The organism is Bordetella genomosp. 9, assembly GCF_002261425.1.
Lineage (GTDB): Bacteria > Pseudomonadota > Gammaproteobacteria > Burkholderiales > Burkholderiaceae_B > Bordetella_C.
Window position 1 is genome coordinate 337,509 of record NZ_NEVJ01000002.1, and the last position, 57,386, is coordinate 394,894.

The following is a 57,386-nucleotide window of genomic DNA, read 5'->3' on the forward strand; positions in this document are numbered from 1 at the left end:
CTGCCCATGAAGGTGGCGTAGTTCATGGGCGGGCGGCGTTTCCAGGCGCCTTCGCTGTCGCGATAGTCCGGTATGCCCGACCCCGTGCTGCACCCCGCGCCGGTCAGCACGAACAGGCGCGGATGCGCCAGCACGAAATCGCGCAAGGCCTCCAGGTCGGCCGACGTCGGCGCGTCAGCCGCCAAGGCCGGCATCCGGGGAAGTATTCAGCGTGCCGGCCTGCGTGACGTTGGAGCCCGGCGGCACGTCGCGGGTCAGCCACACATTGCCGCCGATGACCGAACCGCGGCCGATGGTGATGCGCCCCAGGATGGTGGCGCCGGCATACACCACCACGTCGTCTTCCAGCACGGGATGGCGCGGCAGGCCTTTCTTGAGTTCGCCGTTTTCGCCCGGCGGAAAGCGCTTGGCGCCCAGCGTCACCATCTGGTAGAGCCGCACGCGGTCGCCGATGACGGCGGTTTCGCCGATCACCACCCCGGTGCCGTGGTCGATGAAGAAGCTGCGGCCGATGGTGGCGCCCGGATGGATGTCGATGCCGGTATCGGCATGCGCGATTTCGGCGACGATGCGCGCCAGCAGCGGCACGCCCAGCAGATTGAGTTCGTGCGCCAGGCGGTGATGGATCATCGCCATCACGCCGGGGTAGCACAACAGCACTTCGTCCACGCTGCGCGCCGCCGGGTCGCCCTGGTAGGCCGCGATGACGTCCGCATCCAGCCTGCGCCGGATGTCCGGCAATCGCGCGCCGAACGCGCGAACGATTTCCTCGGCGCGCTGTTCCGTTTCGGGGCGGATGGGGCCGTGATTGCCTTCGCCAGAATTCAGTTCCAGCCGCACCTGGTGCAGCAGCGCGTCCAGCGCGGACCCGATGGTGTGGCCGACGTAGAAGTCTTCGACCTCCGCGCGCAAGTCTATGGGCCCGAGCCGCATGGGGAACAAGGCGCCGCACAGCGAAGTGACGATCTGCCGCACGCTTTCCTGCGACGGGTATTCGCGCACGCCGCCGTCGCGCAGGCGTCCCAGGGGCTGGCGCCATTCGGTGCGCACGATGCGCAATTCGGAAACGATGCGGTCCACATTCCAGGACGCGCTGCGGTGATTCAAGGGTGCGTTCATGGCGCTCGGGCTTGGGATAGTGCCAGGGGTACGCGGGCCGACGCGGATCGCGGCGGCCCGCGGAGCCATCGGCGGGACAGCGCTAATTTACCCCGATGGCGCAAACCCCGTGCGGGCTGACCTTGCGGCGCACAGGGTTTATGGGCCGGGTCGGCGGGCGCGCGTGGCCGGCACGCGGCGGCACGTGGCGGCGCGGGGCTTCAGTCCTGGCCCAGCAACAGCCGATGCGCGGCCTTCCAGCTGCCGACATCGGGCGCGTACAACAGCCCGCCGCCGCGGTGCGTGGGCTTGTAGGGCGAACCGTCGAAATGCGCGCTGTAGCCGCCGGCTTCGTGATGCAGCAGCCAGCCGGCCGCGTGGTCCCAGGGCATGAGCCGCCCGTACAGCAGCACGTGCGTGTGGCCGCCGGCGATCATGCGGTATTCGTGCGCCGAACAGTTGAGTATGGTCGACGACGCCAGCCCGAGCGCATTGGCGTTGACGGTCGCGCGCAAGGGATCGTCCAGGTGCCTGACCGCGATCAAACCGGTCATGTCCTGCACCGGCGCCGGCTCGGCCACGCGCAGCGGCGTCTGCACGCCGTGTTCGTCCTCCATCCACGCGCCTTCGCCGCGCACCGCGATGGCGGCGTCGCGGCACAGCGGATCGTAGATGATGCCGGCCATGACTTCGCCGCGGCTCACCGCCGCGACCATCACGCCGAACAGCGGCAGGCCGGCGACATAGTTGCGCGTCCCGTCGATGGGGTCGATCAGGAAGGCCAGCTCGGCATCGATCCACACGTTCAGCAGCGCGGGATTGCGCGAGCAGGCTTCCTCGCCGACCAGCACGGCGCCCGGATAGGCGCGCGCCAGGCGCTCGCCGATGTAGCGCTCCGCCGCTTCGTCGGCATCGGTGACCAGGTCCAGCGGCGAGGTCTTGTGGCGCACGGCGTCGCCCGCCAGGTGGCGGAAGCGCGGCATGATCTCGGCCGCCGCGGCTTCGGCCATCAACGCGGCGATGCGGCGGGTTTCTTCACGGGTGATGGATCGGAGCATGGCGATAGGTTCGACCGCGTGCCGCATAGGGCACTGGGGGCGCGCATGGGTCCGCATGGGCGGGAGGGGGTCGAATCTACCATGAGTCCGCGCGCCGCGGCTGACTTCCGCGTCAGGGGCGATGCTGCGCCGATTCTGCCCGGCTCCGCCAAGTGCTTGTGCGGCAAGGCATTTTTGAATCTGCCCCAGAGCTATCCCAAGGGTTGTCCACAAAACGTGGGGATAAGCGTCCCGCCATGGCGCCTGGGCCATCCCTGCTCGCCGGTTGCAAGTGCTTGTCGTCCAAGGGATTTTTCGACCTGCCCAACAGCTATCCCAAGGGTTGTCCACAAAAGGTGGGGATAAATCATAGGATCGATCGCCGGGGCGTTGAAACGCACCGTGTCGGCTTGCAATAGTGCGAGAACATTCTTAAACCACCCTCAATGCCCCTATGATTTAATACCTCGCCACGCGACGGACAGGACGAATGCGCCTGACGCCGGCCGCGCTGGCCAGCCACGGCCGCATGGCGGACACGTGAGCGAACACCGCGCCCCCCGAGCGCGCGGACAAAACAATACGGAGGCATAGGAATCGATGATGGACACGACACGACGGAAGTTGATGCTGGCGATGGCCGGCGGCGCGGTGGCCGCCGCCACGCCGGTGCGGCGCGCCATGGCGGCGCCTGAATTCCGCTACAAGTACGCCAACAACCTGCCGGCCACGCATCCGATGAACGTGCGCGCGCGTGAAGCCGCCGCCGCCATCGCCAGGGACACCAACGGCCGCTTCCAGCTGGATGTCTTTCCCAGCAGCCAGCTCGGCTCGGATACCGACACCCTCAGCCAGCTGCGCGCCGGCGCGGTGGAGTTCTTCACCTTGTCCGGCCTGATCCTGTCCACGCTCGTACCCGCCGCGTCGATCAGCGGCGTCGGCTTCACGTTCCCCGACTACGATACCGTCTGGAAGGCCATGGACGGTCCGCTGGGCGCCTTCATCCGGCAGGAAATCCAGGCCAAGGGCCTGCTGGTGATGGACAAGATCTGGGATAACGGCTTCCGCCAGGTCACCACCAGCACGCGGCCGATCAATGCCCCCGGGGACTTCAAGGACCTGAAGATCCGCGTGCCGGTCAGCCCGCTGTGGACGTCCATGTTCCAGGCGCTGGGCGCGGCGCCGGCCAGCATCAACTTCAACGAAACGTATTCGGCGCTGCAGACCCGCATCGTCGACGCGGAAGAAAACCCGCTGGCGATCATCCAGACCGCCAAGCTGTATGAAGTGCAGAAGTACTGCTCGATGACGAACCACATGTGGGACGGCTTCTGGTTCCTGATGAACCGCCGCGCATGGGAAAAATTGCCCAAGGATATCCAGGGCATCGTCACGACCCACATCAACGACGCCGGCATGAAGATGCGCGCCGACACGTTCAAGCTGAACGGCGAACTGCAGACGCAGTTGGCGGGGCAGGGGCTGGTTTTCAACACACCCGACCCCGCACCCATCCGCGAGGCCCTGCGCAAGGCGGGCTTCTACAAGGAGTGGCAAGGCAAGTACGGCGACAAGGCCTGGGCCATCCTGGAACAATCGGTCGGCAAGCTGTCGTGAGGCCCGAGGTGCGCCCGCCGCCCGCGGAGGGCGTCGCCGCGTCCGCCGCCGCTTCCGCCATCGGGCATGACGCCATGCGCGCCGCCGCGCCCGCCTCCGGGCCCGCCTGGATGCGCGGCCTGGATACCGTCCTGGGCCTGCTGATCGAGATTCCCGCGGCGCTGCTGGTGGTCGCGGAAATCGTCGTGCTGTTCGCCGGGGTCGTCGCGCGCTATGTCTTCCATACGCCGCTGGTCTGGTCCGACGAACTCGCGTCCATCCTGTTCCTGTGGCTGGCCATGCTGGGCGCCGTGGTGGCCTTCCGCCGTGGCGAACATATGCGCATGACGGCGCTGGTCAGCCGCGCGCCGCCCGCGGCGCGCGCTTTCCTGGATGTTGTCGCCATGGCGGGCGCGCTGGCCTTCCTGTTGATGATCGCCATGCCCGGCTACGAGTACGCCGTCGAGGAACAATACGTCACCACCCCGGCGCTCGAGATATCCAATATCTGGCGTGCCGCCGCCTTGCCGGTCGGCACCGCGCTCATGATCGCGATCGGGCTGTTGCGGCTGGCCGCCCGCGCGCGCTGGCGCGTCACGCTGGGCGCGGTCCTGCTGGTGGCCGCCATCGTCGCCGGCATGATGGCGCTGCAGCCGGTGTTCGCCCAGCTGGGCAACGCCAACCTGGTGGTCTTCTTCGTCGGGGTGGTCGCCGTGTGCGTGTTCGCCGGCGTGCCCATCGCCTTCTGCTTCGGCCTGGCGACCTTCGGCTACCTGGCCTTGAGCACCGGCACGCCGATGATGGTGGTCGTGGGGCGCATGGACGAAGGCATGTCGCACCTGATCCTGCTCGCGGTGCCGATGTTCGTTTTCCTGGGGGTGCTGATCGAGATGACCGGCATGGCCGAGCGCATGGTGGGTTTCCTGGCCAGCCTGCTGGGACACGTGCGTGGCGGCCTGTCGTATGTGCTGATCGGCGCGATGTATCTCGTCTCCGGCATCTCGGGCGCGAAGGCGGCCGACATGGCGGCCGTCGCGCCCGTGCTGTTTCCCGAGATGCGCAAGCGCGGCGCCAGCGAAGGCGATCTGGTGGCGTTGCTGTCGGCGACCGGCGCGCAGACCGAAACCATCCCGCCCAGCCTGGTGCTGATCACCATCGGCTCGGTCACGGGCGTATCGATCACGGCCTTGTTCACCGGCGGCCTGCTGCCGGGCGTGGTGCTGGGGCTGATGCTGTGTTTCGTGGTGTGGCGCCGCAGCCGCCACGAAGACATGAGCGACGTCGTGCGGGCCACGCGCCCGCAGATCCTGCGCGCGCTCATGATCGCGCTGCCGGCCCTGGCGCTGCCTTTCGTGATCCGCGCGGCGGTGGTGGAAGGCGTGGCGACCGCCACGGAGGTCTCGACCATCGGCATCATCTACTCCGCCCTGGTCGGCCTGCTGGTGTACCGGCGTTTCGACTGGAAGCGCCTGTGGCCCATGCTGGTCGACACCGCCAGCCTGTCCGGCGCCATCCTGTTGATCATCGGCGCCGCCACCGGCATGGCATGGGCGCTGACGCAATCCGGTTTTTCCCATCAGTTGGCCGACATGATGGCCGGGCTGCCCGGGGGCGCGGTCACCTTCCTGGCCGTGTCCATCGTCGCCTTCGTCATCCTCGGCAGTGTGCTGGAAGGCATACCGGCCATCGTGCTGTTCGGGCCGCTGCTGTTCCCGATCGCCCGGCAGATCGGCGTGCACGAAGTGCATTACGCCATGGTCGTGATCCTGGCGATGGGCATCGGCCTGTTCGCGCCGCCTTTCGGCGTCGGGTACTACGCGGCCTGCGCCATCGGCCGGGTCGCGCCGGATCGCGGCATGCGGGCCATCGTGGGATATCTGGTGTCCATCGCGATCGGCCTGGTCGTCGTCGCGGCGATCCCGTGGCTGTCCATCGGTTTCCTGGGGAAAGGCGCGCCCTGACGGCGCGGCCCGACGCCGCGCGCGGTACGGCGAACGGGGACTACGGGGACTACAACGCCGCTTGCAACGCCGTCATCAGGCCCTGGGCGTTGCGCATCCCCTGGTCTTCGAAATTGGTATTGAGGATGACGTGGGTCTTGCGCACGCGTTCGGCCAGGGCGCGCACGCGACGGGCCAGCTCCTCGAGTTCGGCCGTGCTGTATTCGTAGTTGAAGCGGCCTGACGACGCATTGCCCGACGCGGTCCACGCCGCCGCGTTGCGCCCGTGCAGGCGAACCAGGGCGAGGTCGTCGCGGGTGTTTTCCCATACGGGCGGAACGGCGTCCTGGAAGCCCTGCGGCGCGTCGACGACGGTGTGCGCCGCGCCGAGCTCGCGCAGGAAATCCAGCGTGGAGGCCGCCGCCGCGCCCTCGAACCAGGCACGATGGCGAAACTCCACCGATGCGATATGGTCTTCCAGGTGCGCGACGCAATCGGCGACCCGCGCGCGGCCGCGCGCATCCGGCTTGATCCAGCGCGGAAACTGGAAATGCACCGTGCCCAGTTTGCCGGACATGCGCAAGGGCTCGAGCGCGAATACGAAGCGTCGCCAGCTCTCTTCCACCACGTCGCGCGGCAATTGGCCGATGAACACGGCGTCGCCGCCGGCGTTTGGAGAGGGCTCGGGCAGTGCGTCGCGCAGATCGCCGTCCAGCGCCGCCAAGGGCGTCTGATGGCCGGTGAACAGGCGGAACGCCTTGATGCTGATGACGAAGTCGTCCGGGGTACGCGTGGCCCACGCCTGGGCGTTGCGCGCCGATGGCAGGGCGTAGTAGCTGGAGTCCACTTCGACGATGGGAAAGCGCGTCGCGTAATGGCGCAGGCGGGCTTCGGCGGTGGACGTGCCGGCGGGATAGAAGCGGCCGGACGCCAATAGCGTCGGATCCGTCCAGGAAGCGGTGCCCACCAGGATGGGTGGCGCGGGCGCGGCGTGCTGGGGTTGGATGGGGAGCGTGGTGGACATGGGCACTCGCGTGGGGTCGCGGTGCATTATCCCAGGGTCGGGCTCGCGGGAGCGGGGGCCGGCCCGGGCAGACCGGCCCGGCCCCCTGTGGCCGCCGTGGCCCCTGGCGATGGGGCAGGCGGGGAACAGCGCTCAGGCGCTGGCGCGATAGCGGTCACGCAGCGCGCGCACCTGGTCGTGGTTGCGCAGCACGCCTTCGTATTGCTTCTGCACCACGGCCCGGATGTCTTCCGGCAGGGGCTCGCGCAGGGCGTCGGTGTAGTCGTGCTTGGCAACGTCTTCGCCGCGTTCGCACTCTTCCAGGATGGACGCATCCGTGCGGCCCGCGACCGCGGCCTTCAGGTGCACCCAGCCGCGATGCACGGCGCCGGCCACGCTGCCGCTGGTTTCCGGCTCGCCGCCCAGGCGCGCCACGATGGCCTGCAGTTCGGCGGCGCCGGACGCGCAGTCGGTGGCGCGGTTCTGGAAGAGGCCGCGCAGCTCCGCATCCTTGGTGTCCTCGGCCGCGGCAAGAAAGCCTTTCTCGCCGTTCTTGCAGGTTTCGATGAGGTTGTTCAGCACTTTGACGATACGATCGGCCATGGCAATCTCCTTGGTTGAACCGGCGCGCCGCTCGCTGCGGCATCGCATACGGTGACGCAATCGCAAACGACGTACCCGGGGGGGCGGGCCCACGCCGGGGCGGCTGGACTGAGGTTTTATCCAGTATCATGGCGAGCGCGCTGCCCAGGTCAGCTTGCCCAGGTCAGCGCTTGCCCATCCTTACCGTCCCGCCGCCGTCGTCCCCCATGTCAGAGAGTCCCGCCGCCAATGCCGCCGCGCCCGATCCGCTCGCGGATCTGAACCCCAGCCAGCGCGAGGCCGCCGAATACGGTGCCTCGCCGGAGGGCGCCGGCCCGCTGCTGGTCATCGCCGGCGCGGGTTCCGGCAAGACCAGCACCCTGGCGCACCGCGTGGCCTATCTGATCCTGAAGGGCGCCGATCCGCAGCGCATCCTGCTGCTGACGTTCTCGCGCCGCGCCGCCATCGAAATGGAGCGGCGCGCCGGCGCGGTCCTGCAGAAGGTGCTGCGCCAGCAGGGCCAATACGGTGGCATAGGCGCGGGGATGACGCCCCCCGCGCTGCCATGGGCGGGCACTTTCCATGCCATCGGCGCGCGCCTGCTGCGCGAATTCGCCCCCCGCATCGGGCTGGCCGAGGCCTTCACCGTGCACGATCGCGGCGATTCCGAAGACCTGATGGGCATGCTGCGCCACGAGCTCGGATTGTCTTCGACGGAATCGCGATTTCCCCTGAAAGGCACCTGCCTGTCGATCTATTCGCGCGTGGTGAACAGCCAGTCGCCCCTGGACGGCATCCTCAAGGACGTCTACCCGTGGTGCGCCCAATGGGAGGAGCAACTCAAGCGCCTGTTCCGCGCCTATGTGGAGGCCAAGCAGTCGCAGCAGGTGCTGGATTACGACGACCTGCTGCTCTACTGGTCGGAGATGATGTCGCATCCCGAAATCGCCGCCGACGTCGGCGGGCGCTTCGACCATGTCATGGTGGACGAATACCAGGATACGAACCGCCTGCAGGCCGCCATCCTGCTGGGGATGAAGCCGGACGGCAAGGGCCTGACGGTGGTCGGCGACGATGCCCAGGCCATCTATTCCTTTCGCGCGGCCACCGTGCGCAACATCCTGGACTTTCCCGGGCAGTTCGGCGCCGCCCCCGGCGGGCCGCGGGCGAAGGTCGTCACGCTGGAGCGCAACTATCGTTCGACCCAACCCATCCTGGACGCTTCCAACGCCGTCATCGCGCAGGCGCGCGAACGGCACGCCAAGCAGCTGTGGACGGAGCGCAAGTCGTCCAACCTGCCCAAGCTGGTCACGGTCAGCGACGAAGCCGGCCAGGCCCGCTGGGTGGCCGACCAGGTGCTGGCGCAGCGCGAAGCCGGCGCCACGCTGAAGTCGCAGGCGGTGCTGTTCCGGGCTTCAGGACACAGCGCGGCCGTGGAGCTCGAACTCACGCGGCGCAATATTCCCTTCGTCAAGTTCGGCGGCCTGCGCTTCCTGGAAGCGGCGCATATCAAGGATCTGATGGCGCTGCTCCGATGGGCGCAGAATCCGCGCGGGCGGATGTCGGGTTTCCGTGTGGCGCAGCTCGTGCCCGGCATCGGGCCCGCGACCGCCGGCAAGCTGCTGGACGCGATGGACGCCGCCACGGATCCGCTGACGGCGCTCGACGGATTCAAGCCCGGCAACGCGGCGCGCGAGGACTGGCAGGCATTCGCGCAGGTGTACAAGGACCTGTGCGCCCCGTCGCTGGCATGGCCGGCCGACCTGGACATCGCCCTGCGCTGGTACGCGCCGCACCTGGAGCGCCTGTACGAGGATGCGCGCGTGCGCAAGTCGGACCTGGACCAGCTGGCGCGCATCGCCTCCGGCTACGGGTCGCGCGAACGCTTCCTGACGGAGCTGACGCTGGATCCTCCCGACGCGACGAGCGCGGAATCCGGCGCGCCGCTGCGCGACGAAGACTACATGATCCTGTCGACCATCCATTCCGCCAAGGGGCAGGAATGGAAGTCGGTCTACGTGCTGAACGTGGTGGATGGCTGCATCCCTTCCGACATGGCCACCGGCTCGGCGGAAGAAATCGAGGAAGAGCGCCGCCTGCTGTATGTCGCGATGACGCGCGCCAAGGAAGACCTGCACCTGATCGTCCCCCAGCGCTTCTACGTGCACCAGCAGACGGGCATGGGGGATCGCCACGTGTATGGTTCGCGCACGCGCTTCATTCCTGACGGAATGGCGTCGATGTTCGAGTTCCTGCCCAAGCTGCCGGAGCTTCCGGCGTCGCGCGCGGCCGCGCCGGCACCCGTCGCCCAGCTGGACGTGGGCGCCAGGCTGCGCAAGCTGTTCTGAGCCCGCCTGAGCCTGCCGGCCGGCTCATCCGTTTACTTCTTGGCGTCCTTGTCGTGCTTGGCCTTCCAGTCGACGTCATCCTTGGACGTGGAGACCTTGCGGTCCATCTTTTCCGCGACGCTGGGCGAGATCGGATCGCTGGCGGGAAAGGTTTCCTCGATGGCTTCGTCCAGGGATTCCTGGTAGGTGGGCGCCTTGTCGTGGGAATGATCGGCATCCTTGCCGTTCTTGTCCTGGCGGCCCTGTTTCGAATTTCCTTGCGTCATGACGTTCTCCCTTCGGCGTGGTGGACCGGCCCGCACCGGCCACCGCGTTATGTTGAGAAACGGCGCCGGGTTCGTCCCCGGACACCACCGCCTGCCCATCAGCAAACCGCATGCCTTTGGGCCGGCGCTATCGTTCCGTGCCGGCGCTATCGCTCCGGCACGGGCTCCATCGGCAGCCGCAGCGCGCTCATCAGGGCGCGGGCGTCGCGGGGCGCCATCACCTTCATGTCATTGTCGAAATAGCCATAGACGTCGCGTGGCCCGGTTGCCGACGTGCGCGGACCCGCGAGCCGCGCCCCGCGCGGCGTCGCGCCGCGTGCCCAGGCCGCGATGCGGCGTGCCCAGTCGGCGATCGCGGGAGCGCTGTAGCCGCTGCTGTACAGTGCCTGGTCGCCATGCAGGCGGATATAGGCGAAGTCGGCCGTGGCGTCTTCCAGCAGGGGCCACTTGCCGGCCGTATCGGCCGTCACCAGCGCGATGCCGCGCCGCCTGAGCGCGTCGACGAATTGCGGGCAGGCGAAACTGGGATGGCGGACCTCCACGGCGTGGCGCAGCGGGCGCCGCGCGTCGGTCTCGGTCAGGTCGCGGCCGTCCAGTCGCGCGCCGTGCCGGCCGGCCATGCGCGCCGCCGCGACGGTATCGCGCGGCAGCATGTCCAGGAAAGGTTCGACGCGGCCGGCGTCCCATTGCAGGGTAGGGGGAAACTGCCACAGCAGCGGCCCCAGCTTCTCGCGCAACGCCAGCACGCCCGACGCGAAGAAGTTCGCCAGCGGTTCGTCCAGATTGCGCAGTCGCAGGGTGTGCGTGATGTACCGCGGGCCCTTCACCGCGAAGACGAAGCCGCCCGGCGTCTCATCGCGCCAATGCTCGAAAAACGCCGGCTTCTGCAGCGAGTAGAAGGTCCCGTTGATTTCAACGGTGCAGACCTTGCGCGACGCATAGGCCAGCTCACTGTCCTGAGGCAGGCCCTCGGGATAGAAATGGCCGCGCCACGGCGCATAACGCCAGCCGGAGATGCCGATGCGTACGGCGCCGCTTGCGCGGCCAGGCACGTGCCTGTGTTCAGCCATGCGTGGGTTCCATACGGGAGAATGTCAGGCATGGCCGCTGCAAGCGCCATGCCGTGCCTGGGCGCCATGCACCCCGGTGCTATCATCGTCGGCTGCTCGAAACGGACCGGCGGCCACACGGCGCGGAACGTGTCGAAAGCCATGAAGGAATTGCCATGCAGGATCCCGAAGCACTCTCTTCCGCGCCTCGCGACGCTGGCGGTCCGGATGCGGCGCCGGCCACGGGCGCGGCCACGCCCGGCACCGAATACAACGGCGAGGTCGTCGCTTCGATCTCCTACGTGAAAGGCCGGCGCGACGTCGCCGTGCCCATCGAGCAGATCCATTCCTATGTGGGGCAATCGGAGCGCCTGCTGTGGCTGGGCGTGAAGAATCCGCATCCCGAGCTGCTGACGCGCGTGGGCGAAGAACTGCAGCTGGGGCCGAAGGCCATGGAAGAAATCCATGAGCCCCACAAGCGCCCGAAGATCATCGATTACGGCAATGTCGTGCTGGTGGTCGCGGTGACGCTGGAAGTGGACGGCGACCGGCCGCTGTTCGGCGAAACGCAGCTGATCATCGGCGATGGTTTTCTCTTCACGGTTCGGCGCGGATCCACGGCGCCCTACAGCGCGCTGCGCGAACGCCTGGAAGCGGCGCCCGAGCTGTTGGCGCGCGGCAGCGACTATGTCGCCTCGGAACTGCTCGATTTCCTGGTCGACCGCTATGTGCAGGCGGTCACGAAGCTGGAAGGCGTGGTGGAAAACGCGGAACAGAAACTCCTGATCCGCGGCGCCAAGGACACGGACATCCGCAGGCTCTACCGGCAGCGGCGCGACCTGCTGCGCATCCATAACGCGATCGCGCCCATGTCGGAAATCTGCCGGCGGCTGGCGCGGGTGGAAATGACCGCCATCGACGAGCATGCCCGCCCGTATTTCGCGGAAGTGGCCGACCGGGTGACGCGCATCGATGAACTGGTGGCGGCGCTGCGCGATGCCCTGGCCTTCGCTTTCGAGGCCAGCCTGATGATCGGGCAATCGCAGCAGAACGATACGACCCGCCGCCTGGCGTCGTGGGCCGCCATCCTGGCGGTGCCTACGGCCGTGGCGGGCATCTACGGAATGAACTTCCAGCACATGCCCGAGTTGAGCTGGGAATATGGGTATCCCGTCACGCTGGCCGGAATAGGGCTGGCGTGCGGGTTGTTGTATTGGCGTTTTCGGAGAGCAGGGTGGTTGTAAAGGCAGGACGGACGGTACGGGGATTGGGTACGGTGTTGCGGCGCATGGGCGTATCACGGCCCATCATCGCCGTGGTTGCCGCGGTGGCGAGCGTGGGCGTGGCGTATTGCTCGGCGGCGCGCGGCCCGGCGGCGAAGACCGAAACGGCCTACACCCTGGAAGGCCGCATCGTCCGCGTCGCCGATGGCGATACGGTGACCCTGCTGGGCGCCAACAATCGCCAGTACAAGATCCGGCTGGCCAGCATCGACGCGCCGGAAACCGGCCATGGCAAGGAAAAGCCGGGCCAGCCCTTCGCGCAGGCTTCGCGGCAGCATCTGGAAAGCCTGGTGGCGGGCCGTACGCTGACGGCGCGCTGCTACGAGCAGGACCGTTATGGCCGCGACGTCTGCGACCTGCCGGCCGCCGATGGGGAAACCGCCAATCGCAAACAGGTGGCCGCGGGGTACGCCTGGGCCAATACCACGCGCCATGGCGAATATCTGCGCGATGCCTCGCTGCCCGCCGCGGAGCGCGCGGCGCGCGAGGCGCGCAAGGGCCTGTGGGCGCAGCCGGGCGCGATCGAGCCCTGGGTATGGCGATTCCAGTGCTGGAACGAGCGCAAGTGCGCGGTCCCCGGCCCGTCCCGGCCCTGACGCCTTGAAATCGCGGACTTCCGGGCCAGGCCAGGGATTACCCCCGGTTCCTGATCCGCGGCGATCCCCGGGCGGTTAATCCGTCCTATATCGAGGGCCAGTTTGCTATCCTTGCCGCGACATCGACTTGCGGCGGGATCGGGGCAAATGGGGAGCATCAGGCGGCTTTGGGTCACGGCGGCGCTTTGCGTCGCCGCACTGGCGGGCTGCGGGCAGGAAAGCCCGATCAACAGTCCTTATCCGTCCGGCGCGGAAAAGGACAATACGCTTTACACCGCCTTTACCCGCAATTCGCCGAAATTCCTGGATCCGGCCAGCTCGTATTCGGTGGACGAGACGCCGTTCACCTACAACGTCTATGAAACGCTGTACGGCTACGACTACCTGGCAAGGCCCTACAAGCTGATCCCGCGCGCCGCCGCGGCCATCGACGTGCCCACGTACCTGGACGCCCAGGGCAAGGTGCTGCCGCAGGACGCGCCGGGCCAGAGCATTGCCGAAAGCGTCTACGAAATCCCCATCCGTCCGGGCATCCGCTTCCAGCCGCATCCCGCCTTCGCGCGCAATGCGGACGGCAGCTACGCGTATTTCCCGCTGCGTCCCGGCGAACTCGACGACAAGTCGGCGATTCCCGACTTCCCGCAGACGGGCACGCGCGAGCTCACCGCCGACGACTACGTGTATGCCTTCCGCCGGCTGGCCAGTCCGCGCATCGTCTCGCCCATCTATTCCCTGATGGCCGATTATGTGATCGGCATGAAGGACTATGGCGACCACCTCCGCGCGCTGGATCAGCAGGCGCGCGCCAAGCTGCCGCCGGACGCGCGCGACCTGCCCTGGCTGGACCTGCGCCAGATCGGCTTCGACGGCGTGACCGCGCCGGATCCGCATACCCTGCGCATCCGCATCAAGGGCAAGTATCCGCAGTTCAAGTACTGGCTGGCGATGACGTTCACCGCGCCGGTGCCCTGGGAAGCCGAGCGCTTCTACAGCCAGCCGGGCATGGCCACGCGCAACCTGTCTTTGAACACGTGGCCGGTGGGCACGGGGCCCTACATGATGGTGGAGTCGCTGCAGAACCGCCGCCACGTGCTGGCGCGCAATCCCAACTTCCATGGCGAACCCTATCCCTGCGATGGCGAGCCGTCGGACCGCGCCGCCGGGCGCCTGGCCGATTGCGGCAAGCCGACGCCTTTCATCGACCGGGTGGTGTTCAGCATCGAAAAGGAATCCACCCCGCTGACCGGCAAGTTCATGCAAGGCTATTACGACATACCGCAGGTCGAGCGCGGCGAATACGGCGTCGCCATGCTGGTGGCCGCCGGCGATTCGCCCGACAAGGCCGCGCGCTATCGCGACCATGGCATCCAGCTGCCCACCACGGTGGAAACGCAGAACTGGTACATGGGCTTCAACTGGAACGACCCCGTGGTGGGCAAGGGCGATACGCCGGAAAAGCAGGCGCGCAACCGCAAGCTGCGGCAGGCGATCAGCATCGCGTTCGACTGGGAGGAGTACATCGCGATCTTCGAGAACAGCCAGGCGGCGGTGGCCTATGGTCCCGTGCCGCCCGGCGTGCTGGGCTACAAGGCTGCTCCCGAAGGCATCAATCCGGTGGTCTACGACACGGTGGACGGCAAGCCCGTCCGCAAGTCCATCGAGCTGGCCAGGAAGCTGCTGGCCGAAGCCGGCTATCCGGGCGGCCGCGACGCCGTGACGGGTGAACCGCTGGTGCTGCACTACGACGCCATGACCGGCATGGGAGCCAGCCCGATGTTCGACTGGATACGCCGCCAGCTGGACAAGCTCGGCATCCAGCTGGACGTGCGCTCCACCGACTACAGCCGATTCCAGGACAAGATGCGGCGCGGTACGGCGCAGATGTTCATGTGGGGCTGGAACGCGGATTATCCGGACGCCGAGAACTTCCTGTTCCTGTTGTACGGGCCTAACGCGAAGGCGTCGTCGGGCGGCGAGAACGCGTCGAATTATGAAAATCCGGAGTTCGACAAGCTGTTCGACCAGATGAAATTCCTGGACGACGGGCCCGAGAAGGCGGCGATCATCGACCGCATGGTGGCCATCGTGCAGCGCGACGCGCCGTGGATGTTCGGCTACTTCCCGATGTCCGGCGGGGCCTACCAGCAATGGGTGGGCAACGCCAAGCCGACGCAGATGGTGCGCAATACCCTGCAGTACATGAAGCTCGATCCCGCGCTGCGGGTGCGCAAGATAGACGAATGGAACCGGCCCATCTGGTGGCCGCTGGGCCTGCTGGCCGTGCTGATCGCGCTGGCGATATGGCCTTCCTACCGCGCCATGCGCAGGCGCGAAAAGCAGACGGCATTCGGCGATCGCGCCGCTTCCACCGGGGAATCGACATGACCGCATACATCATCCGCCGTCTCCTGTACGGCATCCTGATCCTGATCGGGGTGAACCTGTTCACCTTCGTGCTGTTCTTCGCGGTCAACACGCCGGACGACATGGCGCGGCTGTCGATAGGCGGGCAGCGCGTCAGCCAGGACGCCATCGAGAAATGGAAGGCCGAACGCGGCTACGACAAGCCGCTGTTCCTCAACACGGCGTCGGACGGCGCCTCGCGCTTCACCGACACCATCTTCTACCAGCGCTCGGTACCCTTGCTGCGCATGGACTTCGGCGCGTCGGACGCGGGCCGCGACATCGGCCGCGAGATACGCACGCGCATGTGGCCCAGCCTGGCGCTGGCGGTGCCGACCTTCGTGCTCGGGCTTTGGGCGAGTATCGCGTTTTCGCTGCTGCTGGTGTTTTTCCGCGCGACGCGGCTGGATTTCTGGGGCGTGGTGCTGTGCGTGGTGCTGCTGTCGATATCCGGACTTTTCTACATCATCGCGGGCCAATGGATGTTTTCCAAGATACTGAGCCTGGTGCCGTATTCCGGCTATGCGGGCGGCCTGGACGCGGTCAAGTTCCTGGCGCTGCCGGTGGCCGTCGCGGTGGTGTCGCGCCTGGGGCCGGAAGCGCGTTTCTACCGCACCCTGTTCCTGGAGGAGATCAGCAAGGACTATGTGCGCACCGCGCGCGCCAAGGGACTGACCGAGACGGCGGTGCTGTTCCGCCATGTGCTGCGCAATGCCCTGCTGCCCATCCTGACCGGCACCGTGGCGACGCTGCCCCTGCTGTTCATGGGCAGCCTGATCGCCGAATCGTTCTTCGGCATTCCCGGCCTGGGCAGCTACACGATAGACGCCATCAACGCGCAGGATTTCTCCATCGTGCGCGCCATGGTTTTCCTGGGATCGGCGTTGTACATCGTCGGCCTGATCCTGGCCGATATCTCCTACACGCTGGCTGATCCCCGCGTGCGTTTCGAGTAAGCGCCATGCCTTTGATCGTTCTGCTCTGGACCGATGTCGCCCTGTACCTGATCGTGGTCGCGGTGCTGGCGTATGGCTGGCATGTCCGGCGTACGCCGACCCTGCGGTCGACCTGGCTGCGCGTCGCGCACGACGGTCCGGCCATGTGCGCGGCGGCCGTGCTGGCGGTGTTCGCCGTCGTGGGCCTGCTGGATTCCGTGCATTACCGGCCGCGCCTGCCGCCGCTGCCCGATGCCGCCGCCGGCGCGCCCGTGGCCTATGCGCCGTCGGCCAAATCGCTGCTGGACACGCTGCTGGCCGGTACGGTGTTGACCCGCCCGGAGAAAACCTATTCCGCGCCGCTGGCGGCGCGCCAGTTCACCAAGGAAACCATGTTGGTGGACGGCCAGCCCGTGCGGGATTTTCCGCGTCTGCGCGCGGGCGCGGCGCACCTGAAGAATCCGGACACCGAACGCTGGCCCGACGTCGCCTGGCGCGCGGGGGCCGGCCTGGCCGTCGGCGTGGCGGCGGCGCTGGCGATCGGGGGCGTGCTCGGCCTGGCGCTGGGCCGCCGGCGCGCTTCCTGGCGCGCCGGTCTGCGCGACCTGTGGCGCGGCGATACGGACGTACGCTGGCGGCCCATGTACGTCACGCTGTGCGCCATGTGCGTGGTGGGCGGGCTGCTGGCGGGCCTGGCCACCGGCTACCATCCGCTGGGCACCGACCGGACCGGCAACGACGTGTTGTGGCAGGCCATCAAGAGCGTGCGTACCGCGCTGGTGATCGGCAGCCTGACGACGCTGTCCATGCTGCCGCCGGCGCTGGGTTTCGGTATCGCCGCCGGTTATTTCAAGGGCAAGGTCGACGACGCCATCACCTATCTGTACACCACGCTGACGTCCATTCCGGGCGTGCTGCTGGTGGCGGCCTGCGTGCTGATGATGCAGGTCTACATCGACAACAATCCCACGCGCTTTCCGACCTCGGCCGAACGGGCGGACCTGCGGCTGTTCCTGCTGTGCCTGATCCTGGGGCTGACGGGCTGGGCGGGGCTGTGCCGCCTGGTGCGCGCCGAGGTGCTGAAGCTGCGTGAACTCGAATACGTGCAGGCCGCGCGCGCCTTCGGCGTGTCGAAGTGGGGCATCATGCGGCGCCACCTGGTGCCCAACGTCATGCATATCGTGCTGATCACGGTGGTGCTGGAGTTCTCCTCCCTGGTGCTGTACGAGGCGGTGCTGTCGTATCTGGGAATCGGCGTGGACCCGAGCATGAATTCCTACGGATCGATGATCAATTCGGCGCGGCTTGAAATGTCGATGGATCCCATGATCTGGTGGAACCTGCTCACGGCCTTCGTGTTCATGCTGGCGCTGGTGCTGTCGGCCAACCTGTTCGCCGACGGCGTGCGCGCGGCTTTCGATCCGCGCGCGCGCAAATTCAGGGCGCGCCGCACGCCGGTGCTGGCGCCGCCACCCACCGGCGGCTTGTTCGCCATATCGCCGGTCGGCGCGGAAGGCCGTGAAGTCACGCGCCAGCAAGGAGATGGCCGATGAGCGCCGATACCGTGTTGAGCGTGCGGGACCTGCGCGTCGAGATCGCCGGCGAGCGTGGCGTCGCGGTCGCCGTCAAGCGGCTGGAACTCGCCATCGCGCGCGGGGAAACCTTCGCGCTGGTCGGCGAGTCGGGCAGCGGCAAGAGCATGACGGCGCTGGCGCTGTTGCGGCTGCTGCCGGATGCCGGCCGCATCGTTGCCGGTCAGGTGGAGCTGGGCGGCGAGGACCTGAACCACCTGCCGGAAAGCGCCATGCGGCGTGTGCGGGGCGGGCGTATCGGCATCATCTTCCAGGAGCCCGCCACCAGCCTGAATCCGGTGATGCGTGTCGGCGACCAGATCGTCGAGACGCTGATCGCGCATACCGAGCTGCGCGGCGCGGCGGCGCGCGCCCGCGCCATCGATTGGCTGCGGCGCGTCGGCATCCCGGAGCCCGAGCGGCGCATCGACGATTACCCCATGCAGTTCTCCGGTGGGCAGAAGCAGCGGGTGATGATCGCCATCGCGCTGGCCGCCGAGCCGCTGCTGCTGATCGCCGACGAGCCCACCACGGCGCTGGATGTGACGGTGCAGGCGCAGGTGCTGGAACTGCTGGCGGGCATCCAGCGCGACATGGGCATGGCGATGCTGCTGATCACCCATGACCTGGCGGTGGTGCGCAACGTGGCGCAGCACGTGGCCTTGATGCGGTTTGGCGAGATCGTCGAATGCGCGCCGGCGGAGCAGTTTTTCACCGCGCCCAAGCATCCGTATGCGAAGCAGTTGTTCAACGCCATCCCCGCATTCGAAAAGCGCGGCCGCCCTCTGTCCGGCGGGTCCGGCGGGTCCGAGGGGGCCGAGGGAGCCGTCGCACCCCATGGGCAGGGCGCGGGCGCCGCGGCGGCGGCCACGATCACCCCGGCCACGGACGGCGCCGCCGACGTCGTGCTTGAAGTGCGCGACCTGTCCGTGCACTACCCCGTGCGCAAGGGACCGCTACGCCGCGTCCAGGGCTGGATCAAGGCGGTCGATGGCCTGAGTTTCAGCCTGCGCGCCGGCGAGACGCTCGCGTTGCTGGGCGAATCCGGTTGCGGCAAGACCACGACCGGCAAGGCGCTGCTGCGCCTGATCGAAGGCGCGCATATCGGCGGCCAGGCCATGCTGGACGGGCAGGACCTGATGCGGGCGCGCGGGCGTACGCTGGCGCGTCTGCGCGAACATATCCAGATCGTCTTCCAGGATCCTTTCGCGTCGCTCAATCCGCGTATGCGCGTGGGCGACATCCTGCTGGAAGGCGTGATGGCGCTGCGTCGCGACCTGCCGCGCCAGGCCTGCGCCGACCGCGTCGGAAGGCTGCTGGCGCGCGTCGGCCTGCCTGAGGACACCGCGACGCGCTATCCGCACGAGTTTTCCGGCGGGCAGCGCCAGCGCATCGCCATCGCGAGGGCGCTGGCGGTCGAACCCAGGGTGCTGATCTGCGATGAGCCGACGTCGGCGCTGGATGTGTCCATCCAGGCGCAGATCCTTGACCTGCTGCGCGACCTGCAGCGCGAGCTGGGCATCGCGTACCTGTTCATCACGCATAACTTCAGCGTGGTCGAGTACCTGGCGGATCGCATCGCCGTGATGCACGGCGGCCGCATCGTCGAGCTGGACGATACCGCCACGGTGCTGCGTGAACCCAGGCACGAGGTCACGCGCCGCCTGCTGGCGGCCGTGCCCCGCTTGCACTTCGGCGCCACGCCGCCCGAAGCGGCGACGTAGCGCGGGACACCGATGTCGGCGCCGTGGCTGGCCTCAACGCCGGCCCAGCACGCCGCCCAACAAACCACCCAGCAGCCCGCCTTGCTGCTGTTGCTGCTGCTGGCCCGCCGTGGAGCCGGTGCTGGTGCTGGTGGTAGTGCCCGCGGTCGCCAGCAGGCCGCCCGACGGCGCGCCGGACGTGGCGGTGGTGGCACCCGCGCCGGCGCCGGCGGTGACGCCCGCGGCAGGCGCGCCCGTCGCGCCGCCAGCGGTGACGCCGGCCCCCGCCCCCACGCCGACACCCGCCGCGGGCGCGCCGCCCGCCACGCGCGTGACGCCCTGGATCAGGCCGCCCAGCAGGCCGCCGTTGTTGGTCGCGCCGTTGGCCGGATCGCCCGTGACGGTACCCACCAGCCCGGTGACCGGCGCCAGCAGGCCGGCATTGCCCGCGCCGCCCGCCGGCGTGCCGGCCACGCTGCCCAGTACGCCGTTGATCGGCGCCAGCACGCCCCCCGTACCCGGTCCGCCCGCGCCGCTGGTCAAGGCGGCGACACCACCGGTCGCATTGGCCAGCGTATTGCCGACCGGGTTGGCATTGGCCGGTCCGCCGTGGACCAGGCCGCCCGTGCTCGCGACCGCGCCGCCCACGCCATCGAGCAGCCCGTTGACGCCGTTCAGCGGCGTATTCTGGCCGCCCGCGTCGACGCGCGCGATGCCGGCACCGACGTTCGTCAGCAGGTTACTGACGGGCGCGCCCACGCCCAGGTTGTCGCCCGTCGCCTGCGTGATCGAGCTCACCTGCGTCACCACTGGCGACACCATGGGATCGAGCGCGGCGCCGGTGCCGTCCAGCGGCGCGGTCAGCCCCAGATCGGCCAGGTTGTCCACGCCCGTGCCGGTATTCTTCAAGGCCGGCTGCAGGATGGGCATCGACGGCTTGTCCAGCAGGGATCCCGTCAACGTGCCGGTCAGCGCATTGACGGGCTGCAGGAGCCCGCCCTGGCCGCCTTGCGAGCTTGTCAGCGCGCGCACGGCGCCGGTGGCGTCAGCCGCCACCGAGGCCAGCGGCGATTGCAGCGTCGAGTTCGGATTGAGCAGGTCGCCGGTATCGGCCACGGTCGCGCCGAGCCCGCTGACCGCGCCGCCCAGTCCTGTGGTCAGGTTGGCCGGCGACTGCGTGCCCGCTACCCGCTGGCCCGTCGCGTCCAGGGTGGAGCCCACCTGGTTCAGCAGATTGTCGGTGGGCGCGCCCAGGCCGGTGGCGCCGCCGACCCGCTGCGTCAATGTGGTGGCATTGGTGACCAGCGGCTGCACGGTGCCGTCCAGGGCTTGGCCCGTATTCGACAGCGCGGAGTCCGTGCCGATCGGCGCGACGTCGTTGACGGCCGCGCCCACGCCACCCAGCGTGTTCTGCAGGACGCCCGACGTCGTGGTGGACCCACCGCCCGAGCCGTCGCCCGGCGTGCCGCCACCGGGGTTGCCGCCAGGATTGCCACCCCCGGGATTGCCGCCGCCAGGATTGCCGCCGGTTCCGCCACCCCCCGTTCCGCCGCCCGGAGTCCCCGGCGCGCCGCCTCCGCCACCACCATCGCCACCACCGCCGCCGCCACCGCTCCCCCCGCCACCGCCACCACTCCCTTGCATGCCGCCGTCCGGCATCCCGTTGGAAGCCGTCTGATCGTTATGGTGATGGCCGCCGCCACAGGCGGATAGCGCGCCCAGCAATGCGATGGCGATCGCGGTGCGGCGCAGGCTTTGTTCGACATGAGAAACGGCAGGAAGGACGGATCGCATGGAGGTCTCCTTATGCGGATTCATGGCAGCCCCCACGGGGCCGATGCAAAGCGCCACGCGAAATCCATGCCAGGTCGAAAGTGCCTGTTTTCCCCAGGGAAACCGGCGTGAAGGACGCAGCGGGCGTTACGACGTTACGTGGGCCGTTACGTGACGCGGGTAACGTCCGTCACTCCGCGCGGCTCAGATCGCGTTGTAGTAGAACGAGTAGTTGGCGTTGAACCGCCATCCCCGGCCGTCGCCTTCGGAGCTTGCGGACGCGATGGGCTTGGCCACGTTGAAGTCGAACAGGTAATAGCGATCGTCCGTCACCCGCATGCCGATGGCCACCGATGAGAGATGCTGCGTGTTGTAGGGCTTGAGCTCGGCGGCGTTGTACCAGGTGCGCGCATAGTCGATCAGCAGGTAAGGCTGCAATGCCGACACCATCGGTATGCCCAGGTTGAAGCGCCGGTTCACTTCCGCCGACGCGCCCACGCCTTTGTCGCCGCTCTGCTCCCCCTGCGGGTAGCCCATCCCGAAACGCCAGCTACCGAAGGAAATCTGTTCCGACGTGGGCAGTACGTCATCGCTGTATTGCCCTGCCGCCGCCAGCGTCAGGCCGAACTGCGCGGGCAGCACGAAGCTCTGCTTGGCATTCAGGTTCCACCGCGTGAAGTCCAGGTCGACGTTGGGCACGGCCGAATAGCCGTAGTTGGAATCGATATACTTATCCGCGCCCAGGGTGTCGAACCCCTGGGATACGCTCAGGCTCAGGTCGGTGCTGCGCGCCGCCGCCACGGTGATGTAGCGCAGCTCCGCCGTCGCGGCGCGCACGCGCGTATCCTGCCGCAGCCACAGGTCCGAATCGCGCAGGTCGTAGCGATCCTGCGCATTGACGGCGTAGACGCCCAGCGTTCCCGTCAGCGATTGGCGGTTGTCGAGCAGGAAGGGATAACTGAGCCCGATGCCGACGCGGTCGGTCTGTACGGTGCGGTCGAAACCCAGTTGTTCGACCGCGTCGTCTTCCGGCCTGGCCTTGTAGTGGAAACCATCGATCTTCAGGCCCAGGCCATCGTGGCCGATGGGGATGGTGATGTCGCCGGCGATGTAGCGGACGTCATCGGTCCCGAGCGGAATGCTGCCCGTCAGTCGCGTCTGCTCGCCCAGGGGCGTCAGGCTGTTGCCGCTGGCGGAAAGCAGGGGCTGCATGCCGGTGCCGAGATCGACCACGCCGCCGTTGGCGCCGAACGCCTGGTGGCGGACATCCAGCACCAGTTCGGTGGCGCCATCCGCCCGCCGCGGCAATTCCAGCGCCGGCTTGAACGTCACGCCCGGCACCATGCGCATCAGGTTGAGCACGCGTTCCAGCGTGGCCGCCGTCAGGGGCTTTTCGCGCAGCAGGGGCTGCGCCAGCGCGTCGAGCCGCGCCTTCGCGCTGCCGGCGTCGCCTTCCAGGCGCACGTTGGAGATATAGCCTTCGACGACGGTGACGACCACCTTGCCCTGCGCGAAGCTCTGGTTCTGCACCACCGCGAAGGACAGCGGGTAGCCCCGTTCGCGATAGAGCGCGGTGATACGGTCGGTCTGCTGCACCAGCTCGCCGACGGAGATTTCCTTGTTGGCCAGGGGCGTCAGCAGGGCGGACACTTCCGCGAACGGGATGGCGTGCACCCCGGCGACATCGAAATGGCGCGGCACGATGCGCTGGGCCAGGCGGGCCTCGACGGCGGACTGCTCCGGCGTGCGGCCTTCCAGCCGTGGGGGCGGCGCCTGGGTGCGCGGTTTTTCCAGCGGCGGCAGCGCGTCCACGGGGTTGCCGCGCAAAGGGCCATCCGCATGAGCCGTGGCGCAGACGCCGAAGGCCAGCATGCCGGCATGCATCGCGTGGAAGACGATGCCCCGCGTGGGGACTGTGGTGCAAAGGGAAAGGATCCGTGGTCTGGCCATGATCGGGGCTGTGCTTGGATGTTTCCGCAAAAGCATGACCAGCCGAAGTCCCATTTACTGCTTGCCGAATGTTTTAGGTATCTACCACTTGCTTCCATGGAAGAGCTGAAACACGCGGTTTTGCGCGGATCCGACGCCTGCGCGCGACGTGCGTGCACCGTACTTACACATTTGTAAAATCAAAATTCTTTTATGGATCATATGGATGAATCCTCAACCATAGGGATTTGATTCAACTCCATCCCTATGACCTAGGACTTTCCCGGATGCCATCCGCCAGGCCTTGGTAAAGACTGATCCGGTCTGCCATTCCTTTGGCCTTACGAGATAGCAAACCCGCCGGGGCGTCCGTGCCCCGAGGTACACAGGCGAACCGCCATGGACAACCTCTCCCATCCGCAGCACGCCGCAGCCGGTCGCGTTCCGCACGGGCGCCAACTGGTCGCGGTTTCCGCCGCGATGCGCAGCCTGCTCGACGATGCCCGCGCCTACGCCGATGCGCGCGCCAGTGTGCTGATCCTGGGAGAGACCGGCGTAGGCAAGGAATGCATCGCACGCCTGCTGCACGACAGCGCGCCCTGGGCCCACGGGCCGTTCGTCGCGGTGAATTGCGGCGCCATCCCCGAAGGCTTGTTCGAGGCGCATTTCTTCGGCCACGCGAAAGGCGCCTTCACGGGCGCGTTGGGCGCCCACAAGGGCTATTTCGAGCAGGCCGACGGCGGCACGCTCTTCCTGGACGAGATCGCCGATATGCCGCTCTACCAGCAGGTGAAGCTGCTGCGGGTGCTGGAGCACAACGTGGTGACGCGGTTGGGCGCCACGGTGGACACGCCGGTCGATTTCCGGCTGGTGGCGGCGACCAACCAGGATTTGCGCGCAAGGGTGGCGCAGGGCGCCTTCCGCGCCGACCTGTATTATCGGCTGGCCGTCATCGAGCTGCAGGTGCCCAGCCTGGAAGAGCGCGGGCCGGAAGAAAAACTGGCGATTTTCAGGGCCTTCATCGACCGGGAGCTGCCGGGGCAGGGAGCGCTGCTGCCGGACTGGCTGCAGGATCGCGTGGCCCATGCGCGCTACCCCGGCAACGTGCGCGAACTGTGCAACCTGGCGGAACGCGTCGCCATCATGCGCCGGCGTGCGGGGTGCTGGGACCCGGCGCAGATCGAGAAAGTGCTGGCCCACGGCATCTGCCTGCCTGGGGATGCACGCGCCTTGCCACCCGCGTCCTGGCTGACGCCGGCGCAACGGGCCGAGCGTGAACGGGTCCTGGCCGCGCTGCGGGCCCACGGCTGGCGCCGGCAGGTCACGGCGGCGGCCCTGGGCATCAGCCGCAAGGCGCTATGGGAGAAGATGCGCAAGTTCGAATTGAGCGAAGCCGCCGAGCTCGCCGCCGCGGCGGAGCGCGGCTGACCACTGGCCGGGCGGCAGCCGTTGCGCTGGCGCGACAACGGTCCCGGCCCCGGGGCCTTCCACGGTGCGCTACGCCGCATTGGCGTACTATTTGGCGGTTTGCCCAGCCGGGATGCATCTTGCAATGCCGCGCCGCGCCGCCATATCCCTCCTATGAAAGTATTCGACCTTCAGTGCGACGAGCAGGGCCATCTATTCGAAGGCTGGTTTGCGTCGCATGAGAACTACGACGAGCAACAGGCGCGCGGCCTGTTGTCGTGTCCGATGTGCGGCGCGAACAAGGTGTCCAAGCGCCTGTCCGCGCCGCGGCTCAACGTGTCCCATCTGAAAGCGCCCCAGGGCGCTCCGCAGCAGCCTGCCGCGCAGGCTTCGCCCGCCCCCGCCGGCGTTCCGGCGGACATGGCGCGCCTGCAGGCCGCGATACTGCAACAGGTGCGGGACATGGTCCGCAAGGCCGAAAACGTCGGTCCCCGTTTCGCCGAAGAGGCGCGCCGCATCCATGAAGGCGAGGCCGACGAAAGACCGATACGCGGCACCTCCACGCCGGAAGAGCGCCAGGCCCTGGCCGAAGAGGGCATCGATTTCCTGGCGCTGCCGGACATCTTCGACGACGACCGCCTGCAGTGAAGATCAACCGCGCGGCGTGGGCACCGGGCCCGCCGCTCCGCGCGGTGCGAGGTTGCCGGCGCCCATCGAGCGGCGCTGCTCGCCGGTCCCCGGGACCTTGCCGGACGTGGACCACTTGGGCGCCTGCGGCGCCTGGCTGCCCGGCGCGGCATCGCGTGACCGCCGTCCCCAGCCGGTGATGGATCCGTTCTGGTTGTACGCGGCGTAGATCAGATCGTAGTCGTAGCCGAACAGGTCGCAGAACATCGCGCGCGACATCTTGCCCCTGGTCACGCCTATCAGCTTTCCGGCAAGCGCGTGGTCCTCCACGTTCAAGCCGGTTTGCCGGTCCACGGGTGGCAGCCCGGCGTTCGCGCGATCCAGCGGCGTCATGATGTTGCCGGCGACCAGGGCGCGTCCCACCGGGGTCAGCCTGCCGCCGGGTTGGACCAGGGCGCGCACGACCCGCAGCGCCACGCCATGACGTTCGGCGCAGCCGTTGATGCTGCAGCCGCCGGCTTGCAATCGTTCGCTGATGTCCAGGACGATCTCGCGCGTGATATCGCTCCTGCGTGTTCGGCTCGGCACCTTGGCCTTGCCGGCCGGTTGGGGCGTGGAGACAGGCTGGTGTCGCGCGCGTTGCGGTCCCGGGGCCGGCGTGGCCAGCGGCAGGTCGCAAGGCGGCAGGGCCCAAGGGTCACCCTGGCGCGCGACGTCGTCCGCGATCTTCAGCATGGATGGGCTGAGCGCCCCGAACAGGTCGTCGATTCCATCGAAGGGGAGCGTGAGCGGAGAGCCCGGCGCGCTCGCGCAAGGCGCCGACGGCGGACGCGGCGGCACGGCGCGTTTGGCGGGGGCGGCGTCACAGCGCCGGATCGTGGCGGGCGTGGAGGACCAGACGGGCGGCAGTCGATCCCAGCCGCTGGCCGCCGCATGGCGCGCGCGTGCGCGTGGCTGCGACGCGGCATCGACACCGGCACGGAACGGGGCGCTGGCGGCCTGAAACTGAGATTGAAGCTGGGGCTGATAGCCCACGTTGACGGGATACATCGGGGCGACCTCGTGCCAAGTACGGACCCGACTGGGTCGTCGGCGCGGGCTGGCGGTTCCTGCCGCGCAAGTCGCGGCCAGAACGAAAAACAGCCCCCACGTCGCGCCAATAAACCGGCTTGCTGCCCCCGAAGGGGGCTTTTTTGCCTTGGGGCGGCCCGGCGGCAAAAAAAAGCCCTCCGAAGAGGGCTTTTCTCGACTGCGCAAAGAACCTTAGCCGTTCACGCGGCTGCGGTATTCGCCGGTCCGCGTGTCGATTTCGATCTTGTCGCCGATTTCGCAGAACAACGGCACGTTGATGTCGAAGCCGGTGTTGATCTTGGCGGGCTTGAGCACCTTGCCTGACGTATCGCCACGCACGGCGGGTTCGGTGTAGGTGATCTCGCGCACGACGTTGGTCGGCAGTTCCACCGAGATGGCGCGACCGTCGTAGAACACGACTTCGACCGGCATGCCTTCTTCCAGGTAGTTGAGCGCGTCGCCCATGCTTTCGGCTTCGATCTCGTACTGGTTGTATTCCTCGTCCATGAACACGTACATCGGATCGCCGAAGTACGAGTAAGTGCATTCCTTGCGGTCCAGCACGACGACGTCGAATTTTTCATCGGCCTTGTAGACCGATTCGCTGCCAGCGGCGGTCAGCAGGTTCTTGAACTTGAGCTTGACCACGGCCGCGTTACGGCCCGACTTGTTGTATTCGGCCTTCTGGACCACGAGCGGATCCTTGCCGACCATGATCACGTTGCCGACTCGCAATTCCTGAGCGGTTTTCATCGATTAAAAACTCCGGGAGATTCCTGGTTCTGCCCGGTCCGCCACGGTGCCGCGGGTTTCGGGTTCACGCCGCGTGCTGCGGAACGGGAACCGGAAGATCGGCGGGCCAAACGGATAGGGCGTGCCATACGGATAGGCTGGGGCAGGGCTGGCCTGCAAAACCAACTATTCTAGCATTTTTGCAGGCCAGCCTGTATTCCCTAGGCCTTGGCAGGGCGGAAACCCGGGTAGCGCGCCCCGAAATCAGGCGTGGGATCGGCGTGGTCCAGCCCCAGCCGACGGCACAGCAGCATCAGCGTCTCGTAGGCCAACGCCGCCGCCAGCGAAGCCGTCGTGCCGTTCACGTCGTGCGGCGGGCTGACCGTATTGATGTCCACGGCCACCAGGTTCACGCCATGCAGCTGGCGCACGAAGTCGATGGCCTCTCGTGCCGACAGGCCGCCCCAGCTGGGCGCGCATACGCCCGGCGCCGCGGACGGGTCTATGCAATCCATGTCCAGGCAGAAATACACCGGCGCGCTGCCGATGTGCGCCTTGACCTCATCCAGCGTGGCGGCGATGCCCTGCGCCAGCAACTGATTCTGCGTGATGACGTTGTAGCCGAAGAACCTGGTATGCGGCAGGACATGCTGGGTGAAGGTCGTGCCGCGCAGGCCGATATGAAAGGAGCGCGCCGGATCGACGCGACCTTCCAGGGCCGCGTGGGTGAACTGGGTGCCGGCGTTGTATTCGTTGCCCGGCATGAAAGGGTTGGTGTCGGCGTGCGAATCCAGGTGCACCACCGCCAGGCCCGGATGGCGTCGGCCGACCGCGCGCAACTGCGGCAGCGTGATGCTGCCATCGCCGCCGAACGTCACTGGAACGGCGCCGGCGTCCACGATGGCGCCGACGGCTCGTTCGATGGCCTCGAACGCGGTGTCGATCTGGCCGGGTACCAGTTTCAGGTTGCCGCAGTCCACCAGCCCCAGCCGGGCGAGCGGGTTGTAGTCGGCCAGCTCCGGATTGAAGCTGCGCATCAGCCGGGACTGCTCACGCACGGACTGCGGCCCCTGGCGGCTGCCGATACGGAAGGGATGGCTGCCGCAGTCGAACGGGATGCCCAGTATGGCCGCGCGCGCGGCCTCCAGGCGCCGCGCGTACGGCGCGCCCATGAAGGTGGCGGGCGCGTCGCACAGGCCCGACAGATCGCCGGGAGCGGGGTGGTTTTCAATATTCATGTCGTCCTCGCACGGGCAGGCCAGGCGCGGTCGCGGCGGCCTGGATAAGTGGCTTACTCGATCTTGATGCCGCTGGTCTTGATGACGTCGACCCAGTGGCGGTAGTCGCGCTCGATCGCCTGCCCGTAGCCCTGCGGCGTCGACAGGCCCGGCACGACGCTCAGCACATCGAACTGGCGCAGGATGGCGGGATCCTGCAAGGCTTTCCCGAGCGCCGCGTTCAGCCTGTCGACCACGTCGCCGGGCAGGCCCTTCGGGCCCAGCACGCCCCACCAGGTCTGGAAGGTCATGCCGGGCATGCCTGCCTCCTTGAATGTGGGAATCCCCGGAAAGGCGGCGAGCCGTTCGGCCGCCGTCATGGCGAGCACCTGCAGCTTGCCCGACGCCACGAAAGGTTGCGCGGACGCGTAGGTGGAAAACGAGGCGTCCACGGTGCCGGCCACGGTGTCGGTGAGCGCAGGGGCGGAGCCCCGGTACGGCACGTGGTTCAGCACGATGCCGGCCTCCTTCATCAGGACTTCGAACAGCAGGTGGGACGACGTGCCCGTGCCCGCGCTACCGGCGCTGAGCTGGCCGGGCCGGGCCTTGGCGGCGGCTATGAACGCCTGCAGGTCCGTATAGCGGCCGGCCGGCGCGTACAGGAATGAGGGCGAGGTGCCGACGATGGCCACCGGCGTGAAGTCGCGCAGCGCGTCGTAGGGCACCTTGGGGTTGGCCGCCGCGTTAACGACGAAGGGGCTGTCCGCCAGGAGCAGCGTGTAGCCATCGGCCGACGCCTTGCCCACATAGGCCGTGCCGATGGCAGTGGCGGCGCCGGATTTGTTGGCGACGACGAAAGACTGGCCGAGCTGCTCGCCCAGCGACTTCGCCAGCATGCGGGCGATCACGTCGGAGCTGCCGCCGGCGGGATACGGGACGACCAGTTCCACCGGCCGTTCGCCCGGCCACTGTGCGGCTCGCGCCGTGGACGCCAGCACCATGGCCAGGGCGGCGCAGCCTGTCGCGAGCATGCCGAGTGCGCGCCGCGTCGCGCGACGCGGGTTGTTTCCCGCAGCGTGGGTCTTCATGGTCTATCCCCTTGTGGTTCGCGCGGCCCGGTCCGGCCGCCTTGTTGACCGCCCCGTCCGTCGCATCGTTCGTCGCCCGGCTTGCGCCAGGCTGCCGTGCATGGATCTGCGGGCTGCATGCGCAGTGTGGACGGTGACGGTCAAATAATCCAATAAGGAAACGCCGTCCGTACCAGGGTTTTACTTATAGGCTGGGCAATAATGGCTGTTTCCTGCACCATCATGGGGTGCCGCGTGCGGCTAAGACATCTGGAAATCTTTCATGCGGTGATGATCGGGGGCACCCTGAGTACGGCGGCGCGCCTGTTGAACATGACGCAGCCCGCCGTGACGCAGGCTATCGCCAGCCTGGAACTGCAGCTGGGCTACAGCCTGTTCCAACGCATCAAGGGCCGCCTGGCGCCCACGCCGGAGGCCCAGGCGCTCGCGAGCGAGGTCGAGAAACTGCACGGGCAGCTGGAAGCCGTCAAGCATCTGGCGCTGAACCTGCGGCATACCGGCCATGAGCGGCTGCGCGTGCTGGCCGCGCCGGCGCTGGCCGTCGAACTGGTGCCGGCGGCCATGCAAGCCCTGCTCGACGTGCATCCGCAGGCGCAGGTCACCGTCAAGACCGGCTATTCCAGCCAGATCCTGGCCGGGCTGGGCCTGCGCAAGGCGGACATCGGCCTCGTGTACCACACGCCGCAGGACCACCCGCTCATCCATCAGGAACGCATCGGGTCGGGCGAACTGGTCGCCATCGTGCCGCGGGACCATGTCCTGGCCGACCGCGCCGCCGTCGAACTGGACGCGCTCGGCGGGGTGACCGTTTTCGTCCCGGAACGGCAGCATCCCCTGGGCCGCATGCTCGCCACCCGCTGCGCGGACCACGGGGTCGACATCAGCCGGCACATGGAAATCGAGCAGTCCCACGTCGCCTTGCAATTGGCGTCCACCGGGCTGGGGATCGCGGTCGTCGACAGCCTGACCGCAGGCAGTGCGCCAGCGGGCCGGGTGTGCGTGCGGCCGCTGGCGGTCTCCCTGCGCTACGAGGTCTGCGTGGCCTTTTCCGAGAACAGCGCGCATCCGCACCTGGCTTTCCGCTTCGCGCGCGCGGCGCAGAAAGCGTTCACCGAGCGCGCAGCTGCGCGCAAAAGCTGATCAGGTTTGTCGCCAGGTCCGGCAATCGCGACAGGTCCGCGTCCCAGGCCCGTGCCGTCGCCTGCCAGTCCGCCCAGGCGGGGCCTGCGGTGGCCTCGCGCCACGCTTGCGCCATGGCGCGAGCATCCGCACCCCTGTTCCAGGCCCGGAAGAGCGCGCTCGCTTGCGCGGGCGGCCCGTAGCGTTCCAGCCAGGCGTCCAGCTTGGCCAGGTGGGCGTCGTCGGCCTGCGGGTAGATCTGCCAGACCAGCGGCCGGCCGGCCCAGCCGGCACGCACGACGGAATCCTCGCCGCGCACGAAGTTGAGGTCGGCGCACCACAGCAAGCGGTCGTAGTCGTCCTGCGGCAGGAAGGGAATGCGGGCCATGCGCAGGCCGGGCGTCGCCGCGCCGGCGGCGAGCTCCAGCCGCGGCGCGACGCCCTCCGGCACCAGCAGCAGCGTGGGCCTGGAATCCGCCCGCAGGCCTTCGAGCAGGCCGGCCAGGGGCGCATCGGGATAGCAGAACAAGGTGACCAGCCGCGTGCCTTGGTCCGCCGCTCCGGCAGCGCCGTCCGTTTCGGCCGATCCTGTACCGCCGCCTGTCGGCGTGGCCAGCCGCGCGAGATGTTCCCCGGGCAGACCGAGCTCGCGCAGGAACGCCAGCCGAGCCCCGGGCTCATGCATGAAGGCATCGCGTCGCGCGGTCAGGTCCGGCTCGCGCAGCAAACCGCCGGTGCCCGGCGTGAATCCCGGAAAGAAAAAGTACTTCATCAGCCCGTCGGGCTGCGGCGACGGCAGGCGGTGATGCGACTCCACCCAACTTTCGGCGCTCAGGTATTCCAGGTTGATCCAGATGGGCGGATGCCGTCGCATGGCCGCGCGGAAGCTGTCCGGAGGATCGCAGGCGAAGGCTTCGATGACGACGTCGCCCGGCGGCAGCACGGGCGGCTGCGCGGACCAGGCGACGATATCGATGCCGCGCACCTCCTGCATGTCCAGCAGGGGATCGCAGCGCGGCTCCATGCGGGCGAAGGCGGGCAGGTCGTCGATCCACAGGCGCACCCGCCATCCGCCGGCCTGGCGCAGCGCCCGCGCCAGGCGCCAGCAGACGCCGACGTCGCCGTAGTTGTCGATGCGCCGGCAGAAGACGTCGGCGCGGATTTCAGGTATCGGCATGCGGGATCAGGCGTGCCGGCGGTGAATGCCGATCGATCAGTGGAAGCGGGCCGGCGCGGATTCGGCGTCTTCCGGCAGCTCGGCATGGACCATTTCGCCCAAGGGGTTGGGGAAATAGGGCGTGCCGCAGTCCTCGCAATATTCGGCGGGCAGGACGCCGGGAATGCGGCGCACCTCGTTCACGCCGAGTTCCTTGAGCAGGGCGGCGATTTCCTCCACGGGATCGGCGCGGTCGTCCTCGCCGCCGGCTTCGTCCTCGCGGCCATAGAGCGGCCAGACACACCCGTAGATGACGTCATTGCTGCTGCGTGCCGTGAAGCCGACCCGGTATTCGTCGATGCGGCCTTCGCCGCATCCCGCCACCACCGCGCGCAGCTTGGCCGGTTCAAGGTTGACCGAGCCTTCCAGCCAGGTCACGGCCGCGCGCAAGGCCAGCGGGCGCACCCGGCGGTCGGCTTCGCGGTTGCTGACGTAGTAGGCATCCGGCAGCAGGCATTCGAAGCTGCAGCCCGGCAGCAGCGAGGCCAGCGTGGGCTGCGCCTGCTCCACCCATTGGGCCAGGCAGGCTTCGCGCGTGGCGCCGGCATCGCCGGGGCTTTCCTGCCAGCGGAAGATGGCCGCGCCGCGCGGCACCGCGACGGCGCCCACCAGATAGCGCGTATCGGCCAGCATATTGGCCGTTTCCGATTCTTCGGCGATGGCCGGTTTCATGGTTTCGGCGCCCAGCGCCTGCGAACCCAGGCGCTGCAGCCAGTGCCAGGTTTCCGAGAACGTGCGCGGCATCTGGTCGATGCTGACCAGATGGGGCATCAGCGCCAGGCGGGCGCCCTGCGCCAGCACGTGGCCGTGCAACTGCGCCGTCAGCGCCTGCAAGGCGCTGGGCGTCACGGGCCCGGTGGGGATGGTGTAACGCGTCCAGGCCACCATGGGGGCCACGATCAGCAGCACGTCGTAGCTGACGCCGTTCTTTTCGATGACGGTGGATTCGGTGAAGGTCTCCGCCTGTTCGATCAGGACCTCGTAGGCGCCCGGCTGCGTCTGGGACAGATGGTCCAGCGCGGATTCCAGCGGGGCGTCGTTGCCGGTGCGCAGCAGCTTGGGGATCGACGCGCGCAACTGCTCTTCCCAGAAGATGTCTTCCACGCGGCTGCCCGAACTGTTCAACGCCAGCGCCAGCGTGGCAAGCCGGGAGGCGTCGCGGGTCAGGCGTGAGGAGGTATGGCTGCGGGAGCGGGGCATGACGAAGGATGGGGCGGTAGGAGAACCATATAGTGTACTGCGCCAGGGGCCGTTCCCCCTCGACGTCCGGCCGCCGACGGGCGTATGCGCGGCGTGCTGTCAGTTCGCTGACAGGTTGTCGTACCTCATCCTGGGATGCTTAGCCGATTGACTGGCCCGTTGAACCTGGGCAGAATCGGATTCGCACTTATATGACGTCCTATAACATCCAAACAAACCAAGACCGAGGAGACGAAACCCATGCCCTTATCCCGCCGCTCGTTCATGGCCGCCGCCGGCGCGGCCGCCCTCTATGGCGCCTCGCCCATGGCGCGGGCGCAGCAGAACTGGCCCGAGCGCAACGTGCGCCTGCTGGTGCCGTATCCCGCCGGCGGTTCGTCGGACATCATCGCGCGGGCCATCAGCCAGCCGCTGTCGGAAAGCCTCAAGCAGACCGTCATCGTGGACAACCGGCCGGGCGCCAACGGCAACCTGGGCGCCGCCATCGTCGCCCAATCCGGGGAAGACCGGCACACGCTGCTGCTGTGCGACGTGGGCGCGCTGATGATCAGCCCGTCCGTCTACACCAAGCTGAACTTCGACCCCAACAAGGACCTGCGCGGGGTCAGCATGCTGGCCTATTCGCCGCACATCCTGGCGGTGCATCCGTCGGTGCCGGTGAGTACGCTGGCCGAACTGGTGGCGCTGTCCAAGCGGGAACGGCTGAATTTCGCGGTGACGGCCATGGGCAGCGCGCCGCACGTCGCCGGCGTGGCGGTGGAGCAGGCTACCCAGGCGCAATGGCAGTACGTGCCTTACAAGGGCGGATCGCAGGCCATCACCGACACCATCGGCGGCCAGACGCAGATCATCATGAACGGCATGCTGGCCACGCTGCCGCATATCCAGAGCGGCAAGCTGAAGGCCATCGCGGTGTCCAGCCGCAATCGCATGCCGCAGGTGCCCAATGTGCCGACCATCGCGGAATCGGGCGTCGCGGGCTTCGAGTCCGGAACATGGCAGGGGCTGATGGCGCCGGCGTCCATGCCGCCGGAGATCGCGGCGCGCCTCAGCAAGGAGCTGGCGCGCATCATGAACATTCCCGACCTGAAGGCCAAGCTGGCGGAGCAGGGCGCGGACGTCGTGACCATGACGCCCGCCGAGATGGACAAGTGGCTGGTGGCCGAGCGCCAGCGCTGGGCCGCGGTGGTGCAGAAGGCGGACATCCGGCTGGATTGACCGCCTCGCGGTGAGCGCCTCGCCGATCAGGCGGCGAGCAGCTGGCGCAGCACGAAGGGCAGGATGCCGCCGTGCTGGTAGTAGTCCACCTCGATCGGCGTGTCGATGCGCAGCAGCACCCGCACCTGCTGCGACGAACCGTCCTTGCGATGGATCGTCAGCGTCACGTCCTGCTGCGGCTTGATGCCGTTTTCCAGGCCCGAGACGTCGAAGGTTTCCTCGCCGGTGATGTTCAGCGTCTGCACGCTGTCGTCACCCTTGAACTGCAGCGGCAGCACGCCCATGCCCACCAGGTTGCTGCGGTGGATGCGCTCGAAGCTGCGCGCCACCACGGCCTTGACGCCCAGCAGCTGCGTGCCCTTGGCTGCCCAGTCGCGCGACGAACCGGTGCCGTATTCCTCGCCGCCGAACACCACCGTCGGCACGCCGGCGTCGATGTATTTCATCGCCGCGTCGTAGATGGGCATCTGCTCGCCGGACGGCTGGTACAGCGTTTCGCCGCCTTCGAAGCGGCTGCCGTCCTCGCGCGGCGGAATCATCAGGTTCTTGATCCGCACGTTCGCAAAGGTGCCGCGCATCATGATTTCATGATTGCCGCGGCGCGAGCCGTAGCTGTTGAAGTCGGCCTTCATGACGCCGTGCTCCTTCAGCCACTTGCCCGCGGGCGACGATTCCTTGATCGAGCCGGCCGGCGAAATATGGTCGGTGGTCACCGAGTCGCCGAAGATCCCCAGCGCCCGGGCGCCACGGACCGTGGGCATGGCCGTCGGCTCCATGCCGAAATCCTTGAAGAAAGGCGGCTCGGCGATGTACGTCGACGTCGGCCAGTTGTAGACCTCGCCCGTCACGCCCTTGATGTGCTCCCACAACTTGCCGGGATTGGTGCGGACGTCGCTGTAGTTCTCGCGGTAGACGTCGGAATCCAGGGCGAACTTCAGCAGGTCCTGCACTTCCTCCGTGGACGGCCAGATGTCGCCGAGCCAGACGTCGCCCTTCTTGCCCTTGCCGACCGGTTCGGTCATCAGGTCGCGCAGCATCGTGCCGGCCAGCGCGTACGCGACGACCAGCGGCGGCGACGCCAGGAAGTTCGCCTTGATGTTCGGGTGGATGCGCGCTTCGAAGTTGCGGTTGCCCGACAGCACCGCGGCGCACACCAGGTCGTTGTCGTTGATGGCCTCGTTGAGATCCGCGGCCAGGTCGCCGGCGTTGCCGATGCAGGTGGTGCAGCCGTAGGCGGCCACGTCGAAGCCCAGTTTTTCCAGATAGGGCAGCAGTCCCGTCTTGGTCAGGTATTCAGTGACGACGCGCGATCCCGGCGCCAGCGAGGTCTTGATCTTGGGCGAGACCTTCAGCCCGGCTTCGACGGCCTTCTTGGCCAGCAGGCCGGCCGCCAGCATGACGCTGGGATTGGACGTGTTGGTGCAGGACGTGATGGCCGCGATCAGGATGTCGCCATTCTTGACCTTGGTGCCGGCGCTGGTGGTGAACTGCTGCTGCAGTTTTTCGGCGGGCTGGTTGAAGCCATTTTCGGCGACCGGGGCGGAGAACAGCGTGGTGAAGGTGTTCTTCACGTTGCCGATCTCGATGCGGTCCTGCGGGCGCTTGGGGCCGGCCAGCGAAGGCGCCACCGTGCCCAGGTCCAGGGTCAGCAGCTTGGTGAACTGGATGTCCTTGGCCTTGGGCACGCCGAACATCTTCTGCGCCTTGAAATAGCCTTCGAAGGCGGCGATTTCCTGTTCGGTGCGGCCGGTGCCCTTGAAGTAATCGATCGTGCGCTCGTCCACCGGGAAGAAGCCCATGGTGGCGCCGTATTCCGGCGCCATGTTGCCGATGGTGGCGCGGTCGGTCACGGACAGGCTGGCGGTGCCTTCGCCGCAGAACTCGACGAACTTGCCCACCACCTTTTCACGGCGCAGCATTTCGGTGATGGTCAGCACCAGGTCGGTGGCGGTGACGCCGCCGCGCAGCTGGCCCTTCAGTTCGACGCCGACCACGTCGGGCGTCAGGAAGTACACCGGCTGGCCCAGCATGCCGGCTTCCGCCTCGATGCCGCCCACGCCCCAGCCGACCACGCCGATCCCATTGATCATGGTGGTGTGGCTGTCGGTGCCCACCAGGGAATCGGGGTAGTAGACGTTATTGGCCTTGTCCAGGTGGACGCCGCGGGCCAGGTATTCCAGATTGACCTGGTGCACGATGCCGAAGCCCGGCGGCACGACGCGGAAAGTGTCGAAGGCTTCCATGCCCCACTTCATGAACTGGTAGCGCTCCTGGTTGCGCTTGAATTCGAGCTTCATGTTCAGGTCCAGGGCCTGCTTGGTGCCGAAGTAATCGATCATCACGGAGTGATCGACCACCAGGTCCACCGGCACCAGCGGCTCGATGCGCTTGGGATCCGCGCCCATGGCCTGCGCCACCGAGCGCATGGCGCCGATGTCGGCCAGCAGCGGCACGCCGGTGAAGTCCTGCAGCACCACGCGCGCCACCACGAAGGGGATTTCCTCTTCGCGCCTGGCGTTGGGCTGCCAGCCGGCCAACTGCTTGATGTGCTCTTCGGTCACCTTCTGGCCGTCACAATTGCGCAGGACCGATTCCAGCACGACGCGCAGCGACACGGGCAATCGTTGCACGTCCACGCCCAGCGCCTTGCCCAGCGCCGGCAGCGAGTAGTACTGACAGGTCTGGTTGCCGATCTTGAATGTCTTCAGTGTGTCGAACGCGTTGTGCGGCATGATGAACTCCAATGTTGGTGACCGCGAAAAGCAGCCATTTTCATGCGATTTCCCGTGCTTGTCATGTGCGCCGCAAGCCGGGGAGTGTTCCTGGTCTTATATCTTATGTCTTATATAAGACATTGCCAACCTGAAAAAGTTCGCGCCGCTTTGCAAGAGGCGTGCCGCGTTCTGTTCCAGACCGCCCGATAGCATAGCCAAAACCGATGGCAAAACACATGGCAAAGCGCGAAATAAGGCCGGGCGGTCATCTGTGCTGCTTCTTCGAGAAAATCCGTCGCCCCGCCAGCTTGCCGGCATTGCCTTTGGTTTGGTCGGCCTGGCACTCCTGTGCAACCCAGGGGAACGCCTTTGCCGAAAGGGTGAGTTCGATTCACGCGGGCGTGTAGATCGCGAGTTTCAGCGCAGGGTCGTCGTTCGCCTGAAACGTGGCGTAGTCGTAGCGTTGCGCGCCGCGTTCAGGATGGGTCAGCACCTTTTGTCCGGACGCGCCTCCGCGAACATCGTGCGCGTTCCACCATTTCGCGAACTCGGTACTGTGCGCGCGCAGTCGTTCGACCAATTCGACAAATGACGGATCGTCGGCATAAAGATCATGCGTTGCGCGAAACAACGCGATCATGCGACGCGCCTCGCTGGTCCAGGTCGCGCCGAAAAGCCGGCGCGCGTCCGGGTAAATAAACATGAACGCCAAGATGTTGCGATCCGCTTCGGCAAGACGGTCGAAGCCGAGCAGATCGGACGCTGCTGCATTCCAGGCCAACAGGTCCCAACGCACGCCCGTGACATAGGCGGGAAGCCCGATTGTCGCGATCAGATTCGCAATGGGTCCCGGCACGCGCTCGCGCGTGAACGGCTGCCGGCCGCCGTTGCGTGCCAGTGCGCGCAGATGCGCTGTTTCGACTTTGCCGAGGCGTAGCGCGCGAGCCAGCGCCTGGAGCGTGGTATCGGAAGGACTCACCGTGCGGCCCTGCTCGAGTCGAACATACCAGTCCACGCCGATGCCCGCGAGTTCGGCGACTTCCTCGCGGCGCAAACCGGGCGTGCGACGCCGCCGACCGTTGTCGAGTCCCACCGACTCGGGACTTAGCTTCTCGCGCCGTGAGCGCAGAAAATCGCCAAATTCCCTCCGGCTCGCTGTCGTCATGACCGTCATTCTCCAAGAAGCAGGTACTCATGAATCCCAGGATAGTACTAGGCCTTGTTATCGATTCTACGCCTGCCAGAATGGGCCTGTCCGACCACCATTCATGGGAAACGCAAAATGAAAGCAGCGATTTTGAAGACACTCGGCCAGCCGCTGGCGATTGAAGATGTAGCAGATCCTTCCTTGGGCACCGGCGAGGTGATCGTCGACGTCGTCGCCGCGCCGGTACTGTCGTATGCGCGAGAAGTGTTCAGCGGCGAACGCCGCTACGCGATCGAATTGCCGATCGTCCCCGGCTGCGGGGCAATCGGGCGCGTCCGTGCGTTCGGCCCCGACGCCACCCATCTCAAGGCAGGCGATTGGGTTTTCTGCGATCCAACCGTTCGTTCACGCGACGACGCGCTCACACCCGACATCACATTGCAGGGCTGGAGCGCACGCGGCGACGGCGGCCTGCGACTCGCGCGCCATTTCCACCACGGCCCATACGCCGAACAGATGCGCGTGCCAACCGAGAACGCCATACGCATCGGCGAAATCGATCCCGCCGACGCCGCGAAATGGTGCGCGCTCAATACAATGCTGGTTCCGTACGGCGGGCTGCTTGCGTCGGACCTGAAGGCTGGCGAGACATTGCTTGTGAGTGGAGCAACCGGCAACTTCGGTAGCGCGTGCGTAGCGGTCGCGCTCGCAATGGGTGTGCGCCGGGTGGTCGCGCCGGGCCGCAATGAACGCGCGCTCGCGGATCTGCAAAGGCGCTTCGGCGAACGTATCCGTACAGTGACGCTGACTGGCAACGAGGACGACGATCGGGAACGGTTGCGTGCGGCTGCCGGAGCCCCGGTCGACTGTGTAATGGACCTGCTGCCGCCATCTGCGACCACGAGGACAGTGCGCGCGGCAGTGATGGCCGTGCGGCCCTACGGACGTGTTGTGTTGATGGGCGGTGTCGGCATGCTTGGCGGCGATGGTCTCGATTTGCCTTATCCGTGGATCATGCGCAACGACATCACCGTGCGGGGAAAATGGATGTATCCGCCGGAAGCGGTCACGCTGATGACCGGCCTGATTCGTGGCGGTCTGCTCGATCTCGGCCACTTCGACGTGACGTCCTTCAAACTCGACGATGTGAACGAAGCCATCGGTCATGCGGCGGAGAATGGCGGCCCGTTCAGGATGACGGTCGTCCATCCATAAACCCCGCTGATCCAGCGCTTCGTGGAGTCGGGTTGGCGAGATCGCCTCAGGCAGCCTTGCGCCGCCTGAGCAGGGCCTGGAATTCGCCGACGATGCCACGGCGGAAGGCCATGACGCAGATCACGAAGATCAGCCCGATCACGATGGTGACCGACTCGCCCAGTTGGCGGAACCAGTCGATGCCCGTCATCGCGGTCAGCGCCTGGCCGAAATCGCCCACCTTGTTTTCCAGCAGCACCACGATGAAGGCGCCCAGCACCGGGCCCAGGAAGGTGCCCATGCCGCCGATCAGGGTCATCAGGATCACCAGGCCGGACATCTGCCAGGTCGCGTCCGACAGCGTGGCCGACACGAAGACCAGCGTCTTGGCCGATCCGGCCAGCCCGGCGATGGCGGCCGACAGGACGAAGGCCAGCAGCTTGAAGCGCTCGACGTCGTAGCCCAGCGACACCGCCCGCGGCTCGTTCTCGCGCAGCGCCTTCAGCACCTGGCCGAAGGGCGAATTGACCGCCCTCCAGATGATGGCGAAACCGATGATGAACAGCGCCAGCACCAGGTAGTACAGCGTCAGGTCGCTGCTCAGGTCGATCAGGCCGAACAGGCGGCCGCGCGGGACCTGCTGCAGGCCGTCCTCGCCGCCGGTGAAGCGCGCCTGCAGGAAGAAGAAGTACACCATCTGCGCCATCGCCAGCGTGATCATGGCGAAATAGATGCCGCTGCGGCGGATGGCCAGGCCGCCGACCGCCAGCCCGAGCAGGGCGGCCACCGCGACGCCGAACAGGATGCCCAGTTCGGGCGTCAGGCCCCAGGCCTTGAGGGCATACCCGGTGGCGTAGGCCGCGCTGCCCAGGAAGGCCGCGTGGCCGAAGGACAGCAGGCCGGTGAAGCCGAGCAGCAGGTTGAAGGCGCAGGCGAACAGGGCGTAGCACATCACCTTCATGGCGAAGATGGGGTACACGCCCAGGAAAGGCAGCAGCGCCGCGGCGACGGCCAGGACCACGTAGCCGGCAATGTGTCGATTCATTTTTCCTTCCCGAACAGGCCCGCGGGGCGCAGCAGCAGCACGATCGCCATGATGACGAACACCACGGTATTGGACGCCTCGGGCCAGAACACCTTGGTCAGCCCCTCGATCACGCCCAGGCCCAGGCCGGTGACGATGGCGCCCATGATGGAGCCCATGCCGCCGATCACCACGACGGCGAACACCACGATGATCAGGTTGGACCCCATCAGCGGCGACACCTGCAGCACCGGCGCCGCCAGCACGCCGGCAAAGGCAGCCAGCGCCACGCCGAAACCGTAGGTCAGCATGATCATGCGCGGCACGTTCACGCCGAAGGCTTCGACCAGCTTGGGGTTTTCGGTGGCCGCGCGCAGCAGCGCGCCCAGCGGCGTGCGCTCGATGACGAACCAGGTGCCGAAGCACACCACCAGCGACGCCACCACCACCCAGCCACGGTAGTTGGGCAGGATCATGAAGCCCAGGTTCGTGGCGCCGCGCAGCACGTCGGGCGTGGGAAAGGGTTGGCCGGATACGCCGTAGAAGCTGCGGAACAGGCCTTCGATCAACAGCGTGAGTCCGAAGGTCAGCAACAGGCCGTAGAGGTGGTCCAGCCGGTACAGGTGGCGCAACAGCAGCCGTTCGATGACGATGCCGAAGGCGCCCACCACCAGGGGCGCGAGCACCAGCATGAGCCAGTAGTTCAGGCCCAGGTACTGCAGGCCCATCCAGGCCACGAACGCGCCCATCATGTACAGGGCACCGTGGGCGAAATTGATGACGTTGAGCAGGCCGAATATGACCGCCAGGCCGAGCGACAGCATGGCGTAGAAGGAACCGTTCACCAGGCCCAGCAGCAATTGCCCGAACAGGGCCTGCATGGGGATGCCGAAGAAAGTCATGTTTGTCTGGAAGTCCTGCGCCGGTTAAGCAAGGGCGATCGAAGACAGGCAGGCGGGCGGCGCCGCCGGCCGGGCCGGCGGACGCCGCGACGGATTGCCGCGCCGATTATTTCTTGACCAGCTTGCAGGTCGATTCGGACAGCTTGGTGTACACCTGGTCCCCGGGCAGGGTGGCGACGACCTTGTAGTAGTCCCAGCGGCCCTTGGATTCCTTGGGCGTCTTCACCTGCATCAGGTACATGTCGTGGACCATGCGGCCGTCTTCGCGCACGTAGCCGCCCTGGGTGAACATATCGTTGATCTTGTTCGACTTCATCCACTTCATGACGGTGTCGGCGTCATCCGTGCCGGTCGCCTTGACGGCGTTCAGGTAGAAGGACACCGAGGAGTAGTCGCCGGCCTGCAGCATCGAGGGCTTGCGGCCCACCTTGGCCTCGAACTTCTTGGCCCAGGCGCGCGAGGCGTCGTTCTGGTCCCAGTACCAGCCGTCGGTCAGGTACATGTTCTGCGTGGCCTGCAGGCCCAGCGAGTCGATGTCGTTGATGAAGACCAGCAGCCCGGCCAGCTTCATGGTCTGCGTCACGCCGAACTCGTTCGCCGCCTTGACCGAATTGATCGTGTCGCCGCCGGCATTGGCCAGGCCCAGGATCTGCGCCTTGGACGCCTGCGCCTGCAGCAGGAAGGACGAAAAGTCGGAGGCGCCGAGCGGCGCGCGCACCTGGCCCTTCACCTCGCCGCCGGCGGCCTTCACCACGTTGGCCGTATCGCGCTCCAGCGCATGGCCGAATGCGTAGTCGGCGGTCAGGAAGAACCAGCTCTTGCCGCCGTCCTTCACCACGGCCGACCCGGTGCCGCGCGCCAGCGCGACGGTATCGTAGGCGTAGTGGACGGTGTAGGGCGAGCACTGGGCGTTGGTCAGGTCGGAAGCGCCCGCGCCGATGGCGATGAAGGGCTTCTTCTTTTCGGCGGCGACCGCGGCCATGGCCAGGCTGGTGGCCGAATTGGTCCCGCCGATCAACACGTCGACCTTTTGCTGGTCGAACCATTCGCGGGCGCGCGACGACGCCACGTCGGCCTTGTTCTGGTGGTCGGCATAGACCATTTCGATCTTCTTGCCGTTGACCGAGCCGCCGGCATCCTCGATGGCCATGCGGATGGCTTCCACGCCAGCCTTGCCGTCGATGTCGGAATACACGCCCGACATATCGGTAATGAAGCCTATGCGTATGACATCGTCGGAGATGCCTTGCGCCTGGACTGCCGGCGCCGCGGCCAGGCCGAAACCGGCCAGCGCCAATGCGGCGGTTAGGGTGTGCAGCTTCATTTTGACTCCTCTCCCTCTTGTAGGGGGTTGCCGGTTTGCCGGCGGTTGGTACATTCAAACGCCCAACAGGTCGTTGAGCGCTTCCTGTTTTTCATGTAGCTGTGATGCCTCGAAGTGTTCGACGATCTGGCCGTGCTCCATGACGTAGAACCGGTCGGCCAGCGGCGCCGCGAAGTGGAAGTTCTGCTCCACCATCACGATGGTGTACCCGCGCTGTTTCAGCGCCGTGATCATCCGGCCCAGCGCTTGCACGATAACCGGGGCCAGGCCTTCGGAGATCTCGTCCAGAAGCAGCAGGCTGGCGCCGGTACGCAGGATGCGCGCCACGGCCAGCATCTGCTGTTCGCCGCCCGACAGCCGGGTGCCGGGCGAATGCCGGCGCTCGTGCAGGTTGGGGAACATATCGTAGATTTCCGCCAGCGACATGCCGCCGCCCAGCGCGCCGCCCACGACCGGCGGCAGCAGCAGGTTTTCCTCGCACGACAGGCTGGCGAAGATGCCGCGCTCTTCCGGGCAATAGCCGACGCCCAGGTGCGCGATGCGAAAGGTCGGCATGCCGATGGATTCGGTGCCGTTGATGCGCACCGAGCCGCGCCGGCTGCCCGTCAGGCCCAGGATGGCGCGCAGCGTGGTGGTGCGGCCGGCGCCGTTGCGGCCCAGCAGGGTGACGACCTCGCCCTGGCCGACGCTCATGTTCACGCCATGCAGGATGTGCGATTCGCCGTACCAGGCGTGCAGGTCGGAGATTTCCAGTGCAGGCGCTGTCATGCATGCGCTCCTTGCAGTTCGCCCGCGGTGGTGCCCATATAGGCCTGCATCACGTCCGGATTGCGCGAGACTTCGGCATAGCTGCCTTCGGCCAGCACGGCGCCGCGCGCCAGGACGGTGATGCGATCGGCGATGGACGACACCACGTTCATGTTGTGTTCCACCATCAGGATGGTGCGGCCCGCGCCGACGCGCTTGATCAGCTTCGTCACGCGGTCCACGTCTTCGTGTCCCATACCCTGGGTTGGCTCGTCCAGCAGCATCAGCTCGGGCTCCATCGCCAGCGTCGTGGCGATCTCCAGCGCGCGCTTGCGGCCGTAGGGCAGGTTCACCGTCATCTCGTCGGCGAAGCCGCCCAGGTCGACTTCATCCAGCAGCTTGCGCGCGGTCGCGTTCAGCGTGTCCAGCTGTTTCTCGCTGCGCCAGAAGTGATAGGAAAGCCCGGTCTTGCGTTGCAGCCCGATGCGGACGTTCTCCAGCACCGTCAGGTGCGGAAACACCGCCGAGATCTGGAAGGAGCGGATGATGCCGCGGCGGGCGATCTGCGCCGGCCGTTCACCGGTGATGTCGCTGCCGTTGAACACGATACGGCCGGCGCTGGGCGCCAGGAATTTGGTCAGCAGGTTGAAGCAGGTCGTCTTGCCCGCTCCGTTCGGGCCTATCAGGGCGTGGATGTGTCCGCGCCGGACGCGCAGGTCGACGCCTTTCACCGCGACGAAGCCGCGGAATTCCTTGGTCAGCCCCTGGGTCTCCAGAATGGTGTCTTCCATACTCCACCATCGTTCATTGTGCGTAATTGTTGCGGCGAGTATGCGGACGGCAGGGGCAAAATACTATGCGGGTTTTACATAGGTTTTTCCTAAGGAATTTCGCGGCTTGACAGCCGTGTGACAACCGCGGCGATCAGGCGGGCTTCTGCGGCGTTTTATGCCGGTATTCGCACAGGTCGGCGATCCCGCATTGCGGGCATTTCGGCGTACGGGCGACGCAGACGTAGCGGCCGTGCAGGATCAGCCAGTGATGGGCATCCTGCAGATATTCCTTGGGCACCAGGCGGACCAGCTTCAGCTCGACTTCCAGCACGTTCTTGCCGGGCGCCAGGCCGGTGCGGTTGGCGACCCGGAAGATGTGCGTGTCGACGGCCATGGTGGCCTGCCCGAAGGCCGTATTCAGCACGACGTTGGCGGTCTTGCGGCCGACGCCCGGCAGCGCTTCCAGGGCCTCCCGATCCCGCGGCACTTCGCCGCCATGCTGTTCCAGGATGATCCTGGCCGTGGCGATGGCGTTCCTGGCCTTGGTGCGGTACAGGCCGATGGTCTTGATGTATTCGGTCAGCCCGGCTTCGCCCAGCTCCAGCAGGCCTTGCGGCGTGCCGTAGTGGGGAAAGAACTTGCGCGTGGCGATGTTGACCGATTTGTCGGTGGCCTGCGCGGACAGCAGCACGGCGATCAGCAACTGGAACGGCGTGGTGTATTCGAGTTCGGTGGTGGGGGTAGGGTTGGCGGCTTGCAGGCGGGCGAAGATTTCGCGGCGTTTGGCGGCATTCATCGGCGTGCTGTGGGTCTATCGCGTGCGGCGCGCGCGGGCGCGGGCCAGGGCGTTTTCGATGGCGGCGCGGCGGCGGGCCGCCGCGTCATCCGCCTCAGGTTCGGTCGGCGCGGCGGCGGCCGGCGCGGGGCTGGCGTCGACGTCCAGCAGCCGCCGCGCGCGGCGGTCGTGGCGTTCGCGCGCATGCACGGCATCGTCCGCGCTCCAGGCGCGGCCCGCCGGCACCATGGCGATGCAGTCGACCGGACAGGGCGCGACGCACAGGTCGCAGCCGGTGCACAATTCGTCCACCACGGTATGCATGCGCTTGGTCGCGCCGACGATGGCGTCGACCGGACAGGCGGCGATGCACAGCGTACAGCCGATGCAGTGCGTTTCGTCGATCACGGCCACCATCAGCGGGCCAGGTTGTCCGCGCGACAGGTCCAGCGGGGGCGCGGGACGGTCGAGCAGCGCGGCCAGGGCGCGCACGCCATCGTCGCCGCCCGGCGGGCAGCGATTGATGTCCGCCTGCCCGTCCGCGATGGCGGCCGCATACGGACGGCAGCCGTCATAGCCGCACTTGGTGCACTGGGTCTGGGGAAGCAGGCCGTCGATGCGGTCCGCAAGCGTCAAGGTGGACATAAAAAAACCGGGGCCTGAACGGCCCCGTCGTGATGATCCGCGGCGGCGCCGCCGGCTCAGGCGTAATGGCGTATGAAGTCGGCGATTTTAGGACAGATGATTTCCCGCCAGCGGCGCCCGGAGAATATCCCGTAGTGGCCGCAGTTCTGCGCGGTGTAATGCGTCTTGCGGTCAGCGGGAATGCCGCTGCACAGGTCCAGCGCCGCGCGGGTCTGGCCCAGCCCGGAAATATCGTCCAGTTCGCCTTCGACGGTCATCAGCGCGACGCGCTTGATGTCGGCCGGCTTGACCAGCTGGCCGTCGATCTTCCACTTGCCCTTGGGCAGCTGGTACTCCTGGAACACCATCTTGATGGTATCCAGGTAGAACTCGGCCGCCATGTCCAGCACCGCGTTGTACTCGTCGTAGAAGCGGCGGTGCGCTTCGGCATCGCTGTCGTCGCCGCGCACCAGGTCCTGGTAGAAATCGTAGTGCGATTTCAGGTGGCGGTCCGGGTTCATGGCGACGAAACCGGCATGCTGCAGGAAGCCCGGATAGACCAGGCGGCCGGCGCCCGGATAACGTCCCGGCACGCGGTGGATCAGCTGGTTCTCGAACCAGGAATACGGCTTTTCGGTCGCCAGGTTGTTGACCTCGGTCGGGCTCTTGCGCGGATCGATGGGGCCGCCCATCATGACCATGCTGCGCGGCTGGCAGGGATCGTTTTCGGACGCCATCAGCGAAATCGCGGCCAGCACCGGCACGGTCGGCTGGCACACGGAAATCACATGCGTGTCGGCGCCCAGGAAACGCAGGAAATCCTGCACGTAGCGGACATAATCGTTCAGGTGGAACGGACCTTCCGACAGCGGCACCATGCGCGCGTCGACCCAATCGGTCACATAGACGTCATGGCGCGGCAGCAGGGCGCGCACGGTGTCGCGCAGCAGCGTGGCGTGGTGACCAGACAAGGGGGCGACCAGCAATACCTGCGGGTCCTTGCGCTTGCTGACGCCTTGTCGTTCGAAATGCACCAGCCGGCAGAAGGGCTTGTCGACCGCGACTGTTTCAACCACCTTCACCTGCTTGCCATCGATCTCCGTGGTCGGCAGGCCCCAGGCCGGCTTTTCGTACTCCTTGCCGATGCGGTGCATCAGTTCGTAGCCGGCGGCCAGCTGGCGCGACATGGGCGTATAGGCCCAGGGGCTGTAGGGGTTGGAAAACAGCTGCGAGCCCACGTCGGTAAACGCGGCGAGTGGGGTCAGAAATGCGCGCTGCAATTCATGCAATTGATACAGCATCGAATCTTCCTTTCCAGGCTGCGGAGCGGTGCGCCCTGCATCACCTGAAGCTGTCTCTTGATACCGGTTTGGACCGGTCCGTGGCGACTTCGTGCGGGTTATTTTACGCACTGCAACAGAACTGACGGCGTGTAGGACGGAATCCGAGGGTATTTCGGTCCTATTTTTGTTGCCAAAAGGGGAAAGCAACCGGGATGCCCACCTTGCCGCCCCGTCCGGCGGCTCACCAGTAGTTTTCGACCGCCAGGTTGCCCGGGATGCCCCGCCGTCCGGGAGCAAAGCCCTTTTCCGACAATAGTTTACGAGCGTCCGCCAGCATGTCGGGATTGCCGCAAAGCATGACCTTGGCATGAGCCGGATCCAGCTTTTCGCCCACCAGCGTCTCCAGCCGGCCGTCCTGGATCAGGGTGGTCAAGCGTGCCTGCGGCACGCCGGGCAACGCTTCGCGGGTGGCGACGGGCAGATAGATCAGCTTGCGTGGGTCGGCGCGGTGGATATCGGCGAACTCGGGCAGGGTGGACCAGCCTTCGATTTCCTGGCGATAGGCCAGTTCTTCGGCCGTGCGCACGCCATGGACCAGGATGATGCGGCGAAAGGTCTTCCAGGTGGCGGGATCGCGCAGGATGGACAGGTAGGCGGACAGGCCGGTGCCGGTGGCCAGCAGCCACAGGTCGCTGTAGGCGCCGGGCTCGCTGGCGGCCGCCGCCGCGCCGGCAGCCGGAGCAAAGCGGTCTATCGTCAGGAAACCAAAGGGATTTTTCTCGACGTACAACGCGTCGCCCGGGCGCAGTGCGGCCATCCGAGGGCTGAACGGGCCTTCCGGCACCACGATGGAATAGAACTCGAGCTCGTTGTCCAAGGGACCGGAGACCATCGAGTAGGCACGCCACAGGGTCGGCTCGGCGCCGGGTTCGTCGCTTTCCGGCAAGCCGACCCGCGCGAACTGCCCGGCCTTGAAGACAAAGCCGGGATCACGGGTCACGCGCAGGGAAAACAACTTGCCGGGTACCCAGCTGCGTACCTCGGTGACGGTCTGGCGCGTGTACTTGCTATCGGTCATGGGCAATGGGGGCCCGATTACTTTTCCAGGTACTGCAGCTTGTCCGGCTTGCCGTTCCAGTCGTCCGCGTCGGGCATGGGTTCCTTGGCGCGGCTGATGCTCTTGAATTCGGGCGACAGCTCGGCGTTGATCTGGATGAACTTGAGCTGGTCCTGGGGCACGTCTTCTTCGGCATAGATGGCGTTGGCCGGGCATTCCGGAATACATACGGCGCAGTCGATGCACTCGTCCGGATCGATGACCAGGAAGTTCGGGCCTTCGCGGAAGCAATCAACGGGGCACACGTCGACGCAATCGGTGTACTTGCATTTAATACAGTTTTCGGTGACGACGTGAGTCATGCGGCAACTCCCGGTGGGCGCTTTTTATTCTGCTGAAAGAAAAGGATTTTACCCAATTGCGCGCCGCCGCTCCCGGTATACCCCTGAGCGGGGTAGTGTCCCTGGGCGGCCGCCCATGCCGGTTGGCGGATGCCCGACCGCAACTATGGTTGAATATGGGTTCGCAAGCGACCGATCCAACCATGATAATCACCTCGCTGTTAGATACCGACCTGTACAAGTTCAGCATGATGCAGGTGGTCCTGCACCATTTTCCGGCCGCGCAGGTGGAATACCGGTACAAGTGCCGCACGCCCGGGGTGAACCTGCGCCCGTACATGGACGAGATCCGCGCGGAAATCCACCACCTGTGCCAGCTGCGGTTCAGCGACGACGAGCTCGACTATCTGCGCGGGCTGCGTTTCATCAAAAGCGATTTTGTCGATTTCCTGGGGCTGTTCCATCTGCCCGAGCGCTGTATCGAGGTCGCCGAAGGCGAGCAGCCGGGTGAAATATCCATCGAGGTGAAAGGCCCGTGGCTGCACACGATATTGTTCGAAATCCCGGTGCTGGCCATCGTCAACGAAGTCTATTTCCGCAATACCCGCAAGCATCCCGACCTGGAAGAAGGCCGCTCCCGCCTGCAGTCCAAAATGGCCCTGGTGGTCAGCGCGCCCGACATGGCGGATTTCCGGGTGGCGGAATACGGCACCCGCCGCCGGTTTTCCAAGGTCTGGCACGATGAAGTCGTGGCCACCATGAAAGCCAGCATGGGCAGGATGTTCGCCGGCACCAGCAACGTCGCCCTGGCGCGCAAATACGACGTGCTGCCCCTGGGCACCATGGGGCACGAGTACCTGCAGGCCTGCCAGGCGCTGGGCCCGCGCCTGCGCGATTCGCAGGTATTCGCCCTGGAGGTCTGGGCCAAGGAATACCGCGGCGACCTGGGTATCGCGCTGTCGGACGTCTATGGCACCGACGCCTTCCTGCGCGACTTCGATATGTATTTCTGCAAGCTGTTCGACGGCGCCCGCCACGATTCGGGCGACCCCTTCGTCTGGGGCGAGCGCATGATCGAGCACTACAAGTTCAACCGCGTGGACCCGCGCACCAAGACGCTGGTGTTTTCCGACGCCTTGACCTTTCCACGCGCCATCGAGCTGGCGCGGCGTTTCGCCGGGCGCTGCCGTGTATCGTTCGGCATCGGCACCAACCTGACCAACGACCTGGGGCACCAGCCGCTGCAGATCGTCATGAAAATGGTCCGCTGCAACGGGCAACCCGTCGCCAAGGTCTCGGATTCGCCGGAAAAGACCATGTGCGACGATCCCGCCTACCTGGCCTATCTGCGGCAAGTGTTCCAGTTGCCGCCGATCCGGGAAGAAAGCGTGTCGAAGTAGGCCACGGCCGCCGCCGCACTGCCTATGGCGGGCGGCACAAAGGATTTTTCACATCGGGCCCGCGCGGCCCGGATTCAACCCAGGAGGAAACCGCATGAGTTCCATCAAGCGCTTCAACGTCGAAAAACGTCTTTCCGACATGGCGGTGTACAACGGCGTGGCCTATCTGGCCGGCCAGGTGCCCGACGACGCCACGCTGGACATCACCGGGCAGACCCAGCAGGTGCTGGCGACCATCGACAAGCTGCTGGCCGAGGCCGGCACCGACAAGACCAAGATCCTGATGGCGCAGATTTTCGTCGCCAACATGAAGGAATTCGACGGCATGAACAAGGCGTGGGACGCCTGGGTCGCGCCGGGCAACTCGCCCCCGCGCGCCACGGTGGAATCCCGCCTGGCCAACCCCGACTACAAGGTCGAGATCGTGGTGACCGCCGCCGTCGCCTGACGCCTGGGGTTTGGAGCCTGGCCAGATCCAGGCTCGGAGCCGGGATCGTTGCCAGGCCGGCCCGGCCGCTCGTCTACAGCCTTGGCCGGCTGTGCACCCCGCCGTGCGGCAGGCGCTGCAGGGGATCCTGCCGGTAGTAGGTGCGCAACAGCCCATACCATTCCGGCAGCGCCGCCGCCAGCGGCGCGGGATCGACGAAAAACGATTCCGAACTGACCGCGAAGAACTCTCCTTCGTCGGTCGCCGCATAGGGATCCATCGGCAATTGCCCGTACCAGGGGTCGGCTTCCGGCCCTTCGGGATCGACGTGCGGCGGAATGGCGGCCTCCACCGCCTCCAGCGCCTGCGAAAAGCGGTCCAGGCTGTCGTCGAGCACGCGCTGCCACAGCCGCGCGTTCAGTTCGGGGCGGCCGGCCAGGCTGGGCATGCCGTCGGCATCGCCGCCCATCAGGTCCAGCTTGTGGGCGAACTCATGGATGACGACGTTGAAGGCGCCTTCGGACAGGCGCGCATCTTCCCAGGACAGCACGACCGGTCCGCCATCCCAGGCCTCGCCGGCGGCATCCTCGGTGTATTCGTGCACGACGCCCAGGTCGTCTTCGCGCCGGCGCGGGATCGCGAAGCCGCCGGGGTAGACGATGATTTCTTCCCAGCCTTCATACAGCGCCGTGGGCAGCTTCAGGATGGGCAGGGCGGCCTGGACCGCGATGGACAGGCGCATGAAGTCCGTCAGCGCCAGGCCGCTCGCGCCGTTCATGGTCTTGCTGGCCAGCAGCCAGGCGGCGCGGGCGCGCAGTTCCTCGGCGTCGGCGGCTTCCAGCCCGGCCAGGAAGGGGTATGACTGCAGCACTTCGTCCCACAGCGCGGGTTCGATGCGGGCGCGCACATCGGCGACGCGGGCAGCGGGCGCGCCACGTCCAAGCAGCCATCGCAGCATAAGGGGCATCCTCCGTCTTCCAGGCCAGACAGGCGCTAGTGTAGAGTGTCGGGCTGAGTCCGTGCCGCCGTGGCCGCGGCCCTCCGTCACACCCATCTTCACGCTTTACTGTGCCTCGCGCCGATGCCCGAGCTTCCCGACCACGATATCTTGACGCCCTTCGACGACGCGTGGCTCGATAGCGCCGCCGCCGGCCTGGACGCGCAAGGGCGTGAACAGCTGCAAAAAGCCGCCGCCTGGGCATGGCCGCGCTTCAACGACGAACAGGCGCTGACCGGCGAGCCCCTGGCCGGCCACGCGGCCGGCGTCACGCGCATCCTGGCCGGCCTGCAGACCGACGGCGCGACCCGCGTGGCCGCCGTGCTGGCGGCCTTGCCCGCCGACCTGTCGGCGCCGGCCCCGCACGCGCGGCACGATCCCCTGGTCGCGGAATTCGGCCAGGAAATCGCCCGTCTGGTGCAGGGCGCGCGCGCCCTGCTGCGCCTGGGCGCCGTGGCGCGCCTGGCCAGCGACAGCGCCGCCGAAACCGGTACGCAAAAGGAAATGCAGCGCAAGATGCTGCTGGCCATGGCCGCCGACCTGCGTATCGTCCTCATGCGCCTGGCTTCGCGCCTGCAGAGCTTGCGCTGGCATGCCGCCACCAAGGTCGCCTGCCCGCCGGAGCTGGCGCGCGAAACGCTGGACCTGTACGCGCCGCTGGCCAACCGGCTGGGCATATGGCAGCTGAAGTGGGAGCTGGAAGACCTGTCCTTCCGCTTCCTGGACCCCGATCGCTACAAGGAGATCGCCCGGCTGCTCGAAGAAAAACGCGTGGAACGCGAAGCCTTCATCGCCGATGCCGTGGAACGCGTGCGCACCGCGCTGCGCAAGGCCGGCATCGAAGCCGAAGTCAGCGGGCGTCCCAAGCACATCTACAGCATCTGGAACAAGATGCGCATCAAGAAGCTGGACTTCACCCAGATGTTCGACCTGCGCGCCCTGCGGGTCATCGTCAAGGACGTGCGCGAGTGCTATACGGCGCTGGCCCTGGTCCACGAACTGTGGACGCCGCTGCTGGATGAGTTCGACGACTATATTTCGCGGCCCAAGCCCAATGGCTATCGCTCGCTGCACACGGTGCTGGTGGACAGGGACGGGCGGCCCTTCGAAGTGCAGATCCGCACGCAGGAAATGCATCAATTCGCGGAATACGGGATGGCGGCGCACTGGCGCTACAAGGAGGCCGGGCCCCGGGGCGGCCAGGTGGAAGCGTCCAGCGAATACGACCGCCAGTTGTCCTGGATGCGCCAGTTGCTGGCGTGGAATGCCGACCTGGACGCGGCGCCGCCGGCCGCGAGCGCGGCCGAAGCCGTGGCGGCCGGTGGCGAACACATCTACGTCCTGACGCCGCAGGCGCGCGTGATCGAACTGCCCGCCGGTTCCACGCCGGTGGACTTCGCCTACCACCTGCACACCGACCTGGGCCATCGCTGCCGCGGCGCCCGGGTCGACGGCCAGATGGTGCCGCTGCAGACGCGGCTGGCCACCGGCCAGACCGTGGAAATCATCGCGGCCAAGGCCGGCGGGCCGTCGCGCGACTGGCTGAATCCGCAGCTGGGCTTCCTGGCCAGCCCGCGAGCGCGCGCCAAGGTGCGCAACTGGTTCAACGCCATCGAGCTGCAGCAGCGCATCACCCAGGGGCAGGCCCTGGTGGAAAAAGAGCTGCAGCGCCTGGGCAAGACGGCGATCAACCTGGAGCAGCTGGCGCAGCAACTGGGTTTCGCGCGGGCGGACGACCTGTACGTCGCCGCGGCCAAGGATGAATTCAGCCTGCGCCAGATCGATTCGGTCTTCCAGCAACCGGCCGGGCCGGCCGACGATCCCGGCGTTGTCACCCATGCCAGCCGGGCCGAGAGCACCGAAAAAGGCGGCAAGAGCGGGGTCCTGGTCGTCGGCGTGGGATCGTTGATGACCCAGCTGGCGCGCTGCTGCCGGCCGGCGCCGCCGGATCCCATCGTCGGCTTCGTCACGCGCGGCCGCGGCGTTTCCATCCATCGGCTGGATTGCCACAGCTATGCCGCGCTGGCGGAACGCGAGCCGGAGCGCGTCATCGAAGTCGCCTGGGGCGAAACCGGCAATACCGTGTACCCGGTGGACATCAGCGTGCGCGCCCATGACCGCTCCGGCCTGCTGCGCGACCTGTCCGAAGTCTTCGCGCGCCTGCGCCTGAACGTCATCGGCGTCAATACGCAAAGCCGCAACTCCCTGGCGCACATGGTGTTCACGGTCGAGGTCCATGGCGGCGACGCCCTGGCCCGCGCGCTGGACGCCCTGCGCGAAGTGGCCGGGGTCACGGGCGCGACCCGCAAGTAGCCTTGGCGCGCCCGGAGCCGCGGAGACGCCACCCCGGCGCCACCCCGGCGCCGCCCGCCGGGGCCGCGGGCCGGGCCGCCATGGACGGCTGGATCGGCCCCGGCCTACACTGGCGGTTTACATGACAAGGCGCTAGGCATGGATACCCGTCGCTGGCTGGAAACGCTGGTGGGCTTCGACACCACCAGCCGCAACTCCAATCTCGCTCTCATCGAAACGGCTCGTGACTGGCTGAAAGAGCAGGGCGTGCAGGCCTGGCTGGCGCACAACGACGACCGCACCAAGGCCAATCTGTTCGCCACGCTGCCGGCGCGGGATGGCGGCGAACAGGGCGGCATCGTGCTGTCCGGCCATACCGACGTGGTGCCGGTGGACGGCCAGGACTGGACCGCCGATCCCTTCGTCTTGCGCGAACACGACGGCCGCCTGTACGGCCGTGGCGCCTGCGATATGAAGGGTTTCATCGCGACGACCCTGGCCATGGTGCCGGAATTCCTGTCCATGCCGCGCGCCAAGCCGCTGCACCTGGCGTTCTCCTTCGACGAGGAAGTCGGCTGCGCGGGCGCGCCCTACATGCTGGCGGACCTGCACGAACGCGGTATCCGTCCCGAGGGCTGCGTGGTCGGCGAACCGACCGGCATGCAGGTGGTGGTGGCCCACAAGGGCATCAATCTCTACCGCTGCCGCGTCCACGGCAAGGCCGCGCACTCGTCCCTGACGCCGCACGGCTGCAACGCCATCGAATACGCCGCGCGGCTGATCTGCCACATCCGCGACGTGGCCGATGCCTACAAGGCCAAGGGCCCGTACGACACTTTCTACGACGTGCCCTTCAGCACCTTGACGACCAACCTGATCCGCGGCGGCATCGCCGTGAACACCATCCCGTCCGAATGCGAATTCGCCTATGAATTCCGCAACCTGCCGGGCATGGCGCCGGACGATATCCAGCGCGAGGTCCAGCATTACGTGGACGAAGTGCTGCTGCCGCGCATGCGGCAGGAATTTCCCGAGGCCCGCATCGATATCGAGCGCGGCCCGGCCGCGCCCGGGCTGGAGGCCTCCGAGCAGGCGGCCATCACGCAGCTGGTGCGCGCCCTGACCCGCGACGGCGCCACCCGCAAGGTGGCCTACGGGACGGAAGCCGGCCTGTTCCAGGGCATGGGCATTCCCACCGTGGTCTGTGGCCCCGGCCACATCGAGCAGGCTCACAAGCCGGACGAATACGTGGCCATGGACCAGCTGGACGCCTGCGCGGCCTTCCTGCGGCGGGTCGGCCAGTCGGTCTAGCCGGGCGCCGCCCGGCGCCTCAGGTAAAATACCGGGTTGCTAAAAAAGTGGTGAAAGCGGTGGCGAAACCTTACGACTTTCCGGATGCCCAGGGCCATTTCGGTCCCTACGGCGGCGTATTCGTGGCGGAAACGCTCATGCACGCGCTCGACGAGCTGCGCGAAGCCTACGACAGGTATCGCGTGGATCCTCAATTCATCGAGGAATTCAACTACGAGCTCAAGCATTTCGTCGGCCGTCCCAGTCCCGTCTACCATGCCCGTCGCTGGTCGAGCGAGCTGGGCGGCGCGCAGATCTGGTTCAAGCGCGAAGACCTGAACCATACGGGCGCCCACAAGGTCAACAACTGCATCGGCCAGGCGCTGCTGGCGCGCCGCATGGGCAAGCCGCGCGTGATCGCCGAAACCGGCGCGGGGCAGCACGGCGTGGCCACCGCCACCGTGGCGGCCCGCTACGGCATGGAATGCATCGTCTACATGGGCAGCGAAGACATCCGCCGCCAGGCGTCGAACGTCTATCGCATGAAGCTGCTGGGCGCGAAAGTGGTGCCGGTCGAATCCGGCTCGCGCACGCTCAAGGACGCCCTGAACGAGGCCATGCGCGACTGGGTCACCAACATCGGCAACACCTTCTACATCATCGGCACCGTGGCCGGGCCCGACCCGTATCCGCGCATGGTGCGGGATTTCCAGACCGTCATCGGCAAGGAATGCCTGTGGCAGATGCCGGAAGAAGCCGGCCGCCAGCCCGACATCGTTGTCGCGGCAGTGGGCGGCGGTTCCAACGCCATGGGCATCTTCCACCCGTACATTCCTTATGAAGACGTCCAGCTGGTCGGCGTGGAAGCAGCGGGCGAAGGCGTCGAGACCGGCCGCCACGCGGCTTCCATCGCGTCCGGCCAGGTCGGCGTGCTGCACGGCAATCGCACTTATGTGATCCAGGACGCCAACGGCCAGGTGCAGGAAACGCACTCCGTGTCGGCCGGCCTGGACTACCCCGGGGTCGGCCCCGAACACGCCTGGCTGAAGGACAGCGGCCGGGCCTCCTACGTCGGCGTGACCGATGACGACGCGCTCAAGGCCTTCCACGACTGCTGCCGCATCGAAGGCATCATGCCGGCGCTGGAGTCCTCGCACGCCATCGCCCATGCCGTGCGCATCGCGCCGACCTTGCCCGCGGACACCCATATCCTGGTCTGCCTGTCCGGACGCGGCGACAAGGATATGCACACCGTGGCCGAGCGCGCCGGGCTGACGCTGTAATCGACAGTGGTAATGACAGCATGACCTCACAACAAGACCGTATCGCCGCCGCTTTTTCCCGCGCCCGCGGCGATAAGCGCGCCGCCCTGATTCCCTACGTCGCCGCCGGCGATCCGTCGCCCGCGTCGTGCGTCCCGCTGATGCATGCGCTGGTGCGGGCGGGCGCGGACGTCATCGAACTCGGTGTGCCGTTTTCGGACCCCATGGCCGACGGCCCCGTCATCCAGCGCGCCACCGAGCGCGCCATCGCCCAGGGCATGAGCCTGCACGGCGTGCTCGATGCCGTCCGGCAATTCCGTGCCGACGACGATCGCACGCCCGTGGTGCTGATGGGATACGCCAATCCGATCGAGCGCATGGGGCAGGCCGCCTTCGCCGACGCCGCGCATGCGGCCGGCGTGGACGGTGTGCTGGTGGTCGACTATCCGCCCGAAGAAGTGCAGGCATTCGCCGACCTGCTGGGCGAAAAAGGCATCGCGCCCATCTTCCTGCTGGCGCCCACTTCCACGGACGCGCGCATCCAGGCCGTCGGCAAGGTCGCGCGCGGCTATGTCTACTACGTGTCGCTGCGCGGCGTGACCGGCGCCGGCCACCTGGATACGGAAGACGTCGCCAAGCGGCTGGCCGATATCCGCCGCCACGTGCATATTCCCATCGGCGTCGGGTTCGGCATCCGCGACGCCGATAGCGCCCAGCGCGTCGCCAAGGTGGCGGACGCGGTGGTGATCGGCAGCAAGCTTATCGAGACCATGGAACAGGCAGTCGCCGGCGCGGCCGCCGACCGTCGCGACGAAGCCGCCATCACGGCCGCGCGCGACTGGCTGGGCGGCATTCGTTCGGCCCTGGACCAGGCCGGACGCGGGGCGGCCGCGGCTTGAAGCCCCGGCGCACGGCCGGCGCCGGCCGCCCTATTCCTTCATCAGGACAAGAAACCAAGAAATGAGCTGGATCGAAAAACTCCTGCCTCCGCGCATCAACAAGACCACCGAACCCAGCGCGCGCCGCGTGCCTGAAGGTTTGTGGGTCAAGTGTCCGGCCTGCGAATCGGTGCTTTACAACGAAGACCTGGCCGCCAACCTGCATGTCTGCCCCAAGTGCGACCATCACATGCGCATCGGGGCCCGCGCGCGCATCGACTCGCTGCTGGACCTGGAAGGCCGCGTCGAAATCGGACAGAGCATCCGGTCCGTCGATACGCTCAAGTTCAAGGACAGCCGCAAGTACCCCGAGCGCATCCAGGAAGCGGTCAAGCAGACCGGCGAAACCGATGCGCTGGTGGTCGTCAGCGGCTCCATCCGCAGCGTCCCGGCGGTGGTGGCCTGCTTCGAATTCGAATTCATGGGCGGATCCATGGGCTCCGTCGTCGGCGAACGGTTCGCCCGCGGCGCCCAGGCGGCGCTGGACCAGAAGACCGGCTTCGTCTGCGTGGCGGCTTCCGGCGGCGCGCGCATGCAGGAAAGTCTGCTGTCGCTGATGCAGATGGCCAAGACCAACGCCATGCTGACCCGCCTGGCGGCCGCCGGGCTGCCGTTCATCAGCGTGTTGACCGATCCCACGATGGGCGGTGTGTCGGCCAGCTTCGCCTTCATGGGCGACGTGGTCATCGCCGAACCCAAGGCGCTGATCGGCTTTGCCGGCCCGCGCGTGATCGAGCAGACCGTGCGCGAAAAACTGCCTGAAGGTTTCCAGCGCGCCGAATTCCTGCTGCAGAAGGGCGCCGTCGACATGGTCGTGGACCGTCGCCAGCTGCGCGAGGAAATCGCCCGCCTGCTGGCCTTGCTGACG

General features: G+C 67.0%; 49 protein-coding genes and 1 pseudogene (2 of these 50 cut by a window edge). 22 read left to right on the plus strand and 28 right to left on the minus strand.

Translation table 11 applies throughout. The features are described 5' to 3' along the window. From CAL26_RS07535 to CAL26_RS07545, 3 genes are all read right to left on the minus strand, one after another. On the minus strand, positions 1-194 hold the 5' end (the start) of the coding sequence (locus tag CAL26_RS07535) for an NAD-dependent protein deacetylase (RefSeq protein WP_094846309.1). It extends 697 nt beyond the left edge of the window; only the first 194 of its 891 coding nucleotides appear in the window; its start codon is at positions 192-194; the stop codon falls past the left edge of the window. Next, positions 175-1,119 (minus strand): serine O-acetyltransferase EpsC, encoded by a 945-nt coding sequence (epsC, locus tag CAL26_RS07540; protein ID WP_094846310.1) that lies wholly within the window; start codon positions 1,117-1,119, stop codon positions 175-177. The genes CAL26_RS07535 and epsC overlap by 20 nt, the downstream gene beginning before the upstream one ends. Before the next feature lie 200 nt (positions 1,120-1,319). After that, positions 1,320-2,156 carry an inositol monophosphatase family protein gene (locus tag CAL26_RS07545; protein WP_094846972.1) on the minus strand — a complete coding sequence of 279 codons (837 nt, stop codon included), beginning with the start codon at positions 2,154-2,156 and terminating at the stop codon, positions 1,320-1,322. A 582-nt stretch (positions 2,157-2,738) separates the two neighbouring features. On the opposite strand from CAL26_RS07545, the gene CAL26_RS07550 reads away from it, so the two are divergent. Both CAL26_RS07550 and CAL26_RS07555 read left to right on the plus strand, forming a co-directional pair. Further along, on the plus strand, positions 2,739-3,752 hold the full coding sequence (locus CAL26_RS07550) for a TRAP transporter substrate-binding protein (RefSeq protein ID WP_094846311.1): 1,014 nt from the start codon (positions 2,739-2,741) through the stop codon (positions 3,750-3,752). Between the two features lie 74 nt (positions 3,753-3,826). Then, entirely contained in the window at positions 3,827-5,692 is a 1,866-nt protein-coding gene (locus tag CAL26_RS07555) for a TRAP transporter large permease (protein ID WP_094846973.1), read from the plus strand. Between the two features lie 49 nt (positions 5,693-5,741). Here the strand turns inward: CAL26_RS07555 and CAL26_RS07560 are convergent, their stop codons facing one another. Both CAL26_RS07560 and CAL26_RS07565 read right to left on the minus strand, forming a co-directional pair. Beyond that, positions 5,742-6,695: a DUF72 domain-containing protein gene (locus CAL26_RS07560; protein ID WP_094846312.1), complete on the minus strand. Its 954-nt coding sequence runs from the start codon at positions 6,693-6,695 to the stop codon at positions 5,742-5,744. A 132-nt stretch (positions 6,696-6,827) separates the two neighbouring features. After that, positions 6,828-7,277: a PA2169 family four-helix-bundle protein gene (locus CAL26_RS07565; RefSeq protein ID WP_094846313.1), complete on the minus strand. Its 450-nt coding sequence runs from the start codon at positions 7,275-7,277 to the stop codon at positions 6,828-6,830. 206 nt (positions 7,278-7,483) lie between these two features. Between CAL26_RS07565 and CAL26_RS07570 the strand changes: the two genes are divergently transcribed. Then, a complete protein-coding gene (locus CAL26_RS07570; protein ID WP_094846314.1) occupies positions 7,484-9,604 on the plus strand; it encodes an ATP-dependent helicase in 2,121 nt (706 codons plus the stop codon). Between the two features lie 32 nt (positions 9,605-9,636). Here the strand turns inward: CAL26_RS07570 and CAL26_RS07575 are convergent, their stop codons facing one another. Both CAL26_RS07575 and CAL26_RS07580 read right to left on the minus strand, forming a co-directional pair. Beyond that, on the minus strand, positions 9,637-9,870 hold the full coding sequence (locus CAL26_RS07575) for a hypothetical protein (protein ID WP_094846315.1): 234 nt from the start codon (positions 9,868-9,870) through the stop codon (positions 9,637-9,639). Between the two features lie 146 nt (positions 9,871-10,016). Continuing rightward, positions 10,017-10,940 (minus strand): DUF72 domain-containing protein, encoded by a 924-nt coding sequence (locus CAL26_RS07580; RefSeq protein ID WP_094846316.1) that lies wholly within the window; start codon positions 10,938-10,940, stop codon positions 10,017-10,019. A gap of 155 nt (positions 10,941-11,095) precedes the next feature. Between CAL26_RS07580 and CAL26_RS07585 the strand changes: the two genes are divergently transcribed. From CAL26_RS07585 to CAL26_RS07610, 6 genes are all read left to right on the plus strand, one after another. After that, positions 11,096-12,163: a magnesium and cobalt transport protein CorA gene (locus tag CAL26_RS07585; RefSeq protein ID WP_094846317.1), complete on the plus strand. Its 1,068-nt coding sequence runs from the start codon at positions 11,096-11,098 to the stop codon at positions 12,161-12,163. A 44-nt stretch (positions 12,164-12,207) separates the two neighbouring features. Beyond that, positions 12,208-12,798, plus strand: a complete 591-nt coding sequence (locus CAL26_RS07590; RefSeq protein ID WP_094846318.1) for a thermonuclease family protein — start codon at positions 12,208-12,210, stop codon at positions 12,796-12,798. A gap of 147 nt (positions 12,799-12,945) precedes the next feature. Beyond that, the gene (locus CAL26_RS07595; RefSeq protein ID WP_094846319.1) at positions 12,946-15,183 is read left to right on the plus strand and encodes an ABC transporter substrate-binding protein; all 2,238 of its coding nucleotides are present in this window, start codon (positions 12,946-12,948) and stop codon (positions 15,181-15,183) included. Next, positions 15,180-16,157 (plus strand): ABC transporter permease, encoded by a 978-nt coding sequence (locus CAL26_RS07600; protein ID WP_094846320.1) that lies wholly within the window; start codon positions 15,180-15,182, stop codon positions 16,155-16,157. Before CAL26_RS07595 ends, CAL26_RS07600 begins: the two co-directional genes overlap by 4 nt. Before the next feature lie 5 nt (positions 16,158-16,162). After that, complete coding sequence (locus CAL26_RS07605) at positions 16,163-17,689, plus strand: ABC transporter permease (RefSeq protein ID WP_094846321.1); 1,527 nt, start codon at positions 16,163-16,165, stop codon at positions 17,687-17,689. Next, positions 17,686-19,431 (plus strand): ABC transporter ATP-binding protein, encoded by a 1,746-nt coding sequence (locus CAL26_RS07610; protein WP_094846322.1) that lies wholly within the window; start codon positions 17,686-17,688, stop codon positions 19,429-19,431. Before CAL26_RS07605 ends, CAL26_RS07610 begins: the two co-directional genes overlap by 4 nt. Positions 19,432-19,464: 33 nt before the next feature. Here the strand turns inward: CAL26_RS07610 and CAL26_RS07615 are convergent, their stop codons facing one another. Continuing rightward, positions 19,465-21,204: a collagen-like triple helix repeat-containing protein gene (locus tag CAL26_RS07615; protein ID WP_094846323.1), complete on the minus strand. Its 1,740-nt coding sequence runs from the start codon at positions 21,202-21,204 to the stop codon at positions 19,465-19,467. Positions 21,205-21,387: 183 nt separating this feature from the next. Then, positions 21,388-23,067, minus strand: coding sequence for a ShlB/FhaC/HecB family hemolysin secretion/activation protein (locus CAL26_RS07620; protein WP_373454467.1), 1,680 nt, complete (start codon positions 23,065-23,067; stop codon positions 21,388-21,390). Between the two features lie 504 nt (positions 23,068-23,571). On the opposite strand from CAL26_RS07620, the pseudogene CAL26_RS07625 reads away from it, so the two are divergent. Beyond that, positions 23,572-24,540: pseudogene (locus CAL26_RS07625) on the plus strand (sigma 54-interacting transcriptional regulator); the annotation flags it as partial. Positions 24,541-24,693: 153 nt separating this feature from the next. Continuing rightward, complete coding sequence (locus CAL26_RS07630; RefSeq protein WP_094846325.1) at positions 24,694-25,167, plus strand: DUF1178 family protein; 474 nt, start codon at positions 24,694-24,696, stop codon at positions 25,165-25,167. A 3-nt stretch (positions 25,168-25,170) separates the two neighbouring features. Here the strand turns inward: CAL26_RS07630 and CAL26_RS07635 are convergent, their stop codons facing one another. Beyond that, positions 25,171-25,881 carry a hypothetical protein gene (locus CAL26_RS07635; RefSeq protein WP_143277370.1) on the minus strand — a complete coding sequence of 237 codons (711 nt, stop codon included), beginning with the start codon at positions 25,879-25,881 and terminating at the stop codon, positions 25,171-25,173. A gap of 49 nt (positions 25,882-25,930) precedes the next feature. Here CAL26_RS07635 and CAL26_RS28045 point away from each other — a divergent pair, with 49 nt between their 5' ends. Beyond that, the gene (locus tag CAL26_RS28045; RefSeq protein WP_143277371.1) at positions 25,931-26,149 is read left to right on the plus strand and encodes a hypothetical protein; all 219 of its coding nucleotides are present in this window, start codon (positions 25,931-25,933) and stop codon (positions 26,147-26,149) included. Positions 26,150-26,409: 260 nt separating this feature from the next. Here the strand turns inward: CAL26_RS28045 and efp are convergent, their stop codons facing one another. From efp to CAL26_RS07650, 3 genes are all read right to left on the minus strand, one after another. Beyond that, positions 26,410-26,970 (minus strand): elongation factor P, encoded by a 561-nt coding sequence (efp, locus tag CAL26_RS07640; RefSeq protein WP_094846327.1) that lies wholly within the window; start codon positions 26,968-26,970, stop codon positions 26,410-26,412. A 200-nt stretch (positions 26,971-27,170) separates the two neighbouring features. Then, positions 27,171-28,121, minus strand: a complete 951-nt coding sequence (locus CAL26_RS07645) for an arginase family protein (RefSeq protein ID WP_373454468.1) — start codon at positions 28,119-28,121, stop codon at positions 27,171-27,173. Between the two features lie 119 nt (positions 28,122-28,240). After that, positions 28,241-29,254, minus strand: a complete 1,014-nt coding sequence (locus CAL26_RS07650; RefSeq protein WP_256988168.1) for a Bug family tripartite tricarboxylate transporter substrate binding protein — start codon at positions 29,252-29,254, stop codon at positions 28,241-28,243. Positions 29,255-29,488: 234 nt separating this feature from the next. Between CAL26_RS07650 and CAL26_RS07655 the strand changes: the two genes are divergently transcribed. After that, the gene (locus CAL26_RS07655) at positions 29,489-30,394 is read left to right on the plus strand and encodes a LysR family transcriptional regulator (RefSeq protein WP_094846975.1); all 906 of its coding nucleotides are present in this window, start codon (positions 29,489-29,491) and stop codon (positions 30,392-30,394) included. Here the strand turns inward: CAL26_RS07655 and earP are convergent. Both earP and CAL26_RS07665 read right to left on the minus strand, forming a co-directional pair. After that, a complete protein-coding gene (earP, locus tag CAL26_RS07660; protein WP_094846976.1) occupies positions 30,363-31,535 on the minus strand; it encodes an elongation factor P maturation arginine rhamnosyltransferase EarP in 1,173 nt (390 codons plus the stop codon). The two genes, CAL26_RS07655 and earP, sit on opposite strands and share 32 nt — an antisense overlap. A gap of 51 nt (positions 31,536-31,586) precedes the next feature. Continuing rightward, entirely contained in the window at positions 31,587-32,789 is a 1,203-nt protein-coding gene (locus CAL26_RS07665) for a DUF2863 family protein (RefSeq protein ID WP_094846330.1), read from the minus strand. 240 nt (positions 32,790-33,029) lie between these two features. Here CAL26_RS07665 and CAL26_RS07670 point away from each other — a divergent pair, with 240 nt between their 5' ends. Then, positions 33,030-34,007, plus strand: a complete 978-nt coding sequence (locus CAL26_RS07670; protein ID WP_094846331.1) for a Bug family tripartite tricarboxylate transporter substrate binding protein — start codon at positions 33,030-33,032, stop codon at positions 34,005-34,007. Positions 34,008-34,033: 26 nt separating this feature from the next. On the opposite strand, the gene acnA is transcribed toward CAL26_RS07670, so the two are convergent. Further along, positions 34,034-36,739, minus strand: a complete 2,706-nt coding sequence (gene acnA / locus CAL26_RS07675) for an aconitate hydratase AcnA (RefSeq protein WP_094846977.1) — start codon at positions 36,737-36,739, stop codon at positions 34,034-34,036. A 373-nt stretch (positions 36,740-37,112) separates the two neighbouring features. Beyond that, entirely contained in the window at positions 37,113-37,886 is a 774-nt protein-coding gene (locus tag CAL26_RS07680) for a helix-turn-helix transcriptional regulator (RefSeq protein ID WP_094846978.1), read from the minus strand. 117 nt (positions 37,887-38,003) lie between these two features. Here CAL26_RS07680 and CAL26_RS07685 point away from each other — a divergent pair, with 117 nt between their 5' ends. Beyond that, positions 38,004-39,083, plus strand: a complete 1,080-nt coding sequence (locus CAL26_RS07685; RefSeq protein WP_094846332.1) for a zinc-binding dehydrogenase — start codon at positions 38,004-38,006, stop codon at positions 39,081-39,083. Between the two features lie 46 nt (positions 39,084-39,129). Here the strand turns inward: CAL26_RS07685 and CAL26_RS07690 are convergent, their stop codons facing one another. From CAL26_RS07690 to fdxA, 10 genes are all read right to left on the minus strand, one after another. After that, positions 39,130-40,107, minus strand: coding sequence for a branched-chain amino acid ABC transporter permease (locus CAL26_RS07690; protein WP_094846333.1), 978 nt, complete (start codon positions 40,105-40,107; stop codon positions 39,130-39,132). Beyond that, positions 40,104-40,988 (minus strand): branched-chain amino acid ABC transporter permease, encoded by an 885-nt coding sequence (locus tag CAL26_RS07695; protein ID WP_086064041.1) that lies wholly within the window; start codon positions 40,986-40,988, stop codon positions 40,104-40,106. The genes CAL26_RS07690 and CAL26_RS07695 overlap by 4 nt, the downstream gene beginning before the upstream one ends. Positions 40,989-41,094: 106 nt before the next feature. Then, entirely contained in the window at positions 41,095-42,312 is a 1,218-nt protein-coding gene (locus CAL26_RS07700; RefSeq protein WP_094846334.1) for an ABC transporter substrate-binding protein, read from the minus strand. 54 nt (positions 42,313-42,366) lie between these two features. Next, a complete protein-coding gene (locus CAL26_RS07705; RefSeq protein WP_094846335.1) occupies positions 42,367-43,080 on the minus strand; it encodes an ABC transporter ATP-binding protein in 714 nt (237 codons plus the stop codon). After that, the gene (locus CAL26_RS07710; RefSeq protein WP_086064044.1) at positions 43,077-43,850 is read right to left on the minus strand and encodes an ABC transporter ATP-binding protein; all 774 of its coding nucleotides are present in this window, start codon (positions 43,848-43,850) and stop codon (positions 43,077-43,079) included. Before CAL26_RS07710 ends, CAL26_RS07705 begins: the two co-directional genes overlap by 4 nt. A 133-nt stretch (positions 43,851-43,983) precedes the next feature. Beyond that, positions 43,984-44,628 carry an endonuclease III gene (nth, locus tag CAL26_RS07715; protein ID WP_094846336.1) on the minus strand — a complete coding sequence of 215 codons (645 nt, stop codon included), beginning with the start codon at positions 44,626-44,628 and terminating at the stop codon, positions 43,984-43,986. Between the two features lie 15 nt (positions 44,629-44,643). Beyond that, positions 44,644-45,252: an electron transport complex subunit RsxB gene (gene rsxB, locus CAL26_RS07720; RefSeq protein ID WP_094846337.1), complete on the minus strand. Its 609-nt coding sequence runs from the start codon at positions 45,250-45,252 to the stop codon at positions 44,644-44,646. A 56-nt stretch (positions 45,253-45,308) separates the two neighbouring features. Further along, entirely contained in the window at positions 45,309-46,532 is a 1,224-nt protein-coding gene (locus tag CAL26_RS07725; protein ID WP_094846338.1) for a polyhydroxyalkanoate depolymerase, read from the minus strand. A 223-nt stretch (positions 46,533-46,755) separates the two neighbouring features. Continuing rightward, positions 46,756-47,592, minus strand: a complete 837-nt coding sequence (locus CAL26_RS07730) for a ferredoxin--NADP reductase (RefSeq protein ID WP_094846339.1) — start codon at positions 47,590-47,592, stop codon at positions 46,756-46,758. A 17-nt stretch (positions 47,593-47,609) separates the two neighbouring features. Continuing rightward, entirely contained in the window at positions 47,610-47,933 is a 324-nt protein-coding gene (gene fdxA / locus CAL26_RS07735; protein ID WP_086064049.1) for a ferredoxin FdxA, read from the minus strand. 182 nt (positions 47,934-48,115) lie between these two features. On the opposite strand from fdxA, the gene pncB reads away from it, so the two are divergent. Together pncB and CAL26_RS07745 are read left to right on the plus strand one after the other, a co-directional pair. Beyond that, positions 48,116-49,312, plus strand: coding sequence for a nicotinate phosphoribosyltransferase (gene pncB, locus CAL26_RS07740; RefSeq protein WP_094846340.1), 1,197 nt, complete (start codon positions 48,116-48,118; stop codon positions 49,310-49,312). Positions 49,313-49,406: 94 nt separating this feature from the next. Beyond that, a complete protein-coding gene (locus CAL26_RS07745; RefSeq protein WP_094846341.1) occupies positions 49,407-49,760 on the plus strand; it encodes a RidA family protein in 354 nt (117 codons plus the stop codon). A 73-nt stretch (positions 49,761-49,833) separates the two neighbouring features. Here the strand turns inward: CAL26_RS07745 and CAL26_RS07750 are convergent, their stop codons facing one another. Further along, positions 49,834-50,697 (minus strand): M90 family metallopeptidase, encoded by an 864-nt coding sequence (locus CAL26_RS07750; RefSeq protein ID WP_094846342.1) that lies wholly within the window; start codon positions 50,695-50,697, stop codon positions 49,834-49,836. Positions 50,698-50,820: 123 nt separating this feature from the next. On the opposite strand from CAL26_RS07750, the gene CAL26_RS07755 reads away from it, so the two are divergent. The 5 genes from CAL26_RS07755 to accD all read left to right on the plus strand — a co-directional run. Continuing rightward, positions 50,821-53,049, plus strand: a complete 2,229-nt coding sequence (locus CAL26_RS07755; protein ID WP_094846343.1) for a RelA/SpoT family protein — start codon at positions 50,821-50,823, stop codon at positions 53,047-53,049. A gap of 138 nt (positions 53,050-53,187) precedes the next feature. After that, on the plus strand, positions 53,188-54,339 hold the full coding sequence (gene argE / locus CAL26_RS07760; protein ID WP_094846344.1) for an acetylornithine deacetylase: 1,152 nt from the start codon (positions 53,188-53,190) through the stop codon (positions 54,337-54,339). Between the two features lie 59 nt (positions 54,340-54,398). After that, a complete protein-coding gene (gene trpB / locus CAL26_RS07765; protein WP_094846979.1) occupies positions 54,399-55,601 on the plus strand; it encodes a tryptophan synthase subunit beta in 1,203 nt (400 codons plus the stop codon). A gap of 20 nt (positions 55,602-55,621) precedes the next feature. Then, the gene (trpA, locus tag CAL26_RS07770) at positions 55,622-56,479 is read left to right on the plus strand and encodes a tryptophan synthase subunit alpha (protein ID WP_094846345.1); all 858 of its coding nucleotides are present in this window, start codon (positions 55,622-55,624) and stop codon (positions 56,477-56,479) included. Between the two features lie 61 nt (positions 56,480-56,540). Next, a protein-coding gene (accD, locus tag CAL26_RS07775) for an acetyl-CoA carboxylase, carboxyltransferase subunit beta (RefSeq protein ID WP_094846346.1) crosses the window boundary here: on the plus strand, positions 56,541-57,386 show its 5' portion. The gene runs 30 nt beyond the window's last position; the window shows 846 of its 876 coding nt (coding positions 1-846); it begins with the start codon at positions 56,541-56,543; its stop codon lies off the right edge, out of view.

Bases quoted from the DNA above. Each gene is read 5' to 3' on its own strand.
- epsC (WP_094846310.1), bottom strand. From the start codon at position 1,119: ATGAACGCACCCTTGAATCACCGCAGCGCGTCCTGGAATGTGGACCGC.
- CAL26_RS07545 (WP_094846972.1), bottom strand. From the start codon at position 2,156: ATGCTCCGATCCATCACCCGTGAAGAAACCCGCCGCATCGCCGCGTTG.
- CAL26_RS07550 (WP_094846311.1), top strand. From the start codon at position 2,739: ATGGACACGACACGACGGAAGTTGATGCTGGCGATGGCCGGCGGCGCG.
- CAL26_RS07555 (WP_094846973.1), top strand. From the start codon at position 3,827: ATGCGCGCCGCCGCGCCCGCCTCCGGGCCCGCCTGGATGCGCGGCCTG.
- CAL26_RS07560 (WP_094846312.1), bottom strand. From the start codon at position 6,695: ATGTCCACCACGCTCCCCATCCAACCCCAGCACGCCGCGCCCGCGCCA.
- CAL26_RS07565 (WP_094846313.1), bottom strand. From the start codon at position 7,277: ATGGCCGATCGTATCGTCAAAGTGCTGAACAACCTCATCGAAACCTGC.
- CAL26_RS07570 (WP_094846314.1), top strand. From the start codon at position 7,484: ATGTCAGAGAGTCCCGCCGCCAATGCCGCCGCGCCCGATCCGCTCGCG.
- CAL26_RS07575 (WP_094846315.1), bottom strand. From the start codon at position 9,870: ATGACGCAAGGAAATTCGAAACAGGGCCGCCAGGACAAGAACGGCAAG.
- CAL26_RS07580 (WP_094846316.1), bottom strand. From the start codon at position 10,940: ATGGCTGAACACAGGCACGTGCCTGGCCGCGCAAGCGGCGCCGTACGC.
- CAL26_RS07585 (WP_094846317.1), top strand. From the start codon at position 11,096: ATGCAGGATCCCGAAGCACTCTCTTCCGCGCCTCGCGACGCTGGCGGT.
- CAL26_RS07590 (WP_094846318.1), top strand. From the start codon at position 12,208: ATGGGCGTATCACGGCCCATCATCGCCGTGGTTGCCGCGGTGGCGAGC.
- CAL26_RS07595 (WP_094846319.1), top strand. From the start codon at position 12,946: ATGGGGAGCATCAGGCGGCTTTGGGTCACGGCGGCGCTTTGCGTCGCC.
- CAL26_RS07600 (WP_094846320.1), top strand. From the start codon at position 15,180: ATGACCGCATACATCATCCGCCGTCTCCTGTACGGCATCCTGATCCTG.
- CAL26_RS07605 (WP_094846321.1), top strand. From the start codon at position 16,163: ATGCCTTTGATCGTTCTGCTCTGGACCGATGTCGCCCTGTACCTGATC.
- CAL26_RS07610 (WP_094846322.1), top strand. From the start codon at position 17,686: ATGAGCGCCGATACCGTGTTGAGCGTGCGGGACCTGCGCGTCGAGATC.
- CAL26_RS07615 (WP_094846323.1), bottom strand. From the start codon at position 21,204: ATGCGATCCGTCCTTCCTGCCGTTTCTCATGTCGAACAAAGCCTGCGC.
- CAL26_RS07620 (WP_373454467.1), bottom strand. From the start codon at position 23,067: ATGCATGCCGGCATGCTGGCCTTCGGCGTCTGCGCCACGGCTCATGCG.
- CAL26_RS07630 (WP_094846325.1), top strand. From the start codon at position 24,694: ATGAAAGTATTCGACCTTCAGTGCGACGAGCAGGGCCATCTATTCGAA.
- CAL26_RS07635 (WP_143277370.1), bottom strand. From the start codon at position 25,881: ATGCTGAAGATCGCGGACGACGTCGCGCGCCAGGGTGACCCTTGGGCC.
- efp (WP_094846327.1), bottom strand. From the start codon at position 26,970: ATGAAAACCGCTCAGGAATTGCGAGTCGGCAACGTGATCATGGTCGGC.
- CAL26_RS07645 (WP_373454468.1), bottom strand. From the start codon at position 28,121: ATGGGCGCGCCGTACGCGCGGCGCCTGGAGGCCGCGCGCGCGGCCATA.
- CAL26_RS07650 (WP_256988168.1), bottom strand. From the start codon at position 29,254: ATGAAGACCCACGCTGCGGGAAACAACCCGCGTCGCGCGACGCGGCGC.
- CAL26_RS07665 (WP_094846330.1), bottom strand. From the start codon at position 32,789: ATGCCCCGCTCCCGCAGCCATACCTCCTCACGCCTGACCCGCGACGCC.
- CAL26_RS07670 (WP_094846331.1), top strand. From the start codon at position 33,030: ATGCCCTTATCCCGCCGCTCGTTCATGGCCGCCGCCGGCGCGGCCGCC.
- acnA (WP_094846977.1), bottom strand. From the start codon at position 36,739: ATGCCGCACAACGCGTTCGACACACTGAAGACATTCAAGATCGGCAAC.
- CAL26_RS07680 (WP_094846978.1), bottom strand. From the start codon at position 37,886: ATGACGACAGCGAGCCGGAGGGAATTTGGCGATTTTCTGCGCTCACGG.
- CAL26_RS07685 (WP_094846332.1), top strand. From the start codon at position 38,004: ATGAAAGCAGCGATTTTGAAGACACTCGGCCAGCCGCTGGCGATTGAA.
- CAL26_RS07690 (WP_094846333.1), bottom strand. From the start codon at position 40,107: ATGAATCGACACATTGCCGGCTACGTGGTCCTGGCCGTCGCCGCGGCG.
- CAL26_RS07695 (WP_086064041.1), bottom strand. From the start codon at position 40,988: ATGACTTTCTTCGGCATCCCCATGCAGGCCCTGTTCGGGCAATTGCTG.
- CAL26_RS07700 (WP_094846334.1), bottom strand. From the start codon at position 42,312: ATGAAGCTGCACACCCTAACCGCCGCATTGGCGCTGGCCGGTTTCGGC.
- CAL26_RS07705 (WP_094846335.1), bottom strand. From the start codon at position 43,080: ATGACAGCGCCTGCACTGGAAATCTCCGACCTGCACGCCTGGTACGGC.
- CAL26_RS07710 (WP_086064044.1), bottom strand. From the start codon at position 43,850: ATGGAAGACACCATTCTGGAGACCCAGGGGCTGACCAAGGAATTCCGC.
- nth (WP_094846336.1), bottom strand. From the start codon at position 44,628: ATGAATGCCGCCAAACGCCGCGAAATCTTCGCCCGCCTGCAAGCCGCC.
- rsxB (WP_094846337.1), bottom strand. From the start codon at position 45,252: ATGTCCACCTTGACGCTTGCGGACCGCATCGACGGCCTGCTTCCCCAG.
- CAL26_RS07725 (WP_094846338.1), bottom strand. From the start codon at position 46,532: ATGCTGTATCAATTGCATGAATTGCAGCGCGCATTTCTGACCCCACTC.
- CAL26_RS07730 (WP_094846339.1), bottom strand. From the start codon at position 47,592: ATGACCGATAGCAAGTACACGCGCCAGACCGTCACCGAGGTACGCAGC.
- fdxA (WP_086064049.1), bottom strand. From the start codon at position 47,933: ATGACTCACGTCGTCACCGAAAACTGTATTAAATGCAAGTACACCGAT.
- pncB (WP_094846340.1), top strand. From the start codon at position 48,116: ATGATAATCACCTCGCTGTTAGATACCGACCTGTACAAGTTCAGCATG.
- CAL26_RS07745 (WP_094846341.1), top strand. From the start codon at position 49,407: ATGAGTTCCATCAAGCGCTTCAACGTCGAAAAACGTCTTTCCGACATG.
- CAL26_RS07750 (WP_094846342.1), bottom strand. From the start codon at position 50,697: ATGCTGCGATGGCTGCTTGGACGTGGCGCGCCCGCTGCCCGCGTCGCC.
- CAL26_RS07755 (WP_094846343.1), top strand. From the start codon at position 50,821: ATGCCCGAGCTTCCCGACCACGATATCTTGACGCCCTTCGACGACGCG.
- argE (WP_094846344.1), top strand. From the start codon at position 53,188: ATGGATACCCGTCGCTGGCTGGAAACGCTGGTGGGCTTCGACACCACC.
- trpA (WP_094846345.1), top strand. From the start codon at position 55,622: ATGACCTCACAACAAGACCGTATCGCCGCCGCTTTTTCCCGCGCCCGC.